This window comes from Xenorhabdus sp. SGI246 (assembly GCF_040838225.1).
GTDB lineage: Bacteria > Pseudomonadota > Gammaproteobacteria > Enterobacterales > Enterobacteriaceae > Xenorhabdus > Xenorhabdus indica.
In genome coordinates this window covers 1-57,671 of sequence record NZ_JBFPEZ010000026.1, presented here as the reverse complement: position 1 = coordinate 57,671, position 57,671 = coordinate 1, and the positions used below count along the sequence as shown (strand labels likewise).

General features: G+C 40.7%; 51 protein-coding genes and 3 pseudogenes (1 of these 54 running past the window's edge). 25 read left to right on the top strand and 29 right to left on the bottom strand.

Annotated features, from left to right (window positions below; genetic code table 11):
• From yhdP to mreB, 6 genes are all read right to left on the bottom strand, one after another.
• On the bottom strand, positions 1-3,086 hold the 5' portion of the coding sequence (gene yhdP / locus ABLA85_RS06840; RefSeq protein WP_367962512.1) for an AsmA2 domain-containing protein YhdP. 748 nt of this gene lie to the left of the window's left edge; the window shows 3,086 of its 3,834 coding nt (coding positions 1-3,086); it begins with the start codon at positions 3,084-3,086; its stop codon lies beyond the left edge, outside the window.
• Between the two features lie 125 nt (positions 3,087-3,211).
• The gene (rng, locus tag ABLA85_RS06835) at positions 3,212-4,681 is read right to left on the bottom strand and encodes a ribonuclease G (protein ID WP_047681967.1); all 1,470 of its coding nucleotides are present in this window, start codon (positions 4,679-4,681) and stop codon (positions 3,212-3,214) included.
• On the bottom strand, positions 4,678-5,265 hold the full coding sequence (locus tag ABLA85_RS06830; RefSeq protein WP_367962510.1) for a nucleoside triphosphate pyrophosphatase: 588 nt from the start codon (positions 5,263-5,265) through the stop codon (positions 4,678-4,680). The genes rng and ABLA85_RS06830 overlap by 4 nt, the downstream gene beginning before the upstream one ends.
• Before the next feature lie 75 nt (positions 5,266-5,340).
• The gene (gene mreD, locus ABLA85_RS06825) at positions 5,341-5,829 is read right to left on the bottom strand and encodes a rod shape-determining protein MreD (RefSeq protein WP_367962509.1); all 489 of its coding nucleotides are present in this window, start codon (positions 5,827-5,829) and stop codon (positions 5,341-5,343) included.
• Positions 5,826-6,935, bottom strand: coding sequence for a rod shape-determining protein MreC (gene mreC, locus ABLA85_RS06820; RefSeq protein WP_367962507.1), 1,110 nt, complete (start codon positions 6,933-6,935; stop codon positions 5,826-5,828). Before mreC ends, mreD begins: the two co-directional genes overlap by 4 nt.
• Before the next feature lie 120 nt (positions 6,936-7,055).
• The gene (gene mreB / locus ABLA85_RS06815; protein WP_010847922.1) at positions 7,056-8,099 is read right to left on the bottom strand and encodes a rod shape-determining protein MreB; all 1,044 of its coding nucleotides are present in this window, start codon (positions 8,097-8,099) and stop codon (positions 7,056-7,058) included.
• Between the two features lie 768 nt (positions 8,100-8,867).
• On the opposite strand from mreB, the gene ABLA85_RS06810 reads away from it, so the two are divergent.
• From ABLA85_RS06810 to fis, 9 genes and pseudogenes are all read left to right on the top strand, one after another.
• The gene (locus ABLA85_RS06810) at positions 8,868-9,842 is read left to right on the top strand and encodes an oxidoreductase (protein WP_367962505.1); all 975 of its coding nucleotides are present in this window, start codon (positions 8,868-8,870) and stop codon (positions 9,840-9,842) included.
• A gap of 208 nt (positions 9,843-10,050) precedes the next feature.
• The gene (aroQ, locus tag ABLA85_RS06805) at positions 10,051-10,503 is read left to right on the top strand and encodes a type II 3-dehydroquinate dehydratase (protein WP_367962502.1); all 453 of its coding nucleotides are present in this window, start codon (positions 10,051-10,053) and stop codon (positions 10,501-10,503) included.
• 29 nt (positions 10,504-10,532) lie between these two features.
• Entirely contained in the window at positions 10,533-10,994 is a 462-nt protein-coding gene (accB, locus tag ABLA85_RS06800; protein WP_340621709.1) for an acetyl-CoA carboxylase biotin carboxyl carrier protein, read from the top strand.
• A gap of 11 nt (positions 10,995-11,005) precedes the next feature.
• Complete coding sequence (accC, locus tag ABLA85_RS06795; protein ID WP_367962500.1) at positions 11,006-12,355, top strand: acetyl-CoA carboxylase biotin carboxylase subunit; 1,350 nt, start codon at positions 11,006-11,008, stop codon at positions 12,353-12,355.
• Between the two features lie 193 nt (positions 12,356-12,548).
• The gene (locus tag ABLA85_RS06790; RefSeq protein ID WP_340621711.1) at positions 12,549-12,803 is read left to right on the top strand and encodes a YhdT family protein; all 255 of its coding nucleotides are present in this window, start codon (positions 12,549-12,551) and stop codon (positions 12,801-12,803) included.
• Positions 12,793-14,238 carry a sodium/pantothenate symporter gene (panF, locus tag ABLA85_RS06785; protein WP_367962498.1) on the top strand — a complete coding sequence of 482 codons (1,446 nt, stop codon included), beginning with the start codon at positions 12,793-12,795 and terminating at the stop codon, positions 14,236-14,238. The genes ABLA85_RS06790 and panF overlap by 11 nt, the downstream gene beginning before the upstream one ends.
• A gap of 47 nt (positions 14,239-14,285) precedes the next feature.
• Complete coding sequence (prmA, locus tag ABLA85_RS06780) at positions 14,286-15,167, top strand: 50S ribosomal protein L11 methyltransferase (protein WP_367962497.1); 882 nt, start codon at positions 14,286-14,288, stop codon at positions 15,165-15,167.
• A gap of 284 nt (positions 15,168-15,451) precedes the next feature.
• Positions 15,452-16,437: pseudogene (gene dusB / locus ABLA85_RS06775) on the top strand (tRNA dihydrouridine synthase DusB).
• Positions 16,438-16,444: 7 nt separating this feature from the next.
• Positions 16,445-16,741: a DNA-binding transcriptional regulator Fis gene (gene fis, locus ABLA85_RS06770; RefSeq protein ID WP_010847912.1), complete on the top strand. Its 297-nt coding sequence runs from the start codon at positions 16,445-16,447 to the stop codon at positions 16,739-16,741.
• Positions 16,742-17,056: 315 nt separating this feature from the next.
• On the opposite strand, the gene ABLA85_RS06765 is transcribed toward fis, so the two are convergent.
• The 8 genes from ABLA85_RS06765 to ABLA85_RS06730 all read right to left on the bottom strand — a co-directional run bounded on the left by ABLA85_RS06765 (position 17,057) and on the right by ABLA85_RS06730 (position 25,493).
• The gene (locus tag ABLA85_RS06765; RefSeq protein WP_367962492.1) at positions 17,057-17,332 is read right to left on the bottom strand and encodes a helix-turn-helix domain-containing protein; all 276 of its coding nucleotides are present in this window, start codon (positions 17,330-17,332) and stop codon (positions 17,057-17,059) included.
• Between the two features lie 209 nt (positions 17,333-17,541).
• A complete protein-coding gene (locus tag ABLA85_RS06760; protein WP_367962623.1) occupies positions 17,542-17,730 on the bottom strand; it encodes a helix-turn-helix transcriptional regulator in 189 nt (62 codons plus the stop codon).
• Positions 17,730-18,611, bottom strand: coding sequence for an integrase domain-containing protein (locus ABLA85_RS06755; RefSeq protein WP_367962490.1), 882 nt, complete (start codon positions 18,609-18,611; stop codon positions 17,730-17,732). The genes ABLA85_RS06760 and ABLA85_RS06755 overlap by 1 nt, the downstream gene beginning before the upstream one ends.
• Positions 18,612-20,311: 1,700 nt before the next feature.
• Positions 20,312-21,265, bottom strand: coding sequence for an SDR family NAD(P)-dependent oxidoreductase (locus ABLA85_RS06750; protein ID WP_367962488.1), 954 nt, complete (start codon positions 21,263-21,265; stop codon positions 20,312-20,314).
• Positions 21,266-21,280: 15 nt separating this feature from the next.
• Positions 21,281-22,255, bottom strand: coding sequence for an aldo/keto reductase (locus tag ABLA85_RS06745; protein ID WP_367962487.1), 975 nt, complete (start codon positions 22,253-22,255; stop codon positions 21,281-21,283).
• A gap of 11 nt (positions 22,256-22,266) precedes the next feature.
• A complete protein-coding gene (locus ABLA85_RS06740) occupies positions 22,267-22,812 on the bottom strand; it encodes a carboxymuconolactone decarboxylase family protein (RefSeq protein ID WP_367962486.1) in 546 nt (181 codons plus the stop codon).
• A 10-nt stretch (positions 22,813-22,822) separates the two neighbouring features.
• The gene (locus tag ABLA85_RS06735) at positions 22,823-24,361 is read right to left on the bottom strand and encodes an FAD-dependent oxidoreductase (RefSeq protein WP_367962485.1); all 1,539 of its coding nucleotides are present in this window, start codon (positions 24,359-24,361) and stop codon (positions 22,823-22,825) included.
• Positions 24,348-25,493, bottom strand: a complete 1,146-nt coding sequence (locus tag ABLA85_RS06730) for an MFS transporter (RefSeq protein WP_367962483.1) — start codon at positions 25,491-25,493, stop codon at positions 24,348-24,350. Before ABLA85_RS06730 ends, ABLA85_RS06735 begins: the two co-directional genes overlap by 14 nt.
• A gap of 5 nt (positions 25,494-25,498) precedes the next feature.
• Here ABLA85_RS06730 and ABLA85_RS06725 point away from each other — a divergent pair.
• A pseudogene (locus ABLA85_RS06725) lies at positions 25,499-26,181 on the top strand (IS30 family transposase); the annotation flags it as partial.
• Between the two features lie 303 nt (positions 26,182-26,484).
• Here ABLA85_RS06725 and ABLA85_RS06720 read toward each other — a convergent pair.
• From ABLA85_RS06720 to ABLA85_RS06685, 8 genes and pseudogenes are all read right to left on the bottom strand, one after another.
• Positions 26,485-26,997, bottom strand: coding sequence for a GNAT family N-acetyltransferase (locus tag ABLA85_RS06720; RefSeq protein ID WP_367962481.1), 513 nt, complete (start codon positions 26,995-26,997; stop codon positions 26,485-26,487).
• Positions 26,981-27,316, bottom strand: coding sequence for a DUF1778 domain-containing protein (locus tag ABLA85_RS06715; protein ID WP_367962479.1), 336 nt, complete (start codon positions 27,314-27,316; stop codon positions 26,981-26,983). The genes ABLA85_RS06720 and ABLA85_RS06715 overlap by 17 nt, the downstream gene beginning before the upstream one ends.
• A 138-nt stretch (positions 27,317-27,454) precedes the next feature.
• Entirely contained in the window at positions 27,455-28,390 is a 936-nt protein-coding gene (locus ABLA85_RS06710) for a sugar kinase (RefSeq protein WP_367962477.1), read from the bottom strand.
• A gap of 3 nt (positions 28,391-28,393) precedes the next feature.
• The gene (gene uxaC / locus ABLA85_RS06705) at positions 28,394-29,833 is read right to left on the bottom strand and encodes a glucuronate isomerase (protein ID WP_367962475.1); all 1,440 of its coding nucleotides are present in this window, start codon (positions 29,831-29,833) and stop codon (positions 28,394-28,396) included.
• Between the two features lie 17 nt (positions 29,834-29,850).
• Positions 29,851-31,326 (bottom strand): fructuronate reductase, encoded by a 1,476-nt coding sequence (locus ABLA85_RS06700; RefSeq protein ID WP_367962620.1) that lies wholly within the window; start codon positions 31,324-31,326, stop codon positions 29,851-29,853.
• A pseudogene (uxuA, locus tag ABLA85_RS06695) lies at positions 31,318-32,499 on the bottom strand (mannonate dehydratase); the annotation flags it as partial. The pseudogene uxuA and the gene ABLA85_RS06700, both read right to left, overlap by 9 nt.
• A gap of 15 nt (positions 32,500-32,514) precedes the next feature.
• Complete coding sequence (locus ABLA85_RS06690) at positions 32,515-33,813, bottom strand: TRAP transporter large permease (RefSeq protein ID WP_367962472.1); 1,299 nt, start codon at positions 33,811-33,813, stop codon at positions 32,515-32,517.
• A 22-nt stretch (positions 33,814-33,835) separates the two neighbouring features.
• The gene (locus ABLA85_RS06685) at positions 33,836-34,354 is read right to left on the bottom strand and encodes a TRAP transporter small permease (RefSeq protein ID WP_367962470.1); all 519 of its coding nucleotides are present in this window, start codon (positions 34,352-34,354) and stop codon (positions 33,836-33,838) included.
• A gap of 268 nt (positions 34,355-34,622) precedes the next feature.
• Here ABLA85_RS06685 and ABLA85_RS06680 point away from each other — a divergent pair, with 268 nt between their 5' ends.
• The 8 genes from ABLA85_RS06680 to ABLA85_RS06645 all read left to right on the top strand — a co-directional run bounded on the left by ABLA85_RS06680 (position 34,623) and on the right by ABLA85_RS06645 (position 42,503).
• The gene (locus ABLA85_RS06680) at positions 34,623-35,615 is read left to right on the top strand and encodes a TRAP transporter substrate-binding protein (protein WP_367962468.1); all 993 of its coding nucleotides are present in this window, start codon (positions 34,623-34,625) and stop codon (positions 35,613-35,615) included.
• A 119-nt stretch (positions 35,616-35,734) separates the two neighbouring features.
• Positions 35,735-36,484 (top strand): FCD domain-containing protein, encoded by a 750-nt coding sequence (locus ABLA85_RS06675; RefSeq protein WP_367962466.1) that lies wholly within the window; start codon positions 35,735-35,737, stop codon positions 36,482-36,484.
• 842 nt (positions 36,485-37,326) lie between these two features.
• A complete protein-coding gene (gene fruB / locus ABLA85_RS06670) occupies positions 37,327-38,472 on the top strand; it encodes a fused PTS fructose transporter subunit IIA/HPr protein (protein WP_367962464.1) in 1,146 nt (381 codons plus the stop codon).
• Positions 38,469-39,446 carry a 1-phosphofructokinase gene (gene fruK, locus ABLA85_RS06665; protein WP_367962462.1) on the top strand — a complete coding sequence of 326 codons (978 nt, stop codon included), beginning with the start codon at positions 38,469-38,471 and terminating at the stop codon, positions 39,444-39,446. Before fruB ends, fruK begins: the two co-directional genes overlap by 4 nt.
• Complete coding sequence (gene fruA, locus ABLA85_RS06660; RefSeq protein ID WP_367962460.1) at positions 39,443-41,128, top strand: PTS fructose transporter subunit IIBC; 1,686 nt, start codon at positions 39,443-39,445, stop codon at positions 41,126-41,128. The genes fruK and fruA overlap by 4 nt, the downstream gene beginning before the upstream one ends.
• 143 nt (positions 41,129-41,271) lie before the next feature.
• Positions 41,272-41,715 carry a hypothetical protein gene (locus tag ABLA85_RS06655; protein WP_367962458.1) on the top strand — a complete coding sequence of 148 codons (444 nt, stop codon included), beginning with the start codon at positions 41,272-41,274 and terminating at the stop codon, positions 41,713-41,715.
• Positions 41,708-42,055: a hypothetical protein gene (locus ABLA85_RS06650; RefSeq protein ID WP_367962457.1), complete on the top strand. Its 348-nt coding sequence runs from the start codon at positions 41,708-41,710 to the stop codon at positions 42,053-42,055. Before ABLA85_RS06655 ends, ABLA85_RS06650 begins: the two co-directional genes overlap by 8 nt.
• Before the next feature lie 211 nt (positions 42,056-42,266).
• Entirely contained in the window at positions 42,267-42,503 is a 237-nt protein-coding gene (locus tag ABLA85_RS06645; protein WP_367962618.1) for a S8 family serine peptidase, read from the top strand.
• A 176-nt stretch (positions 42,504-42,679) separates the two neighbouring features.
• On the opposite strand, the gene ABLA85_RS06640 is transcribed toward ABLA85_RS06645, so the two are convergent.
• From ABLA85_RS06640 to ABLA85_RS06615, 6 genes are all read right to left on the bottom strand, one after another.
• Complete coding sequence (locus ABLA85_RS06640) at positions 42,680-43,483, bottom strand: helix-turn-helix transcriptional regulator (RefSeq protein ID WP_367962455.1); 804 nt, start codon at positions 43,481-43,483, stop codon at positions 42,680-42,682.
• Positions 43,484-43,998: 515 nt separating this feature from the next.
• Positions 43,999-44,142, bottom strand: coding sequence for a hypothetical protein (locus tag ABLA85_RS06635; RefSeq protein WP_367962453.1), 144 nt, complete (start codon positions 44,140-44,142; stop codon positions 43,999-44,001).
• 119 nt (positions 44,143-44,261) lie between these two features.
• Complete coding sequence (locus ABLA85_RS06630) at positions 44,262-44,939, bottom strand: aspartate/glutamate racemase family protein (RefSeq protein WP_367962452.1); 678 nt, start codon at positions 44,937-44,939, stop codon at positions 44,262-44,264.
• A gap of 231 nt (positions 44,940-45,170) precedes the next feature.
• Positions 45,171-46,469, bottom strand: a complete 1,299-nt coding sequence (locus tag ABLA85_RS06625; RefSeq protein WP_367962450.1) for a dicarboxylate/amino acid:cation symporter — start codon at positions 46,467-46,469, stop codon at positions 45,171-45,173.
• Positions 46,470-47,190: 721 nt separating this feature from the next.
• On the bottom strand, positions 47,191-47,718 hold the full coding sequence (locus ABLA85_RS06620; protein WP_367962449.1) for an AAA family ATPase: 528 nt from the start codon (positions 47,716-47,718) through the stop codon (positions 47,191-47,193).
• A gap of 69 nt (positions 47,719-47,787) precedes the next feature.
• On the bottom strand, positions 47,788-48,375 hold the full coding sequence (locus ABLA85_RS06615; RefSeq protein ID WP_367962448.1) for a TetR family transcriptional regulator: 588 nt from the start codon (positions 48,373-48,375) through the stop codon (positions 47,788-47,790).
• Between the two features lie 85 nt (positions 48,376-48,460).
• On the opposite strand from ABLA85_RS06615, the gene ABLA85_RS06610 reads away from it, so the two are divergent.
• From ABLA85_RS06610 to ABLA85_RS06580, 7 genes are all read left to right on the top strand, one after another.
• On the top strand, positions 48,461-49,180 hold the full coding sequence (locus ABLA85_RS06610) for an SDR family NAD(P)-dependent oxidoreductase (protein ID WP_367962447.1): 720 nt from the start codon (positions 48,461-48,463) through the stop codon (positions 49,178-49,180).
• Complete coding sequence (locus ABLA85_RS06605) at positions 49,173-50,414, top strand: MFS transporter (protein WP_367962445.1); 1,242 nt, start codon at positions 49,173-49,175, stop codon at positions 50,412-50,414. Before ABLA85_RS06610 ends, ABLA85_RS06605 begins: the two co-directional genes overlap by 8 nt.
• 655 nt (positions 50,415-51,069) lie before the next feature.
• On the top strand, positions 51,070-52,443 hold the full coding sequence (locus tag ABLA85_RS06600; protein WP_367962444.1) for a long-chain fatty acid--CoA ligase: 1,374 nt from the start codon (positions 51,070-51,072) through the stop codon (positions 52,441-52,443).
• The gene (locus tag ABLA85_RS06595) at positions 52,430-53,161 is read left to right on the top strand and encodes an SDR family NAD(P)-dependent oxidoreductase (RefSeq protein WP_367962442.1); all 732 of its coding nucleotides are present in this window, start codon (positions 52,430-52,432) and stop codon (positions 53,159-53,161) included. Before ABLA85_RS06600 ends, ABLA85_RS06595 begins: the two co-directional genes overlap by 14 nt.
• Positions 53,155-53,442: a phosphopantetheine-binding protein gene (locus ABLA85_RS06590; protein ID WP_367962440.1), complete on the top strand. Its 288-nt coding sequence runs from the start codon at positions 53,155-53,157 to the stop codon at positions 53,440-53,442. Before ABLA85_RS06595 ends, ABLA85_RS06590 begins: the two co-directional genes overlap by 7 nt.
• Before the next feature lie 51 nt (positions 53,443-53,493).
• Positions 53,494-54,510: an AvrD family protein gene (locus ABLA85_RS06585; RefSeq protein ID WP_367962438.1), complete on the top strand. Its 1,017-nt coding sequence runs from the start codon at positions 53,494-53,496 to the stop codon at positions 54,508-54,510.
• A 10-nt stretch (positions 54,511-54,520) separates the two neighbouring features.
• Positions 54,521-55,246 (top strand): AAA family ATPase, encoded by a 726-nt coding sequence (locus ABLA85_RS06580; protein WP_367962436.1) that lies wholly within the window; start codon positions 54,521-54,523, stop codon positions 55,244-55,246.
• A gap of 104 nt (positions 55,247-55,350) precedes the next feature.
• Here the strand turns inward: ABLA85_RS06580 and ABLA85_RS06575 are convergent, their stop codons facing one another.
• Positions 55,351-56,004: a GntR family transcriptional regulator gene (locus tag ABLA85_RS06575; protein ID WP_367962434.1), complete on the bottom strand. Its 654-nt coding sequence runs from the start codon at positions 56,002-56,004 to the stop codon at positions 55,351-55,353.
• Between the last annotated feature and the right edge of the window lie 1,667 nt (positions 56,005-57,671).

The window sequence follows — 57,671 nt, the reverse complement described above, 5'->3', positions numbered from 1 at the left end:
GGTGTTACCGTCCCTGAAATTTTCCCAACATTTAATCCGGCAAGCCAACATTCATCACATGTAACGTTAAGTGTGGGCCAATGATTCAGAGCATATTTTGGCGTTTCTGTTACGTTTGAAATTAACGGCTGATTATCGCTGGAAGCGTTATTCGCAAACATAGGGTTATAATAGAGATAATTGAGTGTTGCCTGCCATACTCCACCAACGTTAATCAGCAAATCACCATTGATTTCTTCTCCAATTGCATTGATATGCAGACTATCAGGTTGGTTAGCCGCACTGAGTATAAGATTATGCCAACGTTGTCCTCCGACATCCAAATAAGGCATTGATATTTCAAATAATTCAGGCCATATCAGGCTGTTATCTGCTGCTGATTCAGCTTTTAAAGGTTCAATCAGTGCCAGCCATTTTTCACCCTCAATCGCAGGTAAATTTAATGCCAGCATTGGCTTTTCCGGTAAGTCAGGTAGGCCATTATCATCCGTATTCAAAGTGCCTCGCTGTAAACGGACATAATTTTTCCCCAATAACCATTGGCTATTGAACACATATCTTTTCCCCAATGAACCGATAACCTGAAGTTGGTTTGTATTTCCTGTAGCCTGAAGATTGATATTATTCCATGCTCGTAAAGATTCTGTTTCCAATCCAACCAGTGTACTGTTGATATGTGACAAATCAGCATTGATTGCAACCTGATATTCCGCTCCATGTTGTAACGGCCTGCTTTGTGAAGGTTTGGTCTGTGAAGGGATCATAATGTTCACTTTTCCCTGCCAGTCCAATTGTCCTGATAGCTGACGACGAATTTTAACCGGAAGTTTCGGTAATGTTGCAGCAGGCCAGCGAGCATCCAAATCCACATTGACCCGATAATATCCCGGTAAATCCGCAGTGGTAAATCGCAAAGAGAGGGGGTTTCCAAACCAATGAGCAGAAAGCGTGTCACTTTGCAACGTGCCATTATCAAAGCGGAATTTACCACTAAGGTGCTCCACCTTGCTATCTAATGGCTTGATAAACAAATCGGTATTTTTCAGTACAACCTCTCCATTTGCATGAGTTGTACCATCTGTCAGAAGAACGTCCAGATGAAGTTTTCCATCAACCTGACCATTAAGTTGCAAATTATCTAGCGTACTACCAACCGTTTCTGTTAATGGACTATGATGAAAATAATTGTGGATATCCTTTCCATCTCCAGATATTTCAGCATCAATCAATAGCTTCTCTTTACCGTAATCGGGGATAACAACCGAGATCCGGGAGGCATTAACTTTTCCCAATCTCGCTGTCTTTGCTTGCATCTGTAAGCCGTTATTCTGGAAATTCAAATCAAGATCCAGGTCAAACAGGGCTGGCCAATCAGGCTGATACTGGAATGTCGCATGGCGCAGAGGAACCCATACCTGAAACTGACCATTATTCTGCTTGAATGGGAAATCATGAGGGTTTCCCTGAAAGATCAAAGTAGCATTATCTACCCTTCCTTTGATCAACGACGCTGTTAAATATTCTGTCAGCGATTCGCCCATCAATGGCTTGGGAAAATAACGCCATGCATCACCCGCATCATCCAAACGAATTCCAGCCAGTATCCCTAGCATTGGTTGCTGATTTTGGGATTCCGTGTAATGAAAATCCCCGTTTATCCATACTGACTTGGCCTGCAAATCCAGCCCCTGGCTCCATATCTTCAAACCATCCCGATCATTTTTCCACGTGATTTTTCCTTCACTGCTGGCAATATTAAATGGTGCCTGGAACATAGAACGGTAATCAATGAGGCTGTTTTTCAGCTCAAACCTAAAGTTTCCCCACTGTTTATTTCCTTCTAACGCACCACTGAATTGATTGACTGAAGGTAATTTTTTCCAACGAGACCAACTGACATCCTGCCATTTGATGGCAATCTCCGCGCTATCAGGTAATTCGGGGGTGATATCAAGGGCAAGACTAGTGACTAATCCTTTGAGTTGCCGATATTGCCAGTCTTTAACAATATCCGGGGTCGCGAAAGAAATCATCGGCAACATCCCACTCAGGCGTTCAAGCTGAATATTTTCAGCGCGAACCCGCCAATGATCTTTGTTCTGATATTGCCGCGCCTGCATAGCATACAGTGCTGCAATACGGCCTGCGGGCCATTGCTGACCGTTTGTTTTCAGGCTTGCTAAATTGGGAATATCAAACAGCCAGCCTTCTCCCTGACGATGCATTTGCAGGAGTAAATCATGAACGGCAAGCTGATGTTTTTCATCACCCACATGCCAATTAGCATGCCCCTGCTTAAGTTGCAGATATCCGTTATCAATCCTCCCATTTTTCAGGGTAATCCAACTGGCCAGACTGAATCGGGCATCTTCCAAACCGGTATTGTCTTTTAACCAGCGGCTGAACCACAACCGCATATCAATATCATCAGCCTGCAAATAAATTGTGCCGCTATCTAAAACACGATTAATATCTTTCAGGTCAAATTTAACCTGTACAACACCTTCCTGCCCGTTAATCGAAGACAAGTTAATATTGCCCTGTGCACGATGACGATTATCTTTATTCAACCATGTCAGTTGCGGCAATATCAGCCGGATCTTTTCTCCCGATGGAGTCGGAAAGGCCAGGCTGCTGTCATGCAAATCAAAATGATTAATCCGTTCAAGGAAAAGGGAGGATAAGCTATCCGGCTTGGGAAACAGCCTTTCACCTTCCCCATGCAATAATGGTTTATCATAATCAACCTGAAGCTGGTAAAAGGAGAGATCACGAAAATGCCAACGCCGTTGTAGCAGTGAACGCCAGATATCCAGAGAAAGCGTCACTTTTTTGGCTTCAACATCCGTTTCTCCCGTTACAGCATGAAGATCACGAACTTCCAACTGGGGGCCGAATGGCTGCCAATTTCCGTTGATATAGCCAATTTCGATAGAAATATCCGTCAATTCAGAAATCTTATGCGCCAATTGCTGACGATAATCATTAATATGTGGCAGGAAAAAACGTAACCCGCTGACAAGCAAAGCCACAATGATAATGACTATTGCGGCTGTCGCTAATAATATTCCGAGCAGTCGCCTCACTCATTTCTCCTTGGTTGTCAGCATATTTCTACCCAATAGATTTCACGCCACATTTCAAAATGACTGTAGCCAAACAGAGAAGCAACCTGAAAAATATGAAGTATCACTGCAATCCCGCGTAGTAATTACATCATAACAACGTCAAATTGTTCCTGACTGTAGAGTTGTTCTGCCTGCACTTTCACTGGTTTGCTTACAAAAATTTCTACCTCGGCTAAAGCATGAGAGTGTTCCCCTTTAAGGGCTTCACTCACGGCATGGGATGCGTAAACCAGAAAACGATCTGCATTAATGGCGCGATGAACACGGACAATTTCCCGTAAAATTTCATAGCATACTGTTTCAACAGATTTCACGGTGCCACGTCCCTGACAAATCGGGCAATTATCACACAAGATATGTTCAAGACTTTCTCGTGTGCGTTTTCGTGTCATTTCCACCAGCCCAAGCTGGGAAAAACCATTAATGGTCGTTTTCACACGATCTTTACTTAATGCCTGCTCTAAAGAAGCTAATACTCTACGGCGATGTTCCCCATTACTCATATCGATAAAATCAATGATAATGATCCCGCCTAAATTACGCAGCCTTAACTGGCGGGCAATCGCTTGAGTCGCCTCAATATTAGTATTAAAGATAGTCTCTTCTAAGTTGCGATGCCCAACAAAAGCGCCGGTATTAATATCGATAGTCGTCATGGCTTCGGTTTGATCGATAATCAGATAGCCACCCGATTTTAGTTCTACTTTGCGTTCCAATGCGCGCTGAATCTCATTTTCTACACCGCACAGATCGAATATCGGCTGAGTGCCTTGATAATGGTCCAGCTTGGCATTCATTTCAGGAATATATTCATCAATGAATTCTTGCAATTGCAGATAGGTCTGACGGGAATCAACCCGAATGCGATCAAGGGAAGCGCCTGCAAAATCACGCAGAATACGCTGTGCCAAAGCAAGCTCACCATATACTTTCGTTTTAGTAATATTGCGTTTCTTACGCTCAATAACCTTACGCCACAGACGCTTCAAAAAAGCTGCATCCTGCTCAATTTCTTCTTTTCTCACGCCTTCTGCGGCAGTACGGATAATAAACCCACCATACTCATCGCAATAGTCCATCACGATGGATTTCAGGCGCTCACGCTCTTCTTCACTTTCAATTCGCTGAGAAACACCAACATGAGAAGCACCCGGCATAAATACCAGATAACGTGATGGCAGGGTAATGTCCGTTGTCAAACGGGCCCCTTTCGTGCCAAGAGGATCTTTCACCACTTGGACAAGCAGATCTTGTCCCTGACAAACCAACTCAGCAATATCCCTGACATTGAAGTTCTTCCGTTCCTCACCGGCTATACATTCCGTATGAGGCATAATGTCGGATGCGTGTAAGAAAGCCGCTTTTTCTAACCCGATATCGACAAAAGCCGCCTGCATACCGGGTAAAACTCGGCTGATACGTCCTTTGTAAATATTGCCAACTATTCCCCGTTTAGCTTCCCGTTCAATATGAACTTCTTGCAAAATACCGCCATCTATATAAGCAACCCGCGTTTCAGATGGTGTTACATTGACTAATAACTCTGCTGTCATGAATGATCCTTCCCATCAGCTAACGCTAAAAATCGTTTGATTAATTCATACGTTTCCACCAATGGTAAGCCGACAACAGCATGGTAACTGCCATTAATCTTTCTGACAAAGCAACCGCCTTTACCCTGAATGCCATAAGCACCGGCTTTATCCATTGGTTCCCCAGTTGCAATATATTCCCGTATTTTTCGCCGGGATAAATGGCGAAACATCACATCTGTAATGACTAACTCACTTAAGGTATGCTGATTGTTCGATAAAGCAACAGCCGTCATGACTTGATGGCACTGCCCTGACAGTTCTTGCAGCATTTCAGCAGCGTGCTGTTCATTACGGGGTTTTTCCAGAATACGATTATTCAGAACAACAATCGTGTCCGCACCCAGAACTGGAAAATCCTCCGGTGCAATCCTCACCCCCGCTTGCGATTTTTCTCTGGCCAACCGATTAACATAGTGCTGCGGAGACTCCCCTTCTTGCCACTTCTCTTCGACCTGTGGTGTCAGGATCTGAAAATTAAAGTCCAACAATTCCACCAGCTCACGCCGCCGTGGTGAGCCGGAAGCTAAATAAAGGGTTTTCATAGTGAGTCATCCTTTCTATCAGTTCATTAACTAGAGTTCATTAAAAAGCCGTTCATTAAAGAGTAGAGCTCGCCTTTAACGAACTGAAAATTGACGACGGATTTTCCGCATTAATAAGAATAGCCAAGGCCAGAGAATACCATTGACAAGACCATTCCAGAATACCTCAGGATGGAAAATAATCTTTGGTATCAAGGCATGAGCCAGAAAAACACAGAAGTTTATCAGTGTCGAAAGTACCATCACAATCAGGGATTGTTGCCAGAGTGCCATGTTGCGAATGAGCTGAAATTTGAACGCAACCAAAAAACTAATCAGACTGAAAGCCAGCGCATGTGCTCCAAGAACACTCCCCTGTAATAAATCCATCAGGATACCCAGAATAAAACCAGTTCCAACACTGACACGGTGAGGGATCGCAAGGAGCCAATAGATCAGGCACAACACAAGTAAGGTAGGCCGGAACATATCAAACTGCTCCGGCCACGGCATACTCTGTAGCACCATTGCGATCAGGAAAGATAACCAGACAACCCAGCGGCCACGCCCTTTATACTGACTCATCCACGATTCTCCGCGGCTGGCAACTTACTTGATGATGCTGTCGGAGATGACGGTCTTGTGACGGGGAATGATGCTCGATTTCCCTCTTTCTCTCTTCCGCCTTTCTCTGTTTTATCTTTACTTTCACCTAATTGTTCTGTCGGAGCTTGTTCTGTCGAAAATGGTTCTGTCGGAAATTGCGGCTTAGCGTCAGAGGGATTTGGCAGTACCTGCGGTAACATCTGCATCAAACGTTCATTTGCTGCTCGGTACACTTCGGAAGGCGGCAATGGTTCAGATGGGTTATTATCCGCCCCCCATAACAATAATAGATAACGCAAGCGTCGTAATTCTGCCAATGGACGTGCATGAATAACCGTATGGGCTCGCTGATTATCTATCTTGACAGAGGAAACCACCGCCACAGGATAACCTTCCGGGAAACGGCCTCCAAGACCGGATGTCACCAGCACGTCACCAACCCGGATGTCTGTATCACTGGGTAGCGGTTCAAGGTGAAGATCGTCCGTACATCCCGCACCACCGGCAATCACTCGAATATCATTACGCAGTACCTGAACCGGCAATGCATGGGTTGGATCGCAAATCAACAACACCCGGCTGCTTAATTGACTCACTGAGATAACTTGACCAACGACGCCACGATCACTGATAACGGGTTGCCCTTCATAGACGCCATCTTTCGCGCCCTTATCAATAACAACTTGATCGCGATAAGGGTCCATACCACCAGAAATCACCTGCGATACCATCATATGTTCATCACTGCGTAAAGGTGACCCCAATAATTCACGCAAACGGGCATTTTCTTGTTTTAATTGTCCTAACAGTAAAAGATGACTGCTCTGTAATCTCAACTCGTTGCGCAGGGTGTTATTTTCCAGTTCAAGTTGTTTACGGGTGGCCAAAGAATCGGAAATACCATCTAAGAATTGGCGGGGACCATTGGCAAGAAAATAAAAAGGACTCACTGCCGTATCCATATAGCTACGGATTTTATTGAAAAAACCAAAACGGCTGTCTACCACAACCAGAATAATGGCAATAATAACAGCAAAAAAAAGTCGTAATTGTAGGGAAGGCCCTCTGCTGAAAATCGGCTTCATAAGTTGCGCATTGTTGAGCGGTTTTGTGTCATAAACAATAAAAGAGTCATAAACAACAAACTCTCGGATAAACAGCAAGGAGGCACTGATAAAAACACCTCCCAGCCCGCAGAGTTATTTTCAGTCTTCGCTGAACAAATCGCCACCGTGCATGTCAATCATTTCCAGCGCTTTGCCGCCACCTCTGGCAACACAAGTGAGAGGATCTTCAGCCACAATGACAGGAATTCCTGTTTCTTCCATCAACAAACGATCAAGATTGCGCAGCAGTGCGCCACCGCCTGTCAGCACCATGCCACGTTCTGAAATATCGGAAGCCAACTCTGGTGGACATTGCTCCAATGCCACCATGACCGCACTAACAATACCTGTCAGCGGCTCCTGCAAAGCTTCCAGAATTTCATTAGAATTCAGTGTGAAGCTACGAGGCACACCCTCCGCGAGGTTACGACCACGCACTTCGATTTCACGAACTTCATCTGTCGGATAAGCAGAACCGATTTCATGTTTAATGCGCTCTGCTGTCGCTTCACCAATTAATGAACCATAGTTGCGACGAACATAGTTGATAATCGCTTCATCAAAGCGATCTCCACCAATACGGACAGAGGAAGAATAAACCACCCCATTGAGGGAAATCACTGCAACTTCAGTTGTCCCGCCACCAATATCAACAACCATGGAGCCTGTCGCTTCAGAAACAGGTAAGCCCGCACCGATTGCTGCTGCCATAGGCTCTTCAATCAGAAAGACTTCACGTGCACCCGCACTTTGGGCAGATTCACGAATGGCGCGACGCTCAACTTGTGTAGCACCCACAGGCACACAGACCAGTACACGTGGGCTCGGACGCATAAAACTGTTGTTATGAACCTGTTTAATAAAATGCTGCAACATTTTTTCCGTGACATAAAAATCAGCAATCACACCATCCTTCATTGGACGAATGGCTGCAATATTTCCCGGAGTACGTCCCAACATCTGCTTTGCTTCCAGCCCCACGGCTGCAACACTTTTTGGTGAACCTGCTCTGTCTTGTCGGATAGCAACAACAGAGGGTTGATCCAAGACAATTCCCTGACCTTTGACATAAATAAGGGTATTGGCAGTACCCAAGTCAATGGACAAATCATTGGAAAACATGCCACGAAATTTCTTTAACATAACGAAAGGATAATCCTGCAAGCTGGGGACGGATGTTGTCCGTCTACTCTACCAACCACATGAAGCAGCGACAAGGCGCATCACTAACTACTTTTTACTACTTCAACGAAAGTGGCTACGTTATTCACATCAGAAACACGATATTCTACGTTACTTTTTTCTGACAGAGCAGAAAAAAACTGCATAAAAATGGGTTAATTCCACCAATAACCCCATCACTAAATCCCAAAATATCCAAATGCTCTAAAAACCAACAGTATAGTGTATATATGGTGTATCCTGCGATGTTGCTATCCCACTTTTTCCTTTTCTGTGTTGACCTATAATGATTTCAGCAAGTTCAACCAGAATTCACTTTTTATCAAAAATTTTTATCTGCTCTGATATCGCTATCCAGTAATTTCAATAAAGGTAATTTATTGAATGTCAGAATCACTCTCAAAAGCCTATGAAAATCTGTGAAAAAATTATTCACTGCAATTGTTCCTGAAATACACGAGTAAGGGATAAATTTGCTGATTATTGAGCCATTACGGTATAAAAACAAAAGGTATTATTAACATTCTGATTGTTATCCAGAACATTTTTATCTTTTACAATGTCATCTTAAACAAAATAATTAATCACCATTTTGCGACTTTCCATCACAATATTGCAGCCTATCCATTTCCGCATTTTCAATTTTATCTATATTGATGATGTCATAAGAGATGAAATCATAAGAATCGTGATGGGGCCAGACATAAAACCCATCAATGGAGAGGAATTATGAAAGCTTTATTGCTTGAACAGCACGGTACACTATCAGCATCTATTCAGGACATTGATACCGCTCAACTTCCACCCGGTGACGTTACCGTCGATATTCACTGGTCAACCCTCAATTATAAAGATGCCCTTGCTATCACTGGCAAGGGGAAGATTGTCCGCCAATTTCCGATGATACCGGGGATCGACTTTTCCGGAGTTGTCCGCCATTCAGAAGATCCCCGTTTTCATGTAGGTCAGCAGGTTTTATTGACTGGCTGGGGGGTAGGAGAAAATCATTGGGGTGGCTTGGCACAACAGGCCAGAGTTTCAGGGGAATGGCTGACACCATTACCACAAGGGTTAACTACCAGACAAGCCATGATTATCGGTACAGCCGGTTTTACTGCCATGCTCTGCGTTATGGCACTGGAACAAGGAGAAATAACCCCTGAAAGCGGGGAAATTGCCGTTACAGGTGCCAGCGGTGGTGTCGGTAGTACTGCAATTGCCTTATTGTCCCTGTTGGGATACTCCACTGTCGCCATCAGCAGTAAACTGGAAAATCAGGAGTATCTATTTTCACTGGGAGCAAAAGCGATCCTGCCTGTCTCCGATTTCAATCAACCCTCCCGTCCACTGGAAAAACAACGTTGGTCAGGTGTCATTGATACTGTCGGCGGTACAATTTTGGCCAAATTACTGGCACAGGTTTCTCACAACGGCACGGTAGCAGCCTGTGGTATGGCAAGTGATATTACTCTTCCTACCACTGTTATGCCATTCATTCTGCGTAATGTTCGTTTACAAGGCGTTGAATCAGCCACAGTCCCTGCCGCAAAACGAGCTGAGATTTGGAAACGATTGCAGGAACTGTTGCCTGATTCCTTTTACCAACAAACAGCCAATGAAATTTCATTAGACCAGGCAATCGAATATTCCAATAAGCTGGTCAATAATCAGGTAACTGGCAGGACACTGGTGAGGATACGGTAAAACAAACCTATAACACCAAGATTATAAAACTAAAGCAGATAAAACTGTGCTGATAAGACCAGTATTTAGCTGCTAAATGTCACGATATGTTTATAATGCCGGGCTTTATCGCCAAATTTACAAATATTGATAGCAGAAAGAGATGACAAACCGTTGACATCGAGTTATCTTGAACGATTGTTGACAGATTGCCGGAGATACCCGCACAATGGCAGACAAGTTTCGCATTTTACTCTTGAATGGCCCCAACCTGAACATGTTGGGAACACGAGAGCCTGAGACCTACGGTAAGTTAACGCTTGATGACATCGTCAGCAAACTGTCAAAAGAAGCTCACCAATCGGGAGTTGAATTATCCCATCTGCAATCCAATGCAGAATCCGAATTGATTGAGAGGATCCATACAGCGCAGGGCAATATTGATTTTATTCTGATTAACCCTGCGGCATTTACACATACCAGCGTGGCGCTACGCGACGCACTTCTGGCGGTAGATATCCCATTTATTGAGATTCATCTCTCCAATGTGCACGCCCGCGAGCCGTTCCGCCATCACTCATATCTTTCAGATATTGCAGTTGGCGTGATCTGCGGTTTGGGTGCCGATGGTTATCGTTTCGCATTACAGGCAGCGGTCAACCGATTGTCTACATTCAACTAATTACATAAATAGAGTACGGAATCACACTCATGGATATTCGTAAGATAAAAAAATTGATCGAGCTGGTTGAAGAATCTGGCATTTCTGAACTGGAAATTTCTGAAGGTGAAGAGTCAGTTCGCATCAGTCGCACTACGGCAACCCAGGGCATACCAGTCACTCAACAATACCTTTCTGCCCCTGTTCAACCGCCTGTACAAGCTGCCACCACAGCACCGGCTGTCCCTGCCGCAGCGGAAAAACCAGCCGAGATCAGCGGCCATATAGTCCGTTCACCAATGGTTGGTACGTTCTACCGTTCACCAAGCCCAGATGCGAAACCTTTCATTGAAGTCGGTCAACACGTTAATCAGGGGGATACCCTGTGCATCGTTGAAGCCATGAAAATGATGAACCAGATCGAAGCCGACAAAACCGGCGTAGTTAAGGCGATTCTGGTACAAGACGGTCAACCTGTTGAATTTGACGAGCCACTGGTCGTCATCGAATAACGAGGCGCTCCATGCTTGAGAAAATTGTCATAGCTAACCGCGGTGAAATAGCACTGCGTATTCTGAGAGCCTGTAAGGAACTTGGCATCAAAACTGTTGCTGTACATTCTGCGGCAGACCGTGACCTGAAACATGTCCTGCTGGCAGATGAAACTGTCTGTATCGGCCCGGCAGCATCGGCAAAAAGTTACCTGAATATTCCGGCTATCATTTCTGCGGCTGAAATTACCTGTGCACAAGCCATTCATCCTGGTTATGGGTTCCTGTCTGAAAACGCAGATTTTGCTGAACAGGTAGAACGTTCCGGCTTTACTTTTATCGGCCCGAAAGCAGAAACGATACGCCTGATGGGAGATAAAGTTTCTGCTATCAGTGCCATGAAAAAAGCAGGTGTTCCATGCGTTCCTGGCTCTGACGGCCCATTGGGAGATGATACAGAGAAGAACAAATCGATTGCACAGCGTATCGGCTATCCGGTAATCATTAAAGCATCCGGTGGCGGTGGTGGTCGTGGTATGCGTGTTGTTCGTAGTGATAAAGATCTGGAACAATCCATTGCCATGACCCGTGCAGAAGCCAAAGCCGCTTTCAGCAACGACATGGTTTACATGGAAAAATTCCTTGAGAACCCACGTCACGTTGAAATTCAGGTACTGGCCGATGGTCAAGGTAATGCTGTCTACCTCGCTGAGCGTGACTGCTCCATGCAACGCCGACACCAGAAAGTCGTGGAAGAAGCGCCAGCACCGGGGATTTCGGCAGAACTGCGTCGCAGCATTGGTGAGCGCTGTGCTAACGCCTGTCTCGAAATCGGCTATCGCGGGGCAGGTACATTTGAATTCCTGTATGAAAACGGTGAATTCTACTTTATTGAGATGAATACCCGTATTCAAGTTGAGCACCCGGTTACAGAGATGATTACCGGTGTTGACCTGATTAAAGAACAGCTACGTGTGGCCTCTGGTCTGCCTCTTTCCATCAAACAGGAAGATATTGTGATCGAAGGTCATGCGATCGAATGCCGTATCAATGCTGAAGATCCAAAAACTTTCCTGCCAAGTCCGGGCAAGATCACCCATTTCCACTCTCCGGGTGGTTTCGGAGTACGTTGGGAATCCCATATCTATGCGGGATATACCGTACCGCCTTATTATGATTCTATGATCGGCAAACTAATCACCTACGGAGAAACCCGTGAAGTGGCGATTGCACGTATGAAGAATGCATTGGCAGAGTTAATTATTGATGGCATCAAAACCAATATCGATCTGCAACTGTCCATCATGAATGACGAAAACTTCCAGAAAGGCGGAACCAACATCCACTACCTGGAGAAAAAACTCGGCTTACAAGATAAGTAAAGTTTCTTTCTGACATTCATTATTGTCCTGCAAATCCCATCTGTTAACAGATGGGATTTTTTTATTCTCAGGTAGCTCCACATCATTTTAATATTGTGACGGCACATTTTCTTCTGAATAAATCTGTATGTTACCGTACAATTCCTTCCCTTGTTTTATATCAACTGTTTTATGTAAATTCCCCGGAGAACAGATGGACAGACGATTTGTTCAATCCCATAAAGAAGCTCGCTGGGCAGTATTTCTGACGTTAGCTTATCTTGTGGGTTGGTTGCTGAGTGCCTATTTACCCGGTAATACAACTGGATTCACCGGATTGCCACTCTGGTTCGAACTGGCCTGTTTAATGCTGCCGATTCTATTTATCATCCTCTGCTGGATGATGGTGAAATTTGTCTTCAAGGACGTCCCATTAGAGGACAATTTGGTGGATGATAATGCAAAATGAAGTAATTCTGCCTCTGATGGGATATCTGGTGCTGGTTTTTCTGCTATCTCTCTATGCTTACCGCCGACGCCAAACAGGTGCATTCCTGAATGAGTATTTTCTCGGCAATCGCTCAATGGGTGGTTTCGTACTGGCCATGACCATTACCGCGACTTATATTAGTGCCAGTTCATTCATTGGTGGCCCCGGAGCTGCTTACAAATACGGTATAGGCTGGGTTCTTTTGTCTCTGATCCAATTACCGGCAATATGGCTTTCTCTCGGCGTATTAGGGAAAAAATTTGCCATTCTTGCCCGCCGTTATAACGCCGTTACTCTAAACGACATGCTATACGCCCGCTATCACAGCCGTTTTCTGGTCTGGTTTGCCAGTGTGAGCCTGTTAGTTGCTTTTGTCGGTGCAATGACAGTGCAGTTCATCGGAGGTGCCCGTTTGCTGGAAACCGCTGCCGGTATTCCCTACGGTACTGGGTTACTTATTTTTGGTGTCTCTATCGCACTCTATACCGCATTTGGCGGATTCAGAGCCAGCGTCCTCAATGATGCATTACAGGGGCTGGTTATGTTGTTAGGAACCGTGCTATTGCTGGCTGGTACTATCTACAAAGCCGGAGGGCTGTCAGAAGCTATTTCAACACTGCGCACCATTGACCCCAATCTGGTTTCACCTCATGGTGCTGATAATATCCTTACAACACCATTTATGGCTTCCTTCTGGGTACTGGTTTGCTTTGGCGTCATCGGGCTACCACATACCGCCGTGCGCTGTATCTCTTATCGTGACAGTAAAGCCGTCCACCGCGGTATTATCATTGGCACGGTTGTTATGGCTATCCTGATGTTTGGTATGCACCTTGCAGGCGCATTGGGGCGCGCGATCATTCCTGATCTGACGATCCCTGATCAAGTGATCCCTACTTTGATGATCAATGTCTTGCCCCCTATTGCTGCCGGAATTTTTCTGGCCGCGCCAATGGCAGCCATTATGTCAACGATTAATGCCCAGCTATTGCAATCTTCGGCAACAATCGTCAAAGACCTCTATCTAAATTTGTTCCCACAACAGATCAAACAGGAAAAAAAACTGGCACGCATTTCCAGTTTTTCTACCCTGTTTCTGGGAATATTGCTGCTACTGGCAGCATGGCAACCACCTGAGATGATTATCTGGCTGAACCTGTTGGCATTCGGTGGATTACAAGCCGTTTTCCTCTGGCCACTGGTATTAGGTCTGTATTGGGAAAAAGCTAATGCACATGGTGCAATAACTTCTATGCTGACCGGGGCAGTAAGCTACACACTATTGGCGACTTTCAACATTCACCTCTTCGGATTCCATCCGATAGTGCCATCATTACTGCTGAGTTTACTGGCATTCGGGATCGGAAACGTTTTTGGGAATAAACAACCACAACAAACCGCCGTATCTCAGTGACGGCGATATAATTTTTTCATACTGATTCAGTTTAAAAGAGAATTTTTATGCCTTGGATACAACTAAGATTAAACACGACAGGACAGCAAGCTGAAGCACTTGGTGATGAACTCATAGAAAGTGGCGCAGTGTCCGTCACTTTTCAAGACAGCCACGATACACCGATTTTTGAGCCTCTGCCGGGGGAAACCCGTTTATGGGGAGATACCGATGTTATCGGCCTGTATGACGCTGAAACCGATATGAAAATGGTTATCAGCCAGCTAGAACAGATCCCTCAGCTTGGAAAAGGATTTATCCATAAAATTGAACAACTGGAAGATAAAGACTGGGAACGTGAATGGATGGACAACTTTCACCCAATGCGTTTTGGTCATCGCCTGTGGATCTGCCCAAGCTGGCGGGAGGTTCCGGATCCCGATGCCGTTAATGTCATGCTAGATCCGGGCCTGGCATTCGGAACAGGAACACACCCAACCACATCTCTTTGCCTGCAATGGTTGGATGGTCTTGCTCTGGAAGGTAAAACAGTGATTGATTTTGGGTGCGGTTCAGGCATTTTGGCCATCGCAGCCCTGAAACTTGGTGCTAAACATGCTATCGGCATTGATATTGACCCTCAAGCAATTCAGGCAAGCCGGGATAACGCAGAACGCAACGGTGTTTCCGAGCAACTAACGCTCTATTTATCTAAAGATCAACCTGACAACTTAGAATGTGACATTGTCATTGCCAATATACTGGCTGGCCCGCTGCGCGAGCTGGCACCGATCATTGGCTCACTACCAAAATCAGGTGGATTATTAGGCTTGTCTGGGGTATTGGCAAGTCAAGCGGAAGGTGTTGCTGAAGCCTATAGTAATGAATTTATTATCGATCCGATGGCAGAACAAGAAGAATGGTGTCGCATTACTGGGGTTAAAAAATAATCAACAAATCCCTATTGAAAAACGAGATTATCCACTAAAATAAATCCTTGGTGAGTCAATTGGTGTGAATACGTTCTATTTATCATGAGAAATGCAGGGAACAACAAATTTCATTAAAAACACATAACTTCATGTTATTTAAGGATAATAAAACAATTTTGAAAAAATCAACTGGAAAAATTCTGCTATAAATGTCGTTTCGCTCAAAGTTTGGCCTTTCATATCTCGTGAAAAATGCGTAATATACGCGCCCTTAGTCACAGTTGGCCACTCTTTCTTCGCCTATGCGTATCGGACAATACCAGTTGAAAAACTGTCTTATTGCAGCCCCTATGGCTGGCATAACGGATCGCCCGTTTCGATCACTATGCTACACCATGGGTGCGGGTATGACAGTTTCAGAAATGCTTTCTTCCAACCCCCCAGGTTTGGAAGACGGATAAATCCCGGCTACGTATGGTTCATAGCGACGAACCCGGAGTGCGTTCTGTACAAATTGCCGGTAGTGATCCCGATGACATGGCAGCAGCGGCGAAAATCAACGTCGCCAATGGTGCTCAGGTCATCGATATCAACATGGGGTGCCCAGCCAAAAAGGTAAATCGTAAATTGGCAGGCTCTGCATTACTGCGTTATCCAGAACTGGTTCAAAAAATCCTTTCTGAGGTAGTCAATGCGGTTGATGTACCTGTTACATTGAAGATCCGTACAGGTTGGTCACCGGAAGAACGAAACTGTGTAGAAATTGCCCAATTGGCTGAACGTTGTGGTATTCAAGCTCTTACAATTCATGGCAGGACTCGAGCCTGTCTGTTTAATGGCGAAAGCTGAGTACGACAACATTCGGACAGTTAAGCAGACTGTTGCCATTCCAATTATTGCTAATGGCGACATTACTGACCCGCTAAAAGCCAGAGCAGTGCTTGAATACACCGGGGCTGATGCCCTGATGATAGGCCGTGCTGCTCAGGGAAGACCCTGGATCTTTCGGGAAATCCAGCATTATCTGGAAACAGGAGAATTGCTGCCACCGATGCCTCTTGGCGAGGTGCAGCGTTTGATGAGCGAGCATGTACGAGAGTTGCACGACTTTTACGGTCAAGGCAAGGGAGTTCGTATTGCACGTAAACATGTATCTTGGTATCTCAAGGAACATGCTCCTGATGACCAGTTTCGGCGCTCATTCAACACCATTGAGGATGCCAGCGAACAGCTGGAGGTGTTGGAAGCATACTTCGAAAATTTTTGCGTAAATAAAGAAAAGAGCTGACAGAACTATGTTCGAACAACGCGTAAATTCTGATGTACTAACCGTTGCTACTGTTAATTCACAAGATCAGGTAACTCAAAAACCTCTGCGTGATTCAGTTAAACAAGCACTGAAGAACTATTTTGCTCAACTAAACGGTCAAGACGTTAATGACCTGTATGAGCTGGTACTGGCTGAAGTAGAGCAACCACTGTTGGACATGGTGATGCAATACACCCGTGGTAACCAAACCCGCGCAGCGCTGATGATGGGAATCAACCGCGGTACTCTGCGTAAGAAACTGAAAAAATACGGCATGAACTGATCCTAGTCAGTCAACATGTTGTTGAAAGAGCACTTTTCCATTTTGGGGAAGTGCTTTTTTCTTTTTTGTTTATACAAATGTTTATACATGGTTCTCTGAACAAATCTCTAAGCACGGTATAAGATGAGAACATCGATAATGCTGATATAAATCGCTATCGGTAAAACTCGTTGTTAGTGAATAGGTCAGTACATTTAACTCAGGCAATCTTGTGAAGAAGTTTTGATGGAATTCGTCAAAAGTTATTGGAGTGTCAGAAGAGAATATTACTACAGTGAGAAGATACCCCCGTTACGGCTATCTTCCCGATGATTTTTAAGTGGGGAACTGGCTATTTTTATGATTTATCTGTATTAGCTCAATTAATCGACCATACGAATCAAAATAGCGACTTGGCCAGATTTCAGAGGGATGTATTTCGAGGTAGTTAGCAATAATCCATTCGCCTTTCGGCCACGGACGACTGAGTACATTGGCCAATGTAGAAGAACTGAGTCCTGCTTCACGGGAGACTACCGACAAGGTTGTACCACGCTTACGCAACTCAGCAATAATGTCGGCTTGATGCCAATCATTTCTAACATTATTCATTCCTGCTACCCCTTCCATTAATTAATATTGATGGTGGCGATAGCAGACACACTGGTAGAAACTTCCTACCAGTGGATCGTCCTATACAAGGCTGCGAAACCCTGACCATTAGATTGTGCCAATGGCGCGATTACTTTAACTGATTAGTTTATCTGACTCAATAACTGAATCACTAACACCAACCGTTAATTCAGCGCCAATTCAACATATTAAGTCGTTTTTCTGGTTTTATTGGCAACCCATTCATCCACTTCTTCTGCTATCCATAACATGGAACAGATACCCAACTTGCGAGGCTTGGGAAAATTCCCCTGCCGAATTAAATGGTCGATTTGTGATTTTTCTAGCCCAGTCTTCTGCATTACATAATCCAGACGAATAAAAGTCAGAGTTTCCATCATTCCAGACCTCCCTGACTATAAACCCGTTCAACATAACGCCCACGACCATCCCCATGACCCAGATCCATTGAAACCAATGCCCGTGCTTCCTGCCGACTAAAACCACTCTGTTGGTAAAAACTCAGTGCATCCTGCGCCCATGCATAGCGCAAACTATGGGGGGAATGACAACCTATTAAACCAATCCTTGTGGTATGTGCCCGCCAATAGTTCATGGCTTGCTTGAGATCTGGTTTATCAATCAACCTGCCACCACGTTGTTCTGCAATGGTAATTGCCTGCTCAACAGCCTCTTTCACAGCAGCGACATCTAATACACGGGTTTGTCTTGGTCTACCACCTTTTGTACCAAAAACAACATGCAGTTTCGGTTCTGGTTGCTCTAACTGTTTCCGCCAGCTTTTCAATGAAGCACTGCATTGCACCGCTTCCTGAGAACGTAACCCCATCAAACGGGCAAGTTTCAGTGTGACGGCAAATCCGGCATCACGTTCAAGCACCTTCTGATAAACAACCTGAAATGTAGCATCAGGGAGCGCCTGTTTCGTTCCGGCACGACTGGTTCCACTTAATCCCAATGCCTGGTTGCTCAAACGCGGAGAGGTTTCCAGTTTTTCCCTGCCAGCCATGCGGAAAATATTACGCAGCGCAGACATTTCATTTTGCACAGTGCGTTTAGCAATACCCTGAGATAAACGAGTATCAACGTAATGCTCCACATGCTTGGTTTTTAAATGACTGAGACTTTTAACCTGAATATTCAGGCTCAATAACAACGCACCCAGACGCCCTGCAATCCTAATACGGTCATGACAGGTTTTGTGGCTGCCACCACCCTGCCGGGCAAAAAACTTTAATTCCTTAATCAATCTGCTCATCTGCTTCTCCCTACTTATACCTGACAACATGCAATCTCTGGCGCGCGACAATGCTGACAAAACAGGAAATGCCTGCTTTGTTCTTGACGGATATCTGTGCGCCAGAGTGAACGCGGGTTGAGGTATTGCGGGGTATCGGTTAAGTACGCTGTACTGCCGCCTGCATAAACAGGTCATCCCCACTGGCAAAAATCCAGCCTCGATATCGTCAAGTTCTCCTTTTGATGCTTTTTCAATCTAAAATGCAGTGTCAGATTCACTGCGCTGTTAAGCAGGCATAAGCCTGTAATCGTCATGTTGTCCTTTTGCTGCGGCGTCACTTTCAGCGGTAAACCTGCAAAAGTGACGCCTTAAGCCTTGTAAACGGTCAGCAAAAGTAGTGCAGCGTTGAAGTGCCAGCAGGCACAGCAAAACACCGCAAAGTTAAGTATCAAACGGTAGCAATGAGCTAATTGTTTAGGTGTAGAGAGGCTGTCCGCTGAATATTTCAAGCAGACACAGCTAGAAATGAACTGGATGCGTGAAAGCAATCCTGCTCATTGAAGTGAAATGAGATCAAGACGTAGCTCAATCCCACTATGCGAAAGGCTATCACCTAACGCTAATGTGAAAAGTAAGCGAGCGCGTGTTTCAGCCCACTTGAAGTCAAATATAAAATAAGAGTGGATCTTCCCCACCCTGAAGCCAGCTACGAAAGGCAATGGAAATCATAACCTAAAGCGCCTAAGTATCCTTGGTACTCAATCCAGTTAAAAGACCTTCATCGCCGAACTCGCTAGGATGTTCATACTGGCGATATCTGCTTCCAAAGATGTGCAGATGTACCGCAATTCTTGCTCTCCCTTTCAGGCTACAGGAGTTTTTCTAGTCGCTCGAAAGCGCTTCCTCTCAGACTATGGAAGCATTGATGACCATCGGAGATGGTGATTAAGAAAATTGAAATTAACTGATTGCTCTAAATGTATCAATAACTAATTTTAATCAAAATAAAACGACCAAAAGCGTACTTTCATATAGTTAATTTGAATATTTTTATGATTAACGTTATAAAATTAAAAGTATTTTTATATGTTGTCCAACTTGGATTTACCTAATTAATCGAAATTATTATCGTACTGTGATTTGGCTAATCTAGGACTGTAATTTATATTCTGATTCGCCAACTTAAGATAAATATCCTAATTAACCCGAATTATATTTAAGCCATCACTCACTATAATTCTGGTCAAGCACTAACTTGGCAGATTCCAATTTTAATTCGGGGATGAAAGTTCTTTTCATTATGTCATCTGTTTAATCGTTGAAGTAAGAATATCACCTCTATGGGGGTAAGCAAAATTAGAGTGCCACATCAAATAAAGAGCGCCCATATATACATAACAAAGTCATTAGGACTTTTATAGAAAGAGACATATTAATCACAATAAATTGAATACATGCCCCAAAATAGGGCGTACTTGACAAACCCTTAATGGATTGGGTGTGTGGAGACTAATCGGTTGGTCGATTACCGATAAAAAAATATGCTGTTGTGGTTTACTCTGAATTACGAACTCTATTGAATGACAGGCTAAAGTTCAGATCAATAATAAACTCACAACAGCATCCCTAATGATCAGTCAGGGAATTATCACACTATAAAAGTGATAATCAATATATAAGGTTAAGTTTACTGGCCTTACAATAGATGTAATCACCTATCAGATGAATGAGTTAATCCCTGTTAGATTAGCAGTGAATTTCCACAGCCTTAAAGCTTCTTGTGGATCGACTGCATATTCGCAAACTCCAACGAATGGTTCCGAATATTCTGCCGCTAGAGCAGTAACATCACAATCTTCACAGTACAATCCACCAAGTCCGTTAAGCATAGGGCTGGTAGCTGCCCATATTTCTGTAGCTGCCCCCTGAGCTGTTGATTTGAAGGTCGGATCAATAGGATTTCCAGCTTCATCCACCCACCCTTCTCCTACCATCTCTTCATTTGTCAGATGGCGCTGAAGTGGAGTGAAAATTTTTCCAGGATGCAAAGAGAATGCCCGGATATCACGACTTTTTCCATAACTATCAAGCTGGAGAGCAAACAGAATATTAGCAGTTTTAGACTGGCCATAAGCAAGCCATTTATCATATCCTGTTGTGAACTGAATATCATTCCAACGAATCGGCGAGTTGTGATGACCAGCTGATGAAACACATACAACTCTTCCACCAGAACGAATATTATGCCAGATTAAATTCACGAGAACATAATGACCCACATGGTTAGTTGCAAACTGGGACTCCCACCCAGAACCAACCCTGCGTTTCGGGCATGCCATAATGCCTGCATTGCATAAAACATAATCAAATTGGTATCGATTTGCAGTAACAATCGAAGCCAACTTTTTTACTGATGAGATGTCTGAAAGGTCTAGTGGGAGAATAGTGATGTTAATCAGTTCACTCAGACTACGAGCAGCTAACTCAACATCTCTTGCACCGACTACGACGTGTACACCCGCGGCTGAAAGTGCTTTTGTTGCCTCAAAGCCTATTCCTGAGTGCCCCCCAGTTATGAAGGCAGTTTTACCTTTTAGCTCCAACCCCTCAAGGACATCGGTAGCAGTTGATGATGCGTTGAATCCTGATTTAATCGGCTTTTGTGCTGTCATAATATCCTCTTGAACTTACGATAATTCTGCTGTGAAATGAGGTAAGTAAAACTCTTCCAAAGCAGATATCTCCTTATCATCTAGGGTCATTTCCACGCTTCGGACGTTATCGGTGAGTTGCTCAACTGACGTCACTCCAATTATAGGAGATATAATTGCAGGCTTAGATAATAGCCAAGCAAGAGCAACATGTGCTGGCTTGCATTCCCTATCCTTCGCAATTTTATTAAGCACAGAGATAATCTTAGCATCACTAGCTTTGGCTGATTCATAAAGCCACGACTGTACTTTGTCAGATTTAGTGCGGACGGTCTCGCCACTTTTAGCAAGCTTCCCACGTGCCAATGGGCTCCATGGTGTTACCCCAACCCCTTCATAGTGGCAGTACGGAAGCATTTCCCGTTCTTCTTCTCTATTTATGAGATTGTAATGATTTTGCATACTGATAAACGGTGTCCAGCCATTAACTCGAGCAACAGTTTGTGCTTGAATGAATTGCCAGGTTCTCATTGAAGAGGCTCCTATGTATCGAACCTTACCTAAACGCACTAAGTCATTTAAAGCAGACATGGTTTCTTCGATTGGTGTATTCGGATCCCAGCGATGAATAATATATAAATCAATATAATCCGTTTGTAGTCGCTTGAGACTTCTATCAACTTGGAAAAATATTTCTTTACGTGACAATCCTCCTGATTGAGGAGTGTCGGTCATTTTTTCATAAACCTTCGTCGCGATCACAACATCATCACGTTTGGCATGCTTTTTCAGACACTCACCCAGGATTTCTTCACTAGACCCAAGGGAATAAATATTTGCAGTGTCAAAAAAATTGATTCCTAACTCTAATGACTTAATGATAATTTTTTCACTGCTTGCAAAGTCCAGAGTCCAGGGATGGGTTCCCTTGGATGGTTCTCCAAAAGACATACATCCAAGAGCTAGTCGGGATACAACAAGTCCAGATTTACCAAGGTGAGAATACAGCAAGGGTCGCCTCCTTAGTTATTAAGTTCGGTAAGTCGTGACCATGATGTTTCCTGCTCATCCAGCGGAATATCAAGGCTCGAAAGGTACATTGCGGTCATCCAGCAATGCCCAGCCAAATGTGTCGCATCAGCAATTTCACCTTGAGTGTAAAATTCGTTTAGATGACGGAATGCTGATGGAGAGGCTTTGCCATCATTAATACATTCGGTGATATATCGAACCATTGCTTTTCTACGAGGCTCCATAGCGTCATAGTTACCATTCTCTATGTCGTTAATTTCTTTTTCAGATAAGCCAGCTTTGATAGCTAATGGATAATGGATAAGACGCTCAAACTCACTGTTTACTAATTTAGCTACACGCATAACGATGATTTCACGTTCATAGTCATTGAGGTAGCCTTTAGTAAGCGCACCACCTAAAGCTAAGTGAGGACCTGCTGAGCACTTTGTAAGAAGCAGGCTACGCGTCAGATTTGAAGGAAATTTCTCGTAAATACTCAGTTGCTCCTGAGTAAAATCCTTAACGTCGGTCAATTGTACCAATGAATTACCCATGTATTTCTCCTCATGCAGGTTGTTGGTTAATTTTACTATTAAGAATTCCGAAAACCTCTTTAGAAGTATTTTCGTTAATATCTATTAAATCGCTAATAAATCCGTCTGGCCTTACAATGATACAAACAGACCTACTGGGAAGGAGATTTTTGAGCAGCCCCAGCACTTTTCCGCTTAGATTAACTAAACTTGCCCCACTCACCGATTTTAATGCAAGATCAAAATAATTCGTCCAGTCGGAATAAATGTAATGATTACCAGGCCAGAATAAGACGGTATATTTTGTCAGGCTAAGATAAGGTGCCAAAAAACTTTTACTCCACTCCAGAGGAATACGTCTTCCTGATTCAAGAAGATTTTTTCCCTCAGAAAGCTCCCCATGCGGTATATCAATTTGTGCAATTCTAGGAGACAACAATTTATCTACTAATCCAGTTTTCGATGCTAATCTAAATGCAAAATCACGAGCAAATATAGCCTGCCTGTTCTTATACAGACTGACATTCGCCAGAAATGTAGAGAGCTTAGATGTGCGATTGATTCCATTAACTCTCTCTTCAGAGTAAGAATCAAGAAAAGATGATTGATACTCACCTCGAATAACACCAGCAAGCTTCCACCCTAAATTAACTGCATCCTGAAACCCACTATTCATACCTTGAGCACCAGAAGGACTCATGGCATGGGCCGCATCACCTACAAGAAAAACATTTCCATTTCTGTAAGATGAAGCTGAACGAACATGAGCATTAAATATTCCACAAAAATTCATATGTCCCAGAGTCTTCTTACCAGGAACACGATCATGGAGAATAGATTCAAAAAACTCTCGGTTTATTTCCCCTTTGTAATCTGTTGGGACACTTGCCCCTACACGAAATAATCCATCACCGATAGGAGCCAATACCATATTACCGTTTCTGTGCAAGTAGTAACCGACTTCACGACTTGTAGATTCGCTAACCAACTCAGCATCAGTGATAGCAAGTCTTGTTTCCATCTGGAAACCATCAAAAGTGAAACCAAAGCACTCTCTGACCTTGCTGGAGTAACCATCGGCCCCTACTACCCAGGAAAAAGGTTCATGGCTAATTTTTCCAGCTGCATCACGCAAGGTTACATTTACTAAATCAGAATCATTATGGCCATCAATAAATTCACATCCATATTCAATGAAAATACCTTTATCATTGAGGCGATCTTCCAAAATTTTTTCGGTTTTCCATTGTGGAATGGTAATTCCATAACGATAGTTTGTATATTTCAATCTATCAAAACAAATATTTCCAATCATTTTTTTATTTGAATAATAATTCATTTGATCAAAATAGTGTCCCGCCTGGATAATTCCGCTTGATACTCCTGTACGTGATAAAAGTTCAAGAACCCGTGGCCAGATGATAGTTGCTTTTGAATGCGGTGAGAATCGTTCATGTTTAGATATTATTCCCGCCTTAATACCAAACAAAGATAGCTCCAATGCAGTGAGCATCCCTACAGGTCCTCCCCCAACAATTAAAACATTATTTTCATTTTCAGCATATATCATGCAATTGGCTCCGCTTTTTATTAGCTCGAAAAAGATTTAAAACCACTATTGAAAAGATGAAGCAGATGACAGAAATGGCTATAAGCAGTAGTGATGTAGAGGCTATAATATTATTATGATCTTTGTTAATTACTTGTCCCCCAATAATGGATACAGGCTCAAAATTCCCACGCAAGTTGACACTAAATAGTGTAACAACTGAGAATATCAAAGGAATAAAAATTGACTCTCCTCCGATTCTGAACGTGTTAAATATACCCGCTGCCAGTCCCGTTTGATGATTCGGAACAGAACTTACCGCTAATCCGTCAATATAAGAAAGTGAAATTCCAAATGAACTACCAAGTATAAACATTGCAAGTTCATAATGATACAAATTATCCGTCCCTATGATCTTGAATAGATATAAAGGTGATATAACAAGTATCAACAATGTTACCTTCAACAAAAAAATATCGTTAAGTCGATTTCTAAATTTGGCAATCATGGGTGGGAAAACCAATGAAGGCAGTGTAGCAATTGTCATTATTGAGCCAATTTGCAAACTTGAGAACTCAGTCGCTTCCTTTAAAAAATAAGGAAAATAAAACATAATGCTAATATAACCAAATCCTAGTAGTAGAGATGAAATGCTCATTGCAGAAAAAATTCTATTTCTGAATATACTTAGATCGATCATAGGATTTTTAGATTTTTTCTCAATTTTAATAAATAAGTAACCCAATAAAACGGATGTGAGCAGTAAAATTTCAGTACAACTATCTTCTAATGACCAAACTGGGAGGAATGATATTAACGTAACCGTAGTAAGAAGAAATAAGGTTAGCAATATACCGCCAATCCAATCAAAACTATGCTTTGAATGAACAGTGACATCCTCAATGTAATTCAATGAAATAAACAATACAATTAGTAAAAAAGCCATGCTGATGCTGAATATGCTCCAACCATGCTCTACATAATTTAACGCTGAAGCAATAAGAGGCCCACTGATCATTCCAATACCCAGGAAAATCCCAAATATAGAAAAAGCACGAGGTCTTTTCACCTCCTCCAGATGTGAAACAAGAAGAGATGTTGCGGAAGTTGTAACCGCAGCTGCGGCGATGCCACTGATAGCACGGAATAGCAAAACCAAACCATCTTAAAAGGGAGAAGATAATATCCTTGCATCATGAAACCGTGTCCATATTGATTTATAAGGATAAAATTAATGGTGGTGATTTATGGCAGCATCTCAGGATGGCTAAAAACCGTATCGTAAACGCGATGGAAGTTATGAGCGCAGAGGAAAAATCAAAAATAGGATCAGTATTGATCATCGCCCAAAAATTGTTGATAAAAAGCAGCGTATTGGTGATTGGGAAGGGGGTACTATCGTTGGAAAAGATCATAAAAGTTCATTATTAACATGAGTTGAACGAAAATCGCTATTTACTGTCATAATTAAACTTGAAAATAAAACAGCGGAAGGTGTTGCAAAAGCGACAACAAGGAATTTATTAGATATAAAACAAAATGTTAAAACCATCACCTTTGATAATGGATTGGAATTTGCCGAACACAAACTTATCAGTAAAAATTTAGAGATAAAGATTTATTTTACCCACCCTTATTCACCTTGGGAAAGAGGAATCAATGAGAACATCAATGGATTAATCAGAGACTACTTCCCAAAAGGGACCGATTTTAATCAGGTATCAGAGCGGGAGATAAATCTCGTCGCAAATCGATTAAATAAACGCCCACGGAAGACACGGGATTACAAAACACCGGATAAGTTATTCAAAGGAATACCCACTCGTTTACTTCGTTTATAATGGTGTTGCAATTATTATGTGAATGCAAGATATTAGGCATAGAGATGAGAACTATCCAGAAATGCATTCAGAAATCCAAGAAATTAAAGACACTTAATCGATAGGCTTTAAACTCATAGCCAATGATAATTTCATAAAAATTACACTTAATCAAATTTATCAAAATCTGAAGAAATTAGGTATTGAATATAAGTAAAATCTTTAGCAAGATCCTCTTTTTCTAATATAGAAAAGACCTCATTTATGAATAATTAATAATCACTGAAAAACCTAAAAACCATACATGAGGCCTGAACGAGATCACTACAAAACACCTACAACTTCCATACAAGTCTTAGTAGGTAACCACATTTCGAGATTTGAATTATCTTCTGGTTCAGCCCGTAAGAAACCATACTGCTGATAAAATGGAATAATGCTTGGATTTGTTGGATCAACAAATAACCCAATAACTGAGATTTGTTGTGAAACTAATACTGTCCGACGGATAGCATCAATTAGTAATTTCTCGCCTAATCCTTGTCCCTGATATAAACGATTTACAGCGAGACGAGCTAGTTTTATTGTATTGAGAGGATGTGGATACTTTTTATAATCTTTATGAACGGGGGGAATTAACACAGAATAACCTGTAAGTGTGTAATACCCTAAAATAGTTGTTGGCTCTGAAGCCCGACAGGCAACATACATTTTTGAGATATGCTTGATAGTTTTCTGTCGGGCTTGTTGTTGTAAAAATTTATTTAACTCATAAACACCACAATCAAATACCTTACGATTATGTTGTTGAGTTATTTCTTCAATTATCATGGACATTCACAACATCCTTGTAATTTTTTGCTGCTTTCATTAATTTCTCATTTGCTTTTGGCGGATTTTCTAACGCCGCAAATAGTGCATCTGCACCAGCCATCGAGAGTTGTAATGTTTCAGCACGCTCAATAACATTTTTGGCTCTATCCATTGCCGCTTCAATAAGGAATTGAGAAAGCGTTGCGCCAGAATAATCGGCTGCTCTTTGTATAAACTCTTGTATTTCTAAAGATGTTCGCGCAACTAAACGGGTTTCTTTGCGTTCTGAGTAGATGGACATAATCTTACCTTTTGGATATAGATAAATCATAGATGGTGCCATTATGGCACACAAAATCAATCTCCACCAAATTGTATGTCATTATGGCATACAAAAACTCATGATCTCATCACGGCAAGCCCACCAACTCCACCGCCTCCCTCACCAATTGACCCACCTTCTTCCACGCCTTATCTCGGATCAACTCCCTTGTGTCACTGTCTGCGGTACAATCGCGCCTTTATGCCGGATCACAACCCCTGCGAGCTGATGCCCCATTAATGCTGAATCATGAATCGATTTCCCATTTAATAGCCCCGCGATAAAACCCGCATTAAACGCATCACCTGCCGATGTGGTATCAACAACAGGTGTAACAGGTTGAGTCTTAATATGTTGTATAGCATTGCAGCCACTTAAGTCACGATAAAAACAACCCTGTTCACCCGCTTTGATAATGGCTTGTTTAACCCCCATGCTTTTCAGGCGATTAAAACTTTCCTCAGTCGACGTATCGCCCCATAGACTCACTTCATCATCGTCAGTGACTAAGGCAACATCAGTGATGGCATATATTTGCTGATAACACTCACGAGCTTGTGTTTTATTTCCCCATAAGGCCGGACGATAGTTACTGTCAAAGAAAATCACTTTTCCTTCAGAAGATAACTTTTTCAAATCAATGAGCAGCAATTGGCGATCATGTTCGGGCAAAATAGCCAGGCTGATCCCACTGAGGTAGAGCACATCCATGCTCTGTAATTGCTGACGCAATCTGGGATAATCAGGATGCTGCAAGAGATAACGCGCCGCCGAGTTATTACGCCAGTAAAGAAACGTGCGCTCACCTTTTTCATCAAGCTGGATCAGGTATAAACCGGGCTGATGTGCATTATCACGCAACACTAACGATGTATTAATTCCCTCTTGCTGCCAAGATGAGATCATGCCTTCGCTCAAGGGATCAGTACCCATCGCCGTGACGAAATGGACATCAAACTTCTTGCCGCCAGCACGAGCCAGATAAACCGCACTATTCAGTACATCACCGCCATAGCTTTGTGTCATAGCACCAAATGGGATGCCATTTAGCTCAATCATACATTCGCCAATCAGAGCAATTTTCTGCCTCTGCATCTTTTAATCCTTCACAGCCTGAAAATAACGTTCCGCATTATTAAAGCAGATATCCTGAACTATCTGTCCCAACATTTTTTCATCATGGGGAATTTCACCATTTTCGACCCAGTTCCCCAACATATTACAGAGAATGCGACGAAAATATTCATGGCGGGTATAGGATAAGAAACTGCGTGAATCTGTCAGCATACCGACAAACTGGCTTAATAAGCCTAATTGGGAGAGTTGCTCTAATTGACGCTGCATACCGTCTTTTTGATCGTTAAACCACCAGCCCGATCCAAATTGGATTTTACCTCCAGGATTTTTCCCACCTTGCGCAAGGCTTCCGCCCTGAAAGTTGCCTGTCATAGTTGCGATCACTTCATTATCGCGAGGGTTTAAGCAATAAAGGATGGTCTTCGGTAATTCATCTGTTTTATCCATCTCATCCAGCAAGCGAGATAATGGGTAAGCGATAGGATTATCCCCGATAGAATCAAAGCCGCTGTCTGGCCCTAACCGATTAAACATACGTGTGTTGTTATTACGCAAGGCGCCAATATGCATTTGCATCACCCAACTGCGTTTTGCGTATTGCTTACCTAGCCAAACCAACACTGCTGTTGTGAATTGTGCTATTTCTAATTCACTGAGTAATTGCTCTTGTCTGCGCTTTTGCAAAATAATATCTAACACTTTTTCGTCAGGTATCGGTGCATAACGCAATTGTTCAATCCCATGATCCGAAGCTACACAACCGTGATCCTGAAAGTGTTCGAGGCGACGCTCTAATGCCTGCAATAAATCAGCAAAACGCCCGATAGCGACATCTGCGGCTTCTTCTAACCGTTCGAGATAATCACAAAAATCTGGCAACTCAATTTTAAAGACTTTATCCGGGCGCCAGCTTGGTAATATTTTGATGGTAAAGTCTTTATCTTTGGCGATCTGTTGATGATATTCGAGAGAATCAATGGGATCATCCGTTGTTCCTGCCATTCGTACCTGCATTTGCTGCATAATGCCGCGGGCTGAAAATTCACCTTGAGAAAGTTTCTCGTTCGCCTCATGCCAGATAGCCTCTGCGGTATCAGGCCCAAATAATTTTCCGTTAATGCCAAATGGACATCGCAACTCCAGATGTGTCCAGTGATAAAGTGGATTGCCGATCGTCAGGGGAACCGTGTTCGCCCATGCGAGGTATTTTTCGTAGTCACTGCTTTCCGTACCGGTAATAAGCACTTCTTCAATTCCTGCCGCACGCATCGCACGCCATTTATAATGATCGCCCTCCAGCCAGATTTGACCAAGATTGTGGAAGCTGCGGTTTTGCGCAATCTCTTTTGGATTGAGATGACAGTGATAATCATAGATAGGCATCAACGCAGCGTAATCATGATAAAGGCTGCGGGCAACGTCATTATTTAACAGGAAGTCTTCACACATAAAGGTTTTCATGATGTTTTCCTCTATGGTCAAAGGGCTGCAACCGCCTGGCGGGCACCAACATTCAGTAAGTTCTGGTAAGCTTTGGTTACTTTATTGACAAATTCACGGTTTTTGACCAACTTTTTACCGAAGATCGATTCAATCGCCAGTAGCTCTTTCACCACATCTTCCGCCACAGCAACAGAATAATCGTATTTGGCAAAAATCGCCGCAAAGGTCTCTTTTAATGGATCACGCACATCAATGGGCTGACCTTGCTCATCCACACCGCTGATATAACGCATCCAACCTGCTACACCGAGCGCTAAACAGCGATAATCACTTCCCCTCAAAAGGTGCCATTCAATGGAATCAATCATGCGCTGTGGCAATTTCTGGCTGCCATCCGTCGCAATTTGCCCTGTCTGGTGTTTTAACGCAGGATTAGTGAACCGTTCGATCAATTTATCCGCATAAGCCATTAAGTCGCTATCTTCTGGCATCGACAGTGTTGGCGCTTGTTCGTTTAGCATCAGTGCATACACTGCCCGACGATAATCAGCATTTTTCATGGTATCGGAAATATGCGTATAACCGCCCAAATAACCCAGATAGGCCAAAAATGAATGAGCGCCATTTAACATGCGCAATTTCATCATTTCAAATGGCGCCACATTATCCACGAATTGTGCACCAGCCAGATCCCAATCTGGACGCCCATTCACGAAGTTATCTTCAATGACCCATTGACGGAAAGGTTCGCAGGCAATAGCACACGGATCTTCAATACCTAGCTGTTGGGCAATTTCGGTTAACGTTTCTGGTGTAGCAGCCGGCACAATGCGATCCACCATCGTGCAGGGAAATGTCACTTGCTTTTCTATCCACTGTGCCAATTTTTCGTCCTGCAAACGTGCCAGACCTAACACGGCCTCACGGGCAACATGCCCATTTTCCCGGACGTTATCACACGACAAAATCGTCACCGCAGGCAGGCTTCGTTCAAAACGCAATTTTAAGGCCGCCGTGATATATCCTATGGCTGATCTCGGCACAGCAGGATTAGCAATATCTTTAATAATCAGCTCATTATTTGGATCTAAACGCCCTGTTGTGGCATCGGTACAATAGCCTTTTTCAGTGATTGTTAAAGAAATGATTGCGACATCAGGGTTCGCCATTTTTTCGATAATTGCCTGAGCACCATCAATTAATGGGTGCATCCCTTCTTTCATTGAGCCAATAATTTTTAATGTGGTTTTTCCCTGCTCTTTCTCTGAGACGGTATAGCGCATGGATTGTTTTTTAAGATTTTCGATCAACGAAGCACCGTTTAGCGTCAAATTAACTTCACAATATCCCCAATCACTGTCTGTTTGTTCTAATACGTGATGGGTATAAAGCGCCTGATGCGCACGATGGAATGCACCGCAGCCTAAATGCACAATACGGGAAGTCAGGCGTTCGGTTGTCCAGTGAGGGCATGGGACTGAGGTTATCGCAGTGACAAGATTTTTTTCCATAATGGCACGATGGATACCCAACTCAAGGCCACGAATTTCAGCCAGCCCTTTCAGACGGCCGATTGCGGAATAGCCGGGGTTAATTTTCTTTTTCAAATCATCAAGTATCTGATGACCATGATCAGGCCGCATTGGAATAAGGTGATTTTCACCCACTGCCAACCTGCGATGCTCTTCCTCCGCAACCGCTTTGATCACTTCATACATATCTACATCACCAGCAAGATGTGCCGCTTCGTGGAACGTGGATGGGTTTTCTTCACGTACCGTTGAACGCAAGTGGAGGAAATAGATACGGGAAGCAAATGATTTGATCATCTTCACCAAATCATTATCCGCGCGCACGCCGTAAGATCCGGTGCACATCGTATAACCATTGGCATTACTGTCTATCGTTTCGGCTATCCAACGCATATCCTCTATTGTAGAAATAATGCGTGGCAGGCCTAAGATCTCACGAGGGGGATCATCAGGATGAACGGCCATTTTGATGCCGATTTCTTCCGCAACCGGAATGATCTTTTGCAGGAAATAAGCAAAATGCTCACGCAATTTGGCCTTATCAATTCCTGTATAACGTTTTAGGTGTTGGCGAAATTGTTCTAAGGTATAACCTTCCTCTGCACCGGGCAGACCAGCGATGATCGTATTTGTCAGTTTTTGTTTTTCTTCTTCCGTCATTGAAGTGAAGCGTGATTGTGCTTGCACAATTTCATCATCGGAATACGCCTTTTCTGCGCCATGACGTTGCAAAATATGGATATCAAAAACAGCAAATTCGATTTGATCAAAGCGCAACGCTTTTGAGCCATCAGGTAATTCATATTCAAGATCAGTACGTGTCCAATCCAGAACAGGCATAAAGTTGTAGCATACTGTTTTGACCCCGCAAGCAGCGAGGTTACGCAAGGTTTGTTGATAATTTTCGATCCATCGATCGTACTCCCCGGTATGCGTCTTGATATCTTCATGAATGGGAACACTTTCTACAACTGTCCACTCAAGTTGACTGACTTCAATCAGTGCCTTACGCTGTTTTATCTCCTCGATAGGCCAGACTTCACCATTAGGAATATGGTGTAATGCCGTCACAATCCCTGTTGCTCCCGCCTGACGGATATCCGCTAATGAAACAGGATCTTCAGGCCCATACCAACGCCAGGTTTGTTTCATCATTCCCCCCTATAACTAATTCAAGACTAATTCAGGTAACCATAAACTCAATTGCGGCAGATATGTCACCAGCGCCAGCGCCGAGATCAGCGCAACATACATCGGGAGCAGTGGCTTCAGTACCTTATCAATGCTCACATCCCCCACAGAGCAACCCACAAATAAGGCACTGCCTACGGGCGGAGTACAAATTCCAATGGCCAGATTAAACGTCATAATGATGCCAAAATGAACAGGGTCGATCCCCATATTCATCGCAACGGGCAAGAAAATCGGTGTGAAGATCAAAATGGCAGGTGTCATATCCATAAAGGTCCCCACAATTAGCAGGATGATATTGATGACTAGCAGAATGGTCAGCGGATTATCAGAAACCATCATCAACGCATCCGCAATCAGATACGGCAGATCAGCATTGGCCATCGCCCAGGACATGCCCATTGATACGCCAATCAGCAGTAAAACAATCGATGTGGTAACGGCAGAATCGAGAATAATTTTGGGCAGTTGTTTGAAACTCACTTCACGATAGATAACCACTGCGAGAATAAAACTGTAGAGAACGGCAATAGCTGATGCCTCTGTCGCCGTGAAGATCCCGGCAATAATCCCGCCCATAATCACCACAATGAGCATTAATGACGGTATTGCTTGCCACGCTGTAGCAAAAAATTCTCTCCAGGTTGGCCGGGGTGAAACAGGATAGCGCTTCCTCTTGGCAATAATGGCAGACACGGCCATGAGTGAAATCCCCATAATAATGCCGGGGATATAACCTGCCAGGAACAAGGCAGCAATAGATGTTCCCCCCGAAACCAGCGAGTACACAATCAAGGTATTGCTAGGCGGGATCAGCAAACCAGAAGGACAAGAAGCGATATTTACAGCAGCAGACAACTCAGGATCGTAGCCTTCTTTTCTTTGCATCGGCGCCATTGTTCCCCCGACCGCAGCAGCGGATGCTACGGCCGAGCCTGAAATTGCCCCGAACAACATGTTCGCCATGATATTGACGTGCATTAATGATCCCGGCAAACGGCCGCCAATCACTTTAGCCAGATTGATCAAACGTGCAGCTATCCCGCCTTGATTCATCATATTTCCAGCAAGGATAAAGAATGGGATCGCCAATAAAGAGAAGTTATCGACTCCCGCAGCCATACGCTGTGCGACAACCGTGATCGCAGATTCCAGCGGCAATGTCATCGTAATAGCGACTAACGAAGATAAGCCGATTGCAAAAGAAACGGGGACACTCAATGCCAGTAATAGTGCAAATGTGCCAAAGAGTGCGGCAATGACAGACCAATCCATACTCTAACCTCTTATCTACCCTTCATCTTTCAAGTGAATGATTCTCAGACATAACGGGTGGTTGACCAGAAAAATGCTGAACAATTGAGATCACATCAACAAGCGCATAGAAAATCATCAATATTCCGCTAACAGGCAAACATAAATAGATGTATCCCATCTTCCAGCCTAATACAGGTGTGATTTGACCATTTTCCAGTGTCGATAAAACAAGCAGACTGCCACCATAAAGCAGCACAATGGAAGAAAATGAAATAATTGCTGCCTGAATAATCAGGCCAATAATACTTTTCTTTATTCCTGTTAATTTCATCATCAGTAGCTCGATAGCAAGATGACGATGTTGCCCGGTGGTATATGCAGCGCCAATCATTGCGACCCACATAAACAGATAACGTGCTAATTCATCTGTCTCGGTGCTCGGTGCATCTAAGACATAACGTGAAATTACCTGCCATGACACACATAAAACCAGAAAGGCCAGCAGGCAGATGGTAAAAAACGCCAAGCTTTTATTGGTCATCTCTACAAAGTTTTTCATTTACCCCATTCCTGTCATTTTGGTTTACCAACTAAAAGACCACATAGAGATTATAATCTATACTGATCGCACTAAAGACATTGAAATAAGTATCTGAAAAAGAGAGTAATAGATCACAAAACAAAAAAGGTAAACCAATAATATCTATTTTTGTGATATTGGGATACCAATTTTGATTTTGATCTTTGTCTGACAAGTGAAAATCTGATTATTATTTACCCAAATAAGAAAATAACAAAAACCTATCTTTATCTCTGGAGAACCAATCATGCAGAACAACAAACGACAGGTTTTAGGTATAGTCAGTATGGCGACTGGTGTAATGCTTATGCTGAACGTATCTCAGGCTTTCGCCGTGACGACACTGAAACTTAGCCATAACCAGAATCGAGACCATGCAGTCCATAAAGCCATGACCGAGTTCGCTAATGAAGTGAAAGAAAAAACCAACGGGGAAGTCCGTATTCGCATCTATTCTGATTCTCAATTGGGCAACCAACGTGAATCCATTGAATTGATGCAAAACGGCGCTTTAGATATTGCTAAATCCAATGCGGCAGAATTAGAAGCCTTTTCTCCGGCTTATTCCATTTTTAACCTGCCCTATTTATTCCGCGATAAAGCGCACTATCAACACGTCATCAATAGTGATATCGGTAAAGAAATCCTCGATTCAAGTCAAGATATTGGGTTTATTGGCCTCACTTACTATGATGCAGGTGCACGCAGTTTTTATGCAAAAAAACCGATTAGAGCGCCTGAAGATCTAAAAGGCTTGAAAATTCGCGTACAACCCAGCCCGACGGCCATTACAATGGTGAAAAAGCTAAAAGCGAGTCCAACACCATTAGCTTATGGTGAACTCTATACCGCATTGCAACAAGGGGTTGTGGATGCGGCTGAGAACAACATAACTTCTTTCACGTTAAGCCGCCATAGTGAAGTGACAAAATTCTTTTCCCTGGATGAACATACGATGATCCCTGATGTCCTGTTAATATCAAACAACTCATTGAATAAATTAACCACTGAACAGCAAGAGATTGTGAAAAAAGCAGCTCTGAATTCTTCAAAATACATGATTCAACTTTGGGAAAAATCAGAACAGGAACAACGCGCAAAAGCAGAAAAACAAGGTGTTGAGTTTATTGTCGTGGATAAGACCCTCTTTCAAAACGCGGTTAATCCTATGTATGACGATATTGCTAAAACTCAACCGGAATTATTCGAAATGGTAAATAGAGTGCGTAAAATAGAATAATTTTCTCTCAAGCCCCTCTGTTGCAACAAGAATAGGTGGTTATATTTCTGGCATTGATGTCTTAGAATAACATCATTTTTAGTCGTTCTACTTAAGTATATTACCTTACGGCGGCATTAATGATGAACTTTGCAGACCCCAAGCGTCCCTATCATGAAGTAGCCCAATCATTACGTCAGATGATTATAGATATGGATTATTCTCCCGGTGATCGTCTACCTACAGAACGAGAAATTGCAGAAAAGTTCGGCGTTTCTCGTACCCTTATTCGTGAAGCGTTAATTGTACTGGAATTGGAAAACCTCATTGAAGTACGCAAAAGCTCAGGTATTTATCTCATCCAATTGCCATGCTCTCATTCAAGCGATACGACTATCACTGCCGCCGGGCCTTTTGAGTTATTACAAGCGCGACAATTATTGGAAAGTAATATCGCTGAGTTTGCAGCGCTTCAGGTGACCCCGGTCGATATTGCCAATATGCGCAACGCGCTAGAAAAAGAGAAAAAAGATCTGGTGTCGGGAGCAAGTGAATCCGGTGATAGGGAATTTCATTTAGCCATCGCGCAGGCAACGCATAACAGTATGCTGGTTGAATTACTTAAGCAATCTTGGGAATGGCGTGAGAATAACCCTATGTGGATGAAATTACATAGCCGAATTACCAATACTGACTATCGTAAAGCGTGGTTGAGTGATCATCAGGCAATTTTGGCGGCTATGATCAAAAAAGATCCCGCGGCAGCGAAGCAAACGATGTGGCAACATTTAGAAAATGTGAAACAAAGTTTGCTTGAATTATCCGATGTGGATGATCCTAATTTTGATGGGTATTTGTTTGAGTCGTATCCGGTGGGGATTGGGAAGTGAGTTTTTAACGCTGAGCTGGCTGAAAATCTCAAGACCCCGGAAGATCTGAGCCAGCTTTGCCGCTTTTTTAAAAACTGACCGTTTTGAAACCACTTTTAAGGCTGAATTCTGGCTGCTTATCTGGGGCATGAAAAGTAACAGCCTAAATCTGGTTCTAATCCCTGAATGCTATTTCTGGAGTGACGGAAGTCTGTCCAGAAAGAAGCCTGCCCGCAGTAGAAGGTGCCATTTCCATTGCTTTAATACCATCAGCTAAGTCTATAACGGTTGGGATAGGAATGCATTCCTTTCATTATCCAGATATTTTTATATTAAAGAAATAGTTAGTTATTCTCCCACAAAATAAAACAAATATTTTAAAATATTATCTTATATACTTATAAACGTTATTTAACCAAAGTTCTATTATTCTAAATAGCTTATATGGAATTAAAAACTTACCCATCTCCTTTAATTGAAATGCTCCTTCGGTTAACATTATTTTTATTATTAATAAATTGCATTGAAATTTAAATAACCAAGATCGCCATCACCATTTAATAAAATAACCCAAGACCTCACTTTACATTCTAACTCTTTGGCGATACATTCCCAATAATACAGATAATTGACATTATTTATCCTCATCAAAAAAAATAATTAATGGCTATAAAACAATCTGGTAATAAAAATCATATTAGTTCGCTTTATTACCAAGATTAAATTATTTCGGTAAAGATTTAATATTAAAAAACCCAATTAATTGGCTCATTAAATAATAAAAATAACATAAATTCATTTGATGTTATTTTTTTACTTAAAAAGCTGAATCGTTTCAATTAATTATAGGAAGATAATCATCGATGTTTCATCTATTGTTACAAGATATCCATCTGGCAGCATCTGCTACCGATAAAGAAAGTGCTATTCGCCAAGTCGCCACAGCACTCACCGCGGCGGGATATGCCAGTAAAGAATACGTCGAAGGCATGCTGGAACGTGAAACACACTCTTCAACCTATCTGGGTAATGGTATTGCCATCCCACATGGCACCCATACAACCCGCAACAACGTACTGAAAACCGGCGTACAAGTGATGCAATTTCCGAACGGGATCGACTGGGGCGATAACCAAACCGTCTACCTTGTTATCGGCATTGCGGCAAAATCCGACGAACACCTTAATCTGCTGCATCAGTTGATCCCGATCATTCGTGATGAAAACCGCGCCAGTCGGATGGCAAAAACTACCGATGTAAATGAACTCTATCATTTATTAATGAACACCAAATCCGCCTATGTGCTGGATAACTCCACGCTCACATTGGATATTGACGCACATGACCTGACAACCTTACAGGCAATAAACATCTCTCGGCTACAACAAGCCAATGCCGTGAATGCAAAATTTATGGCCGATGTCTTTACCAAGCCACCAATACACCTTGGCCAAGGTATCTGGCTCAGTGACAGTTCGCAGGGCAATTTGCACAATGCAATTGCTATCTCCCGTCCCAAAACTCCTTTTACTGTTGATAAACAACCCGTTGGATTGTTATTAACCATCGCTTGCGCAGACGATCAACTGCACGGTTTTCTAGATAATCTCAACACCCTGCTGCAACAAGGTAAAGGTGAGTCCCTGTTGCGTGCCAAAAATAGCACAGCCATCGTAGAACTACTGACAATGGATGTAGCACAAGAAACGATACTGCCTCAAAAAAACGCACTGACCGCAGATTTTATCCTACCTAATAAACATGGCCTGCATACCCGCCCCAGTGCACTTCTGGTTAACACCATCAAACAATTCCATAGCCAAATCACCATCACCTATCTTGATGGAAACAACATTCCCGTCGATGGGAGTAAGCTGATGCAAGTTGCAGGCTTAGGCGTTAAACAAGGCGAACGGATTCGTTTTACCGCGGTCGGCTCCGATGCCAAAGAGGCCCTGCTCGCCATTGAATCCCTTATTAACAAAAACATGGGAGAGGAAATGGCATGAACAAAAAAGTCGCGACGATCACTCTGAACCCTGCTTATGATCTGATTGGACGGGTTGAAAACATCAAAACCGGCGAAGTCAATCTTATCCAGACCGCGGGATTATATCCGGCAGGCAAAGGCATCAATGTCGGCAAGATCCTAAAAACACTCGGTATCGACGTCACCGTAGGTGGTTTTCTGGGCAAAGAAAACCAAAGTACCTTTCAAAAACACTTTGCAGAACTAGGTATCGTCAATCGATTTCAGGTTGTAGAAGGACGAACACGCACCAACGTCAAACTGACTGAACAGAATGGCTTGGTTACTGATTTCAACTTTTCAGGATCCAGCGTCAGCAAAGAAGAGTGGCAACGTTTCGCCAAAGATTCCATCCAGTGGCTAAGTGAATTCAATATGGTGTGCGTAAGCGGCAGCCTGCCAACGGGTGTAGAACTGGATGACTTCACTGAATGGATGCAACGCCTACGCGAAACCTGTATGTGCGTGGTATTTGATAGCAGTCGAGAAGCCCTGACTGCCGGGCTCAAGGCTCTACCGTGGATGGTCAAACCCAACCGCCGCGAACTGGAAATCTGGGCGGGGCGGCCTTTACCAACATTCGAAGATATCATCACTGCCGCCCATCAACTGCGTGCTACGGAGATCTCGCATGTTGTCGTTTCATTGGGCGAAGAAGGCGCGGTTTTGGTCAATTCAGCGGGAATCTGGCTCGCTAAACCACCGCGTTGCGAAATCGTCAGCACTGTTGGCGCTGGTGATGCAATGGTCGGCGGACTGATTTACGGCATGATGATGGGGCAAGACAGTGAGCACACATTACGCCTTGCTACCGCCATCTCCGCCATGACTGTCAGCCAAAACAACATTGGGAACATCGACCGGCAACAACTCGCCCGATTCATGACAAAAGTCGAACTGACTGCGTTCCCCCCTTATCCATCGAAAAACAACAATAAGAAGAGAACATCATGAAAACACTCATTATCAGCAACGATAAACAAGGACAGGCGCGCGCTTACCTCGCTAAACATATATTGGAAAATACAGCCGTCAGGCATGAACTTTCTCTTGTTACCGATGTGGACAATGCCGAGCTGGTGATCATTATCGGTGAATCTGCACCAACCTCACTTAACCTGCAAGGCAAAAAAGCCTTCACAGGCCCTGCTGAACAAGCGATCCGTGAACCGGAAGCATTTATCCATCATGCCAAAACAAAAGCCAATATTTACCAACAGCAAAATATCGTCAGCACGGATCAACAAAACCCCATCAATATCATCGCCATCACCGCCTGTCCGACAGGTGTTGCCCATACATTTATGGCAGCCAAAGCGCTGGAGACCGAAGCCCAAAACCGTGGCTGGCAGATCAAAGTAGAAACCCGTGGTTCCGTGGGAACCAACAACGTGATTACCGACATAGAAATTGCAGCAGCGGATTTGGTGATTGTAGCGGCAGATATTGATATAGATCTCTCGCCATTCTCTGGCAAACGCCTCTATCGTACCTCCACCGGCGCAGCCTTGAAAAGAACCGCTCAAGAACTGGATAACGCATTGACTGAAGCCGAGATTTACACAGCCACAGGCAGTACTTCCACCGCCAACGCTTTCAATCCGTCCACCAATAAAAAACAGGAAAGCCTCAGTATCTATCAACACTTGATGACCGGCGTATCCTACATGCTGCCGATGGTTGTCGCAGGCGGATTGTGCATTGCACTGTCATTTGTATTCGGCATTGAGGCCTTCAAAGAACCCGGCACATTAGCATCAGCACTCATGCAAATCGGTGGCGGCTCCGCACTTGCTTTAATGGTGCCCATACTTGCAGGTTATATCGCCTATTCCATCACAGGACGCACCGGATTAGCGCCCGGACTTATTGGTGGTATGCTTGCTGTCAGCACTGGCGCGGGATTTCTCGGTGGTATTATCGCGGGCTTCCTTGCGGGCTACGTTGCCAAACTCCTGACAACCAAACTGCATCTACCGCAAAGCATGGAGGCGTTAAAACCGATTTTAATCATCCCATTAGTTGCGGCGTTAGTCACCGGATTAACCATGATTTATATCGTGGGTAAACCCGTAGCCACAATTATGGAATGGCTGACCCACTGGCTGAAATCAATGGGAACCACCAACGCGGTGATCCTTGGCATGATTCTTGGCGGCATGATGTGTACGGATATGGGCGGTCCGGTTAACAAAGCGGCCTATGCGTTTGGTGTCGGGTTGTTAAGTGCACAGACCTATGGACCAATGGCGGCAATTATGGCCGCGGGGATGGTTCCACCATTAGCAATGTGGCTGGCAACCATGATTGCACGGAATAAGTTTGAGCAAAGTGAGCGCGAAGGTGGAAAAGCGGCACTGGTATTGGGGCTGTGTTTTATTACCGAAGGGGCGATCCCCTTTGCGGCGAAAGATCCAGTTAGAGTACTGCCAAGTTGTATTCTAGGTGGTGCAGTGACGGGGGCGCTTTCGATGTACTTTGGTGTGCAACTCATGGCACCACATGGTGGGTTGTTTGTATTATTAATTCCGGGAGCGATTACGCCTGTATTGACGTATTTAGGCGCTATTTTGGTTGGTGCAATACTAGCGGGTGGCGTTTATGGGGTGGTAAAGAGAAAGGAGATTGGGGTATAACCATCATTACTCGTAGCATATCTTTTGTTATGCCACCATTTCAAATGTATCTGAGTCTTTCATGGATATTTTATCAGCACCATATCAGAATATAGAATAAATTTCGTAGTTATTTTATTTTCATATGGTACGAGAAGAAAGTCATGGCGAGTTCAGAGCAACTTAAAGCGTTATTGCAATCTCATCTGGAAAAAGATGACGACAGATTTATGTCTGTCGCATTGCAAGTCGCTGCTCATGAAGCTCGCCAAGTACATGGTAAACTTGCCCAAGAACTGAGAGACATTGTTCACGTCGCCAAAAAGAAAGCTCAACATAACCTAAATGCACCAATATCAATAGATAAAGGTATACAAGATACCAGTGGTCTATTATTTACTTCTTATCCTAAGAATAAACTTGTCGACCTCATTGCCAAAGATACATTAAAAAATAGACTTGAACGCTTAATTCGCGAACAAAAATTCATGACAAAATTAAAAAGTCATGGTTTATCACCGAGAAGAAAAGTACTTCTAGTCGGTCCCCCTGGAACAGGGAAAACATTTACGGCATCGATTCTAGCCGGGTTTCCTACAAATGATTGAGCAAGATAACTCTAATAGTCTGATTATTTGTGCTACAAATTATGTTGAGATACTTGATCACGCGCTTTTTAAAAGATTTGATGATGTCATTCGGTACGAACTACCTGAAGAAGATCAAATTATTATTTTATTTAAAAATAGATTAAGCCTATTCGTTGCAAAAAATTTTACTTGGAAAAAGTTACCTGATAAAGCAAAAGGGTTAAGTAGTGCAGAAATAACAAGGGCTGCTGAAGAAGCAATTAAAGATATTCTTATTCATGGTCATAAAAAGATTAGTATGTCTTTACTAGATTCAGCAATTACTGATAGAAAAAACATGCAAAATAAATTATTTTAATAGCAAAGGAATAATATATCTCCTGTAATAAAAGAAAAAACATATATTCATTGGAAAAAACGGAGAACGAGAAAGTTATAGTTATCGCTGAAAAATGCGAACTTGAATCTGTAATTGGAATACAAATTTCTTTTGAGAGCTTAGCAGATGCTAAAAATGGCATTGAGATACTAAATGTAATCCAAATTGACAATAAGTATATGGCAACAATATTAGTTCCTATCGGGAAATTTTATGTACTGGAAAAAAAGTAGAACAATATTTTGATAGAGATGGACATGGTACTTCAATGGCAGGTATTGCTAAATTTGGTGATTTATCCTTAATTTTAGGCTCACCAAATTTAGTGAAAATCAAACACCGAATCGAATCTATAAAACTATTAAGATACCCAGGAGATAATGAAGGAAAACATCTAGGACAACTCACGGCTGATGGCATACGGTAATTGTCAACATAGCTGGCTCAAAATCCCGAAAGTTCTGAGCCAACCCCTATTATCTTAAAAAACTTACCGTTGATACTGTCCTTAAGGCTGAACGAGTGGCACATCCAGTACATTAAGATTATGAGAAAATTTTACTTTATAAGTACTCTGGTTTTTAGGACAATTATCTAAATAAGCTATATTTCCTCTTCGTTATTTTCTATAAGATCCAACTCAACCTGTAATATCGCAATCGAATCAACTCGAATGAATGCATCCTCTCCATCCATATCTCTTATCAAGAAACGTTGAGTCGGTTCAGGTTCCAATTCAAGCATAGAAAAAATATAACTCAATTGACCTATATCATCGTCATCATTTCCTTCTGGTTCATCAGGCTCCACGGACAAATCGACTATCGCTCCTCCATCTGTTAAGGTAATTATTACATTAGAATCATTCTGTTCTTTAGATTTATCTCCTAAATAAATATTACCAGGTCCATCAAATAAAAATTGGTGAAAAACGACCTCTCTCACATTTAAAGCAATACGATGAGTATCTGAATCAAATACAAAGAATTTTGCTGTATCTGAATCTTCATACTCCTGGAGAGAATAAAACATACGGCGCTTATCTGAACTATTCATAGAAAACAGAAGAAAATCTTGATGGCCACGTAAATACAGTTTCACTGTCCAAGAACACGGATCCATCTCAATACCTTTAGCCGCAATAGCAGATAAGTCTTTATCTGAGTAATAACCTGTTTTCTCAATCTTCTTACGAAAAGCAGTTACAGATTGTCCAGCTCCAGGAAAAACAGCATCTAACGTTTTTCCCAATGCAGAGCAAATAGCCTGAGCAGTTGTTATATTGGCAGCTATTTTTCCAGTTTCAATACGCTGAATCTGCTGTTGGCTTGTGTGAGCAAGCTCAGCTAGCTTTTTTTGAGTCATAGATAGCTGAGTGCGATATTGTTTAACTTTATTTGTTTGCATTTTGATCTCCTTGTGTTTGTATAACGAACAACAATACACACAAAAGAGTAAAAACACAAATATGTGTTAAGGTAAATCTTAACACTATTCACCATGCGACTAACTGTTTTTAGCCGTTTACATTACACATTCTAGTTTAATTAATTTTGATGATTGAAAGATTTTATTATGCCCGTATAGAAATAAAACAAAACGATCAGCAGAAGTAACAGATTACCCGAATCAGAAAAACTATTTCTTGTAATTCTAAATATCCTCCTTTTCATATATTATGATGCACAGGAAGTAACCAAAGAAACTATTATGCTTCTTGGTTATAACAGACGTAACTATTTGTCTTACGCATTCATACACTGTTGCTTTTCTGTTTTTTCTCACAAAATTAAAGTATTATGACGTATTAGATTATCTGAAAATCTCATAATAATTTTTCAGATAATTATTAGAATAAAAAACATTCGAATATTAAAAATAACTAATTAACTCAAGCGGTTGACGCCCCAAAAACAACCAGACTATGTTTCCGGTGTACAACCTATCACCACAGATAATTTCAACCCCATTTCTGGTGTAACAAATGTAAGACCGGAAAAAAGACTAACAGCCGTACAGGAGAAAACTTCCATTGCCTTAGCAAATTGCCATAAACTTACGTTCATCTCTTCCAGCATTGATATTATCAAAAGCTTATAATTCCCCTAAATAAAGAATAATTATATTTATTAATAAAAAACGGTGAATCTATTTAATAATATTTCTATTTCACTTTAATAAAAATCTAACACCAATCAATCGCAATTTTCACCAACTCCTCCGTAGCATCAATATATTCCCCATGATTACCATCTCTACTAAGAATAATCGGTATCTCACTACATCCCAGAATAAAATTTTCAACACTAATATCTTTAAGCTGAGAAATAATCGATTTCAATAACTGATATGCCTTTTCCCCATTTCCACTTTTATATGCCAAAATACTTTCCATAATAATTTCCTGTTGAATATCATCAGGAATAACAAATTTTATGTTCTCTTTTGTCAATCTATTTTGATAAAGCTCTGCTTTTATCGTTCCTGTCGTAGCCAGAATAGCAATATTATTCATTCCTTCATTGACAACTTTATTACAAGTAATATCAATCATATTAAGAAAAGGAACATTGGTTTCTGCTTTTAACTCCTCATACCAATAATGCGCAGTATTACAGGGCATAATAATACACTGAGCACCTGCATCTTCTAAGATTCTTAATGTAGCTATCATTTGTTTTAATGGTGACTTTTCCCCAGAGAGAATATTCTTTGTCCTGTCAGGTATATCAGGAAAAGAAATGGCAATAACAGGAATATGTTCCTGATCGCAAGTTGCTGATGTATTTTTAATTATCTTTTCCATTGCATCTACCGTTGCTGCCGGTCCCATACCACCGAGTATTCCAATAATTTTTTTCATACACCACCTCAGAAAATAATTATTATGCTGACACAGTAATTACGGTTAGTAATTGCAATATTTCTATTCGCTATATTGAATTTGCATAAGGCTTTTCATTTATTGAAATCAACACGAGTACTTTATAGGGCAGATTTTATATTTAATAATATTGAGCTGAAATAGTTATATGATGCTATAAAGAAATATATCCCTATCATCTTTCAGCAAGGGAATACAGCAAGCCCTGATTCAATCATCCTGGTTGGTAATCGCTTTTTCTTGTGATTCCGGCTTAGAACTATTCTGTTTTTCCTCCATTTTATTTTCTTCCATTTTAGCAATCACCGCAGTAGAAATACTGTTACCAACTACATTGGTTGCTGTACGCCCCATATCAAGGAGCTGGTCGATGGCAAGGATCAACAAGATCCCCGCTTCAGGCAGCTTAAACATAGGAAGGGTTGCAGCAATGACCACAACAGAAGCACGCGCGACACCAGCCATACCTTTGCTGGTGATCATAAGCGTCAACATGATCAGGATTTGTTCTGTGATACTCAGATCAATATTATAAGCCTGTGCAATAAATAGAATGGCAAACGATTGATACATCATCGAGCCATCAAGATTAAAGGAATAACCCAGAGGCAATACGAAGCTAGAGATTTTTTTCGGGACACCAAAGCTATTCAGTGCATTCACCGTTTTTGGGTAGGCGGATTCGCTGCTCGCTGTGGCAAAGGCCAGTGTCACTGGCTCCCTAATCAATCTCAGTAATAAAAATATATTCTTGCCGAGAAAAAGAAATCCAACAATAAATAAAACCACCCAGAGTAAAAATAACCCAAGGTAAAAAAGACCAATAAGTTTGCCATAATCATAAAGCAGACCTAACCCTTGCTCTGTAATGGCCGAAGCAATAGCAGCAAAGACCGCAATCGGTGCCAATGACATAACGTAATCAGTAATACGGAACATGACACGCGCTAAATCTTCAATCATAGTTACAAGAGGGCTTTTTTCCTGGCTTTTCCGGCAAATATATGACAGCGCCAAGCCAAAAAAGAGAGAAAAAATCAGGATCTGTAAGATCTCATTGTTCGCCATAGCCGCGGCAAAACTGCTAGGAAATATATGGCTAATAAAGTTTTTCAGAGAAAATCCACGGGTATTGAGGCCAATATCGATATTTGTCTGTTGAGGCATAGCGATATTCAACCCAATACCCGGCTGAAACAGGTTAACTATCAGCATACCAATACTAATCGAAACCAAGCCAGCGATAATAAACCATATGATCGCCCTGATGGTAATCCGCCCTACGGATGATGAACCACCGATTGACATTAACCCGGTAACAATCGTAGCAAATATGAGTGGGGCAATAATCATTTTTATCAGACGAAGGAATACATCAGTAATGATGTTGATATAGGAGGCAACTTCTTTTGTCTGACCAACATCAAGGTATTGATGAAGCCCCCAACCTGTTATCACTCCAAGCAGAATAGCAATAATGAGCTGCTGTATAAGTTTTTGCCTATTCATACTAACTCCTCATTTTCTGTAAACGCTAAAATCAGTTATTCTGTTTCCTGAATTTCACTCCAATAACTATTTAATTTCTTTAACTTTTAATGAAAAGCAAATGAGGGGTGAGACATGCAAGATACGCATTCATGTTGGAGATTGATATATCACTATAAATGATTATTTAATATTTTCTTTAAACACAAATTGAACAGGATTTTAATAAATTAAGCAGTGATTTTTAAAACAGTCAGATCGGGATATTGGTGCCAACCGTTTTACATTTTTTTTATACAAAAAATAGGTAAGAGCTACACATATAATATACGCCCTCAGATAACCATCATGGCATATGGTATTTTAGAATAACCACTTAGTCATAAAAAAGTGATTGAAACAGCGGAAAAAGTTAAAGAAAAAGTTCTTAAGTTAGTAACAAAGGTGATTATCCTATTTTAGTTTTTCATTTACGTATAAATCAGTTATTAGTTGTTATTCACATTTAATAAAAATCCATGAAAATGTATTAGGAGATTTGTCGAAAAAAATTGTTGTAATTATTTTGACATGATCACACTATAAAATAGTTTACTTAATTTACATCATCATGGATTTTAAGATTATTAATGGCGAGAGGGATTAACAAATTATTCGAATTATATTTTCTTGATACAAAATATACCGTATGTTATTTTTACATTCATAGACAAATATGATTGATAACAGTTTATAAATTTAACTATCGGGTAAGCTCCCATTTATCAAATTGTTCCTTAATCTCTTTAATGGAATTCAGTCTTATCTTGGGTATGGTCAGTTGTTCAAACATTGCAGCATAGCGTTTCCTGCTTTTTGGTGTAACAACAATAATATGACTGAGCATTTTCCATTTGATAGAGTCTTTACCTCCTTCTAAAGCACCATAACGATTACTTTGAAACAGAGTTCTATTTACGTAACGTAACAAACTTGATGGCATTGAGATATCTAATAAAATGATCCCCGTTGCTCTGGATAAGCGTTGTGGCAGGCATCTTGTATAATTCCCATCAATTATCCAACTTTCCTCTTTTATTGCCATATCATGCAGTGAGATAAATTCTTCTACGGTGCGTTCCTGCCAATTTGTATTTGGTAAATGGAAAAGTTGATCCAAATGAATGACTTGCAAATTACATTTTGTGGAGATTGCATTAGCAAGTGTAGACTTACCACTATTCGAAGGCCCCATAATACAGATTCTATTTCCTAAATCTGAAAGTTGCATAACATACTCCAGTATTGTTAATCGGGGGTGACAACCACGCTGACAGAGGAGGCATACTGTTTCCACTACTTATGGTGACGATGCCAAACGACGAGCAGCCTCAATAACAGAGGTTCTGCGTCTAGCGTGCTCTTGCCGATCATCAGAACCAGTTAGCATACGTGCCACTTGGGGGACAGCCGACCACCAGCCGGCCAATGCCAACACCAGAAAAATCAGATGGTCGGGTTCTAAGGTTCGTGTAACTGTGCCTTGAAGTTGACCATCGACTATGGCTTGGATTTTGTAACCATAATATTCACGTCGCTGCTTCTCATCCGGAACTTCGCCGTCGAAAATCAATCCTTCCCAACGCATTAGACGACTAAGTTCGGGATGCTCACAATGGTAGTCGTAAGCCCTGCCAGCGTATTCCCCAATATCTTCGGCGGCGAAAGACAGAATAGGTACTGCTTGCGCTACCTTAGCTAATTCTCTACGCAGCACGGCCGAGAACAGTGCTCGCTTGTCACCGAAATAATTATAAATACGTTCCTTATTCACTCCAGCTAACTTAGCAATTTTTTCGACCGTTGTACCATCAGGACCGAATCGGGCGAACTCTACCACTGCAGCTTCCAAAATCTTACGCTTTGTTCCTTCGATATCCCAAGCCATTGTGAACACTTTCTCATCTATCAGTTGTTATCGTCGCTAAAATAATACTATAATAAACTCCAACGCTCTAGTTGGAGTTTAAATTATGAAGCATACCATACTAATTTGTGGTTACGGTCCAGGAATCTCTCACGCAGTTGCGCAGCGTTTTGGTAAAGCTGGACATTCCGTTGCCCTTATCGCTCGTAATGCACAACGTTTGACCTCTGCAGTGGAGGAATTTGCCGCCGAGGGCATCCAAGCTTGGGCTTTTCCAGCTAACCTAAATGATATTGAGGAATTGAAACTAATTGTTACAGATGTACGTTCTGTATTGGGGCCAATCGGCATCCTGCACTGGAATGCTTTCCTTGGCATTGAAGGCAATCTACTGTCTACCTTACCTTCAGATCTGAGCAAAAGTTTCGAGATCCGTGTTACTAGCTATATTGCCGCCGTTCAGGAGTGCTTACCCGACCTAAAAGCACACAAAGGGTCCGTACTCACTACCAGCGGTATCATGGCTCTAAGTGATCCTACAATCGACATTTTTGCTACCGGATATGCTGCGCTTGCTATCAGCGTAGCTGCCCAACACAAAGCTACCAGAATCCTGACTCACACACTTGCACCATACGACATCTATGTGGGCGAAGTAATTGTCAATGGTTTTGTCAACAGAACACCGGGAGGGGCCGGCAAGAATAGTACAATCGAACCAGCAGATATCGCCGAACAGTTCTGGAAACTGTATACAACACGGCAAACTCATTCCATCATTTTCGGTGCAACGATACCAATATCGGAGACAGTAGCTCATGAGTAACCAAACACATAACATAGGGAAACTTAATGATACAGGAAGCAAATCAGCATCACTCGATCAAATCCACACCGCAAATCGTAGTGTTGTTATTTTACTAGCTACTATCGCCCTGTTCGTTCTGACACAGCTTTATCTGGCAATTCCTCTACTCACACATGTTGGTCAGGATTTCGGTTCAACAAATCCAGAGAGTATCACATTTGCTCTCGCGACAAGTTTTAGTCTGGCTTATGCCTGTGGTTTCCTCATTTGGGGACCGATATCAGATCAATATGGTCGCCGACCAGTGATGCTAGTGGGATTGATTATATTGTCGATCGCCACATTCGCATGTTCCTTCGCCCCATCATTATCATGGCTAGCAGGGCTGCGTATATTGCAAGGTCTGGCAGCATCCAGTTTTGCACCGATAGCATTAGCCTATCTTACCGAAGCAGTACCGATACGCTATCGTGCTACTGCTATTGGTACTATGTCCACATCATTCCTTATAGCGGGCATCTTCGGGCAGGTGTTAGCCGCTTGGATAGTGCTACAATGGAATTGGGGTTGGGTATTTATAGTGACTGGGGGATGTCTGGCAGTTGCTGTTCCGCTATTTGCAGCAATGGTCAAAGAGCCACCGCGTGCTGTTGTTGATGGACATCTGGGGCATCGCTTTGTGGCATTAGGCAAAATTATCATGCGCCCAGCAGTATTACTTCTATCGTGTGCTCATATCACGCTACTACTGTCATTTGTCGCCATGTACACAGCATTGGGTTCTCATTTGTGGATGCTGAACATTACTCCAGACAAGGTTATTTTACTACGCTTAATTGGGCTACCCGGTATGTTTGCAGCACTACTAGTTGGACCACTTTCTGCTCGATTTAGCATGCCGATTATCTCGATTATTGGTTACGTGACTGCAGCATCAGGTCTGGCACTAGAAGCAATGTTGTCGCAATCCCTGCTTAGCATCGCCGCTAGTAGCTTGATTTTCGTCACTGGTATAGCTCTTGCCGTCCCGGCAATGATCACTCAGTTTGGCTCTATAGCAGCATCCAATCGTGGCGCAGGCATGGCCTTAAATGGGTTCATTCTGTTCATCGGTGCTAGCATCGGCCCGCTTATTGCAACAGGGATACCTAGTTTTGTTACGTTATTAGTTGGAGCTGCGCTGATGCTTCTTTTAGCCGTCTTTTGCGTTACTGGTAGTGCGTTACTTACATCTTCCTTGAAGAAACCCTAGAACTCACTATCTTCAGCTTTAGCCATTCGATGCAAATCACTGCATTTTACTTGAACGCTGATGTCCAGCGTTCTTACTTGGCTAGCCATTATTCAGTAATTTTTCTGCATCCTATCATATTTTCCCCTGCTTTTAATTGACTAATGCTCATTATATACAGGATAACTTCCACTATTTCTCCCATTTATTTGTGCAACAATAGCAACCATCATGCATTAGAGTAATAATAATTCAGCCCGTACAACAGATTTACGTTCTGATGGAATATACGTAATCATGATTTCTCCATCGTCCTATCAATATTTTCAAGAAGGATTTCAATTATAATAACAAAAGGGAAAATCAATAAGATTAGTTTTTTATGACTGAACATAAAATTATTCCGGTTATGTATTAATATTTTATTGGAGATATCTTTAGACATTTCGAAAAAATGGAACACTTATATTTTTATCCTATTGAAAATAATGAATAACTTACCTCAGTAAATTACTGATTATTTTAAGGCATTAATATCCACTCCTAAATTAAAAATTTGAATAAATATAATTACTATGGCTTTTAACAATATCTATTTAAATATATTTTCAAAAATAGAAACATTTTTATATAAAAGTGATATAACAAAAAGAATTCATAAACAGGAGTGAATGATATGACTTTGAATTGGCTAATCGAACGCTGCAATACATTTAATAAAACTGAAGCAATTATTTTTAAGAATAACCGATATTTTTACTCAGAGTTATACTCTGATACTATTGAAGTTATAAATTACTTAAAAGAAATTGGTCTCCCTGAGGGAGCGATTGTATCTGTAGAAGGAGATTTTTCTCCAAAAACTTTTGCTATTATTCTGGCACTTGTTAATAACAATAATATTATCGTTCCAATTGGCGATATTCCAGAAATAAAACTCAGTGAATATTTGGATATTTCTCAAGTTGAAGTAAGAATTAAAGTTAGTAATAACGATTATGAACTAAATGATACTGGTCGTATTTCTGAACATGAATTATATAAAAAAATATATGATGTAAAACATTCTGGTTTAGTGCTTTTTAGTTCAGGCACTACTGGGCAACCAAAGGCATCTGTATTAGATTTCAATAAATTAATCGATAAGCATTTAGAAAAAAAAATTCCCAGAAGAATACTTTCATTTCTTTCTGTAGACCATATTGGTGGTATTAATACTCTATTACATACCATTAGTCATGGGGGAACATTAGTTATTCCTCTACTACGTACACCTGAAAGTGTATTCAATGCCATAGAAAAATGGGCTGTAGAAGTATTGCCCTCTACCCCTACCTTTTTAAATATGGTTCTTATATCAAGAGTTATTGAAAAAACAAATACATCAAGCCTTAAATTAATTACTTATGGTACTGAACCAATGCCTCCTGTTACCTTAAAAAGGATTAGCGAAAAATTACCAAACGTTAAGTTAAAGCAAACATATGGTCTATCTGAAGTAGGCATTTTACAGACTAAATCTAAAAATAATAATGAATTATGGATTAAACTTGGAAATAATGGATTTAAATACAAAGTCCTATCTAACATTCTGTGGATAAAATCAGACTATGCTATGTTAGGATATTTAAATGCTCAATCACCTTTTGATGAAGAGGGATACTTCAATACTGAAGACGTTGTTGAAGTTGATGGAGATTATGTAAAGATATTAGGAAGAAGATCAGAGATTATTAATGTTGGAGGTGAAAAAGTTTATCCAAATGAAGTAGAGAATATCCTTTTGCAAGCTAACAATATAGCTGATGCAACAGTAATAGGATTTCCAAACACAATCACAGGAATGGGAATTAAAGCTATTGTACATTTGAGTAAACCTGAAAATTATGATGATCTAAGATCTCGATTATATGTTCACTGCAAAAACTTTCTTGAAGAATTTAAAATTCCAATGACTTATGAGGTTTCAATAACACCCCACTATTCTAGTCGATTTAAAAAAATGCGTTCTTCACTAAAAATAAAGGAGCATAAGAATGCTACCACCTAAAACTGTAGTCATCAGCGGTGGCAGCAAAGGACTTGGAGCTACAATGGCATCAGCCTTTCTTAATAAAGGTTATCGTGTTGCTACTTTTAGCCGTCATTCAAATGAGTTTATAACTCAAAAACAATTGTCTGATGCTAATTTTTTCTATTGGGAATCTGTTGATGTTAATGATTTGAGTAAAATAAAATCATTTGTCAATAATGTAAAATCAAAATTTGTTCATATCGATATTTTGATAAATAATATTGCAAAACTCACTGAAGGGTTATTCATTTTTTCTTCAGACAATGAGATTATTTCTTTACTTAATACAAACATACTAGCACCCATAATACTGACAAGAGAATGTAGTAAGAGCATGCTGAAAAGGAATACAGGGGTTATTCTCAATGTTTCTTCTATAAATGCAATAAAGGGTCATAAAGGTGTATCATTATATTCAGCAACCAAAGCCGCTCTTGATGGTATGACTCGTAGCTTAGCGCGTGAATTTGGCCCTGCTAATATAAGAATTAACTCGCTAGTACCAGGTTTTTTTGATAGTGAGATGGTGTCTTACCTTTCTGAAAACAGACGTAAACAGATATTGAAAAGAACACCTATTGGTCGCTTATCAAAAATTGAAGAAATTAGTAAAGTAGCATTGTTTATTTGTTCAGATGAAGCTGCATTTATTACAGGTCAAAATATTGTTGTTGATGGAGGAATATCATGTTAAAAGAGTTAAATCCAGTTAAAGAAATAATAATAAAAGAAGTAAAATTTATTTTTAATCAAGCTAACATTAGAGATGATTATAATAATATTTTAATAGATGAGAGTTCAAATCTGATCGACGATTTAGCTTTTACATCACTTATGATTGCCCGTTTAATTATGGAGTTAAATGAAAGACTAAAAGTTGAACCGTTTGATAATGATTATTATTTTTCAGACATAAGAAATGTGCAAGATATTATTAATGCATATATAAATACTATAGAAAGCAATAATATCTAATTAAAATAATTAACTAAACCCACATCATTTATATTAAAAAGAGAAATAACCATGAATTCAAAATTTCTATGTCATTCAATTGATGATTATTTAGGTGATAGTAAAACACGTTTTTTTGGCATGGGATACCGACGGGTTGTATATAATATCAAGAATATTGATATACAATTTAATCATTCAGGAGATGACTGTCCAAAATTAATTTCACTCTTATCAGTCGAATATCCATTAGACTGGTCTAAGAAAAAAAATACGAACTTACCTCCACATCTCAGTAGTATTGATACACTAATCTTAAGTACTCAATTCTGTGAAATTTTCTTGAAACATAGTTTTCAGTTCGACTCCTTTAATTGTAAAAAAATGTGGTTGAAAAGTTTAAAGTTGAAATCAGGAACAACTCCACAAGAAGATCTTGATAATATTTCAGCCAAGATCACTTGGAACTCCACATCAAAATTACAATCAAATGATGTTACCATGATTTCCATTTTTGATTGTCAAATAGGAAAAATGGAAGCACGCTGTGAGATAGAACACCCTGTAGCAGAGATTATTTGTAAAAATGGCTTCTATACATCTCCAGCAGATATTCTTGAGCCTAGTAATTCACGTTATTATGGGGACATTTTTAAATTCCGTGGACAATCTCTCCAAAATATAAGTTACGATTGTGAAAACCACATAGCTTCAGCAAAAGTGAAATTAAATATTCCTGAATTTTATCATTCAGTAAATGGAATTGATGGTCACTACCAACCTTCCGCCACTTATGTTGACTGTTTTGTTGTTAATCTACAATTAGCTCAAGTATTAATGTATGAACTTGATCATATTAATAGAAAAGATAGTGAAACACTGTGGATGTTGAGAACCGAAATCGAAGCTCCAACACCTACTAGAGATTTCCAGTCCAATTATGATGCTACAACACGTATTACTTCTACTTATAAACTAAAAGTTAGAGGTGAATATTGGAGATATGTAGATATTGAAGGGAATTTTTCAGGAATAAAAATAAAGTGTTCACTAGGACATAAATTACCAACTTCTTCTAATATAGAATAGGAAATATGGTATGAAATTAGCTATCTCAGGAACTTATTCATCCGGTAAAACAAGAACAGTTATGGCGTTAGCTCACTTAACTGGTTATCCTCGTACCCTAGCAAAAACAATTCGTGAAATAATGCCTTATGCTGTTCCCGGAAAACGATTGGCACAATGTACTCCTGCTGAATTTCTACAATTAGCTATGAGAAGGCACACCAGTAGGGCGATACATGAAGCACTACTAAAAGATAATTTCGTCTCTGATGGTTCATCGTTACAAGAATGGATTTATGCTGCTGCCCGTGTTAAGTATGGGATGAATCCCAACCAAGAAGGACATCTGGATCCAGTTCCCAGATCAAGTCTTTCTCCAGAAATGAGATTTTTTGAACAGGTTACTAATCAGTATGGACATGCTTTCAAACAACATGTGAAAGGTACATTCGATGTATTCATCCATTTAAAGAACGAGCTTCCATTAAAAAAAGATGGTCATCGTCCAATGAATAAAAACTTTAGAGATTATTGTGACAGTATGTTATTAAAAACCCTAGATGAATTAGAAATACCCTATTATATTATTAGTGGAACAATAAAAGAACGTCTATTTAAAATAACAGAAATATTTAATCTGCCTCTTATTATGAGTATTGAGAAAGCTATTCAATTAGCTGATAAAGAATATTCTCTACAGGATTTTAGATTTGAAACGGAAAGAAACAGATCATCCGATATCTTCATACCTTTTTAGTTTACTATATAGGGAGAAAACCTGTTATTCATTTATAAAATAGGGTGAGACATTATTGTCTCATTCTCTCTATATATTTTTTATTATGTTTGATTGAAAAACATTTAATCACTAACCAAACACAACAACTCTATATGTTTACTATTCTTTAATTTATCAAAAATCTCTATTATAATTCCTTCACCATTCAATAAATCCCGTTTTTTCATATAAAATAATAATTTCTTGTACATATCTAGGAAATATACTGCATTTTGTTTTATAAAAGTATGCCATAGATAACTACTTCTTTCTATACAATTAGTATACAATCTACTTAGTTCATTATTATTTATAGCACTGAGTATTAAGACAGTAAATTCACTGTCAACATTTTTTATTTTTTCATCATTACAATTGGTTTCTTTGCTTATCAAAACCTCAATTTTTTTTGAAAAATCGTTTAAATTTTCTTGAGATGTTTTGTTTAAATATAATTTAATTATAGATAACAAGAGTATTTCTCGTAAAGTAACCAATTCTAATTGCTCTTTATAGTCCAAGCTTCGTGTATAGAACCCTCTATTATTACCTTTAATAACAAATTGTTCATGCAAAAGTCTATTCAGCGCCTCTCTAATTGGAGTAGAACTAACATTTAATTGATCAGTTAATTTAGAAACATATAGTTGTTCATTTGGTTTAAACTCATTATTAGTAATTTTGTTTTTAATTTGGAGATAAACACGATCAACATACGAAGTTTTTCTAATTCTCATTTCTTTCCCTTAAATTAACTCATTAACTTAAATCTATTTTATAGATGACAAAAGTTCAGAGACAAAACCAATGACTGTTCGTACTAATAATATACTAAGTAATATTAATTCGTAATAATTACAATAGTTTTTTCTCTGTTTTATAGCATCCTAAAAAATACCGGTATCGATACTAATTTTTGTGCTGCTGAAATGAAAAACTAATAGTCTAGATTAGACAGCATCAGAGTAAAAAATTGATCTTCCACGTTCAAAATTATCGTCCAATAGAAAAATAAATAATATTCCTAATCAACACCAAATTTTTGTCAAAAATGAAATCATTAAAATAAATTTAATATTATTACCAAATATATCTTTACGTTTACTTAATATTTATTAATTTAAGATCAAACGACTAATGTAACTAACTTAAATAATTAGTATATTTATCTTTTTACTGATTTTCGATTACAATAATATGGTTTAATTAAATAATTTTTCTTTAAAAAACATTCTGTATTACTACTCTATCTTCTGAAGATCTAATTATATTACTTATACTCCAATAACAAAATCTTGGGAAAGATATTTACATTCACAACAATCACAATATTATAAGGTTTTTTCGATAATATAATATACTCATTAAAAATTATGATGCAATATAATAATTTAAATATCAAGCTATCAAGCAGTCTATTTTAAATAAAATTAGCATAAAACTTCAAAATGATAAAAATTTTCCCATAACACAATATATTATAGTGACGAATTCAGTTTCAAAATTGAGCACTATTTTTTTATAAGATTTCTTATTCTTATTTCAACATTTTTTCAAAAAACTAGAGTAAAGTCATTCGATGAAGATATTAAACCTATTACTTAATATTGATAATTTTATTAATATAATGTCACAACTATAACAATTCTTCATGAAGTTGACGCACTGTATTTATATTCTCTGGTTTATCTGGCTATTACATTAACCAGAAAAACCAGAGAATTTGAAAAACACTAAACCTACCAAGAAAACCATAACTCCTTTTTTTAGATCATTGCAGATATAAAAGAAATTAAGAAACTCTATCTTTAGATAAAAAATTTAATTTGTTATTACAAAATACTCCCTCAGCCAATCATCATGTACTGCAAACTGAAAAAAACAAACAAAAATAGATAAGGATTATTTATTATCCAGGATAATACGCAAAAACTGATAATTATCACATAACTTCACAAAAAAACCTGTTTATAGCAATAACAAATTGTTAAATAAAGAGATTAAAATCAGGATATTTTGGTTTCTTTTAATCTGTCCAATAGAAAAATCTCTAAGTAAACGAATTTTCTGAAAATAGAGAGCATAAAATAACCATATAAAATTTGATAAAAAATATACTTTTTATGCAACAATTAATATCTTATTGTTTTTATACTAAAAAATAAAAAACGCTATAGCATTCCAGGCAAAAAAACAAGCTACCACTCAATATTCAAAAATGCGAGTGAGTTATTACTCTCTTGAAAGATAAAAATTATTCAGTAGGAAAAGTTTCTATAAGTAATATTTCCTAATAGAAAATAGATGATATGGCAATAGTAATGGCATGAAAGATTCAAATCTATTTACTTAACCAAAATTAATAAGATTTAACTCAAAAACGAAACATTTTATACCAAACTGT

Excerpts from the sequence above, each read along its gene's own strand:
- ABLA85_RS06610 (WP_367962447.1), top strand. The coding sequence starts at position 48,461 with ATGAAGCATACCATACTAATTTGTGGTTACGGTCCAGGAATCTCTCAC.
- ABLA85_RS06585 (WP_367962438.1), top strand. The coding sequence starts at position 53,494 with ATGAATTCAAAATTTCTATGTCATTCAATTGATGATTATTTAGGTGAT.
- fruK (WP_367962462.1), top strand. The coding sequence starts at position 38,469 with ATGAACAAAAAAGTCGCGACGATCACTCTGAACCCTGCTTATGATCTG.
- mreD (WP_367962509.1), bottom strand. The coding sequence starts at position 5,829 with ATGAGTCAGTATAAAGGGCGTGGCCGCTGGGTTGTCTGGTTATCTTTC.
- fruA (WP_367962460.1), top strand. The coding sequence starts at position 39,443 with ATGAAAACACTCATTATCAGCAACGATAAACAAGGACAGGCGCGCGCT.
- ABLA85_RS06690 (WP_367962472.1), bottom strand. The coding sequence starts at position 33,813 with ATGGATTGGTCTGTCATTGCCGCACTCTTTGGCACATTTGCACTATTA.
- ABLA85_RS06700 (WP_367962620.1), bottom strand. The coding sequence starts at position 31,326 with ATGGAAAAAAATCTTGTCACTGCGATAACCTCAGTCCCATGCCCTCAC.
- mreB (WP_010847922.1), bottom strand. The coding sequence starts at position 8,099 with ATGTTAAAGAAATTTCGTGGCATGTTTTCCAATGATTTGTCCATTGAC.
- accC (WP_367962500.1), top strand. The coding sequence starts at position 11,006 with ATGCTTGAGAAAATTGTCATAGCTAACCGCGGTGAAATAGCACTGCGT.
- ABLA85_RS06650 (WP_367962457.1), top strand. The coding sequence starts at position 41,708 with ATGATTGAGCAAGATAACTCTAATAGTCTGATTATTTGTGCTACAAAT.
- ABLA85_RS06685 (WP_367962470.1), bottom strand. The coding sequence starts at position 34,354 with ATGAAAAACTTTGTAGAGATGACCAATAAAAGCTTGGCGTTTTTTACC.
- uxaC (WP_367962475.1), bottom strand. The coding sequence starts at position 29,833 with ATGAAAACCTTTATGTGTGAAGACTTCCTGTTAAATAATGACGTTGCC.
- ABLA85_RS06765 (WP_367962492.1), bottom strand. The coding sequence starts at position 17,332 with ATGAATAATGTTAGAAATGATTGGCATCAAGCCGACATTATTGCTGAG.
- panF (WP_367962498.1), top strand. The coding sequence starts at position 12,793 with ATGCAAAATGAAGTAATTCTGCCTCTGATGGGATATCTGGTGCTGGTT.
- ABLA85_RS06590 (WP_367962440.1), top strand. The coding sequence starts at position 53,155 with ATGTTAAAAGAGTTAAATCCAGTTAAAGAAATAATAATAAAAGAAGTA.
- ABLA85_RS06580 (WP_367962436.1), top strand. The coding sequence starts at position 54,521 with ATGAAATTAGCTATCTCAGGAACTTATTCATCCGGTAAAACAAGAACA.
- ABLA85_RS06630 (WP_367962452.1), bottom strand. The coding sequence starts at position 44,939 with ATGAAAAAAATTATTGGAATACTCGGTGGTATGGGACCGGCAGCAACG.
- ABLA85_RS06715 (WP_367962479.1), bottom strand. The coding sequence starts at position 27,316 with ATGGCACCATCTATGATTTATCTATATCCAAAAGGTAAGATTATGTCC.
- fruB (WP_367962464.1), top strand. The coding sequence starts at position 37,327 with ATGTTTCATCTATTGTTACAAGATATCCATCTGGCAGCATCTGCTACC.
- ABLA85_RS06620 (WP_367962449.1), bottom strand. The coding sequence starts at position 47,718 with ATGCAACTTTCAGATTTAGGAAATAGAATCTGTATTATGGGGCCTTCG.
- ABLA85_RS06615 (WP_367962448.1), bottom strand. The coding sequence starts at position 48,375 with ATGGCTTGGGATATCGAAGGAACAAAGCGTAAGATTTTGGAAGCTGCA.
- mreC (WP_367962507.1), bottom strand. The coding sequence starts at position 6,935 with ATGAAGCCGATTTTCAGCAGAGGGCCTTCCCTACAATTACGACTTTTT.
- rng (WP_047681967.1), bottom strand. The coding sequence starts at position 4,681 with ATGACAGCAGAGTTATTAGTCAATGTAACACCATCTGAAACGCGGGTT.
- ABLA85_RS06710 (WP_367962477.1), bottom strand. The coding sequence starts at position 28,390 with ATGCAGAGGCAGAAAATTGCTCTGATTGGCGAATGTATGATTGAGCTA.
- ABLA85_RS06830 (WP_367962510.1), bottom strand. The coding sequence starts at position 5,265 with ATGAAAACCCTTTATTTAGCTTCCGGCTCACCACGGCGGCGTGAGCTG.
- ABLA85_RS06760 (WP_367962623.1), bottom strand. The coding sequence starts at position 17,730 with ATGGAAACTCTGACTTTTATTCGTCTGGATTATGTAATGCAGAAGACT.
- ABLA85_RS06750 (WP_367962488.1), bottom strand. The coding sequence starts at position 21,265 with ATGACAGCACAAAAGCCGATTAAATCAGGATTCAACGCATCATCAACT.
- ABLA85_RS06600 (WP_367962444.1), top strand. The coding sequence starts at position 51,070 with ATGACTTTGAATTGGCTAATCGAACGCTGCAATACATTTAATAAAACT.
- ABLA85_RS06810 (WP_367962505.1), top strand. The coding sequence starts at position 8,868 with ATGAAAGCTTTATTGCTTGAACAGCACGGTACACTATCAGCATCTATT.
- ABLA85_RS06740 (WP_367962486.1), bottom strand. The coding sequence starts at position 22,812 with ATGGGTAATTCATTGGTACAATTGACCGACGTTAAGGATTTTACTCAG.
- ABLA85_RS06625 (WP_367962450.1), bottom strand. The coding sequence starts at position 46,469 with ATGAATAGGCAAAAACTTATACAGCAGCTCATTATTGCTATTCTGCTT.
- ABLA85_RS06595 (WP_367962442.1), top strand. The coding sequence starts at position 52,430 with ATGCTACCACCTAAAACTGTAGTCATCAGCGGTGGCAGCAAAGGACTT.
- ABLA85_RS06605 (WP_367962445.1), top strand. The coding sequence starts at position 49,173 with ATGAGTAACCAAACACATAACATAGGGAAACTTAATGATACAGGAAGC.
- ABLA85_RS06655 (WP_367962458.1), top strand. The coding sequence starts at position 41,272 with ATGGCGAGTTCAGAGCAACTTAAAGCGTTATTGCAATCTCATCTGGAA.
- fis (WP_010847912.1), top strand. The coding sequence starts at position 16,445 with ATGTTCGAACAACGCGTAAATTCTGATGTACTAACCGTTGCTACTGTT.
- ABLA85_RS06575 (WP_367962434.1), bottom strand. The coding sequence starts at position 56,004 with ATGAGAATTAGAAAAACTTCGTATGTTGATCGTGTTTATCTCCAAATT.
- ABLA85_RS06680 (WP_367962468.1), top strand. The coding sequence starts at position 34,623 with ATGCAGAACAACAAACGACAGGTTTTAGGTATAGTCAGTATGGCGACT.
- ABLA85_RS06635 (WP_367962453.1), bottom strand. The coding sequence starts at position 44,142 with ATGAACGTAAGTTTATGGCAATTTGCTAAGGCAATGGAAGTTTTCTCC.
- aroQ (WP_367962502.1), top strand. The coding sequence starts at position 10,051 with ATGGCAGACAAGTTTCGCATTTTACTCTTGAATGGCCCCAACCTGAAC.
- ABLA85_RS06735 (WP_367962485.1), bottom strand. The coding sequence starts at position 24,361 with ATGATATATGCTGAAAATGAAAATAATGTTTTAATTGTTGGGGGAGGA.
- ABLA85_RS06720 (WP_367962481.1), bottom strand. The coding sequence starts at position 26,997 with ATGTCCATGATAATTGAAGAAATAACTCAACAACATAATCGTAAGGTA.
- ABLA85_RS06640 (WP_367962455.1), bottom strand. The coding sequence starts at position 43,483 with ATGCAAACAAATAAAGTTAAACAATATCGCACTCAGCTATCTATGACT.
- ABLA85_RS06790 (WP_340621711.1), top strand. The coding sequence starts at position 12,549 with ATGGACAGACGATTTGTTCAATCCCATAAAGAAGCTCGCTGGGCAGTA.
- accB (WP_340621709.1), top strand. The coding sequence starts at position 10,533 with ATGGATATTCGTAAGATAAAAAAATTGATCGAGCTGGTTGAAGAATCT.
- prmA (WP_367962497.1), top strand. The coding sequence starts at position 14,286 with ATGCCTTGGATACAACTAAGATTAAACACGACAGGACAGCAAGCTGAA.
- ABLA85_RS06675 (WP_367962466.1), top strand. The coding sequence starts at position 35,735 with ATGATGAACTTTGCAGACCCCAAGCGTCCCTATCATGAAGTAGCCCAA.
- ABLA85_RS06755 (WP_367962490.1), bottom strand. The coding sequence starts at position 18,611 with ATGAGCAGATTGATTAAGGAATTAAAGTTTTTTGCCCGGCAGGGTGGT.